Below are 56,721 nucleotides of genomic sequence, written 5' to 3'. Positions count from 1 at the left end.
GATCTTCTCCGAGGGCTTGGTGCGTGCCACCTGGTTCATCGATTTGCGACCATCGCCGGCCGGCTCGCCGTTGATGCTCAGGATCACGTCACCCAACTGCAAACCGGCCTTTTGCGCCGGGCCGTCGCGGAAGATACCGGCCACTACGATGCCGGGGCGGTCTTTCAGGCCAAAGGACTCAGCCAGCTCCTGGGTCAAAGGCTGTACTTCGATACCCAGCCAGCCACGAATCACCTGGCCATGCTCGATGATCGACTTCATCACCTCCAGCGCAAGCTTGGTCGGGATCGCGAAGCCGATGCCCTGGGAGCCACCGGATTTGGAGAAGATCGCCGTGTTGATCCCGGTCAGGTTGCCGTTGGCGTCCACCAGCGCGCCGCCCGAGTTGCCGGGGTTGATGGCGGCGTCGGTCTGGATGAAATCTTCATAGGTGTTCAGGCCGAGCTGATTGCGGCCCGTCGCGCTGATGATGCCCATGGTGACGGTCTGGCCGACGCCGAACGGGTTGCCGATGGCCAGCGCGACGTCGCCGATGCGGATGCTGTCGGAGCTGCCGAGGGTGATCGACGGCAGGTTCTTCAGGTCGATCTTCAGCACCGCCAGGTCGGTTTCCGGGTCGCTGCCGATGATCCGTGCGATGGTTTCGCGACCGTCCTTGAGCGCCACCACGATCTGGTCGGCGCCGGACGTCACGTGGTTGTTGGTCAGCAGATAGCCTTCCGGGCTCATGATGACCGCCGAACCGAGGCTCGACTCCATGCGCCGCTGCTTGGGCAGGTTATCGCCGAAGAAACGACGGAATTGCGGGTCTTCGAACAACGGATGGTTAGGCTTGTTGTTGACCATCTTGGTCGTGTACAGGTTGGCCACCGCAGGCGCCGCGCTGCTCACCGCGTCAGCGTAGGAGACCGGGCCCTGCTGGATCAGGGCGGTCTGGGGCGCCTGCTGCAGGTTGACGTCCTGGCTGGGCAGGCCGACCCACTGCGGATAGCGCTGGATAATCAATAAAGCGATAAGCACACCAGCAAGCAATGGCCAGCCGAGAAAACGCAGCGCTTTGAACATTTAGCAGAGTCCTGAAGGTTGATACGCAGAACATTCGAACCGTCGAACGGGCTTGTCTGCGCCATAATGGCGGGCATTATACGAGGACCTGTGCGGTCTGAACTGCATATTTAGGAGACTTTTATGGCTGTTGCCCTGAGCACTCTGGTCGACGAAGCGGACCGCTACCTGGGGAGCGCTCGCGTTCAGGACTATTGCCCCAATGGTCTGCAGGTCGAGGGGCGTCCGCAGGTGAGCCGGATCGTTTCCGGCGTGACGGCAAGCCAGGCCTTGCTGGACGCGGCGGTAGAGGCCAATGCGGACCTGATCCTGGTTCACCACGGTTACTTCTGGAAAGGTGAGAACCCCTGCATCACCGGCATGAAACAGCGCCGTCTCAAGACCCTGCTCAAGCACGACATCAGCCTGCTGGCCTATCACCTGCCGCTGGATCTGCACCCGGAGGTCGGCAATAACGTGCAACTGGCGCGGCAACTGGAAATCACCGTCGAGGGGCCGCTGGATCCGGAGAACCCTCGCATCATCGGCCTCGTGGGATCGCTGTCGGAGCCCATGACACCCCGCGACTTCGCCCACCGCGTGCAAAGTGCCCTGGGTCGCGAGCCGCTGCTTATAGAAGGCAGTGAGGTGATTCGTCGGGTGGGCTGGTGCACTGGAGGCGGGCAGGGGTACATCGACCAGGCGATTGCGGCCGGGGTCGATCTTTTCCTCAGTGGCGAGGCGTCCGAGCAGACTTTCCACAGCGCCCGCGAGAACGACATCAGCTTTCTCGCCGCCGGCCACCATGCGACCGAGCGTTACGGCGTTCAAGCCCTGGGCGATTATCTGGCGCGACGCTTTGCCCTTGAACACCTGTTCATCGATTGCCCGAATCCGATCTGACATGTGCGGGTCTGACCGTAGCAGCACGGCTTGCCGGCGGGGGCGTACTTGAGAGCGCTCCCGCCGGCAAGCCGTGCTGCTACGGATCGGTGTGACTTCAAAACCGTCCAAATTCCGGGCTATATGGTTATACCGTTTCGATCTATCCAGCCCGCTGATTAGAATCAGGCCCCATGATAAAGTGCGGCGTTCGATAGAGCCCGCAGGCTCTCCATAAAAGTACGTTATCCCGTGAGTAACCATGGTCGACAAACTGACGCATCTGAAACAGCTGGAGGCGGAAAGCATCCACATCATCCGCGAGGTCGCCGCCGAGTTCGATAACCCGGTGATGCTCTACTCGATCGGCAAGGACTCCGCCGTCATGCTGCACCTGGCGCGCAAGGCGTTCTTCCCGGGCAAGCTGCCGTTCCCGGTGATGCACGTCGACACTCGCTGGAAATTCCAGGAGATGTACCGCTTCCGCGACAAGATGGTCGAGGAAATGGGCCTGGAACTGATCACCCACATCAACCCTGACGGTGTGGCGCAGGACATCAACCCGTTCACTCACGGCAGCTCCAAGCACACCGACATCATGAAGACTCAGGGCCTCAAGCAGGCACTGGACAAGCATGGTTTCGACGCCGCCTTCGGTGGCGCGCGCCGCGACGAAGAGAAATCCCGCGCCAAGGAGCGCGTGTATTCCTTCCGCGACAGCAAGCACCGCTGGGACCCGAAGAACCAGCGTCCAGAGCTGTGGAACGTGTACAACGGCAACGTCAACAAGGGCGAGTCGATCCGCGTGTTCCCGCTGTCCAACTGGACCGAGCTGGACATCTGGCAGTACATCTACCTTGAAGGCATCCCGATCGTGCCGCTGTACTTCGCCGCCGAGCGTGAAGTCATCGAGAAGAACGGCACCCTGATCATGATCGACGACGATCGCATCCTCGAGCACCTGACCGACGAGGAAAAGGCGCGCATCGTCAAGAAGAAGGTCCGTTTCCGTACCCTGGGCTGCTACCCGCTGACGGGCGCTGTCGAGTCGGAAGCCGAGACCCTGACGGACATCATCCAGGAAATGCTCCTGACGCGAACTTCCGAGCGCCAAGGCCGAGTCATCGACCACGATGGTGCGGGCTCGATGGAAGATAAAAAACGTCAAGGTTATTTCTAAGGGGTTGTCATGTCGCATCAATCTGATTTGATCAGCGAGGACATCCTCGCGTACCTGGGCCAGCACGAACGTAAAGAGATGCTGCGCTTTCTGACTTGTGGCAACGTCGACGACGGCAAGAGCACGTTGATCGGCCGGCTGCTGCACGATTCCAAGATGATCTACGAGGATCACCTGGAAGCCATTACCCGTGATTCGAAAAAATCCGGCACCACGGGCGATGACGTCGACCTGGCGCTGCTGGTGGACGGCCTGCAGGCCGAGCGCGAGCAGGGCATCACCATCGATGTGGCCTACCGCTATTTCTCGACTTCCAAGCGCAAGTTCATCATTGCCGACACCCCGGGCCACGAGCAGTACACCCGCAACATGGCCACCGGTGCGTCGACCTGTGACCTGGCGATCATCCTGGTCGATGCCCGTTATGGCGTGCAGACCCAGACCCGCCGCCACAGCTACATTGCGTCGCTGCTGGGCATCAAGCACATCGTGGTGGCCATCAACAAGATGGACCTCAATGGCTTCGACGAGCAGGTCTTCGAGCAGATCAAGGCTGATTACCTGACGTTCGCCGAGCGCATTTCGCTCAAGCCGACCACCATGGAGTTCGTTCCGATGTCTGCCCTCAAAGGCGACAACGTGGTGAACAAGAGCGAGCGCTCGCCGTGGTACACCGGCAAGTCGCTGATGGAAATCCTCGAGACCGTCGAGATCGCGGGCGACCGTAACCTCAACGACCTGCGTTTCCCGGTGCAGTACGTCAACCGTCCGAACCTGAACTTCCGCGGCTTTGCCGGCACCCTCGCCAGTGGCGTGGTGCACAAGGGCGACGAAGTGGTCGTGCTGCCGTCGGGCAAGAGCAGCCGCGTGAAATCCATTGTCACCTTCGAGGGTGAACTGGAGCACGCAGGCCCGGGCCAGGCCGTGACCCTGACCATGGAAGACGAGATCGACATCTCCCGTGGCGACCTGTTGGTGCATGCCGACAACGTGCCGCAGGTGGCTGACGCCTTCGACGCGATGCTGGTGTGGATGGCTGAAGAGCCGATGCTGCCGGGCAAGAAATACGACATCAAGCGCGCCACGTCCTACGTGCCGGGCTCGATTGCCAGCATCACCCACCGTGTGGATGTGAACACGCTGGAAGAAGGCCCTGCCAGCGCACTTCAACTCAATGAAATCGGCCGGGTGAAAATCTCCCTCGATGCGCCGATCGCGCTGGACGGCTATGACAGCAACCGCACCACCGGTGCGTTCATCGTCATCGACCGTTTGACCAACGGCACCGTGGCCGCGGGCATGATCATCGCCAAGCCGGTCGCGGCGGGTCATGGCAACCATCATGGTGCCTTGGCTCACGTCTCCGTCGAAGAACGCGCCCAACGCTTCGGCCAGCAGCCAGCCACCGTGCTGTTCAGCGGCCTGTCGGGCGCGGGCAAGAGCACCCTGGCTTATGCGGTCGAGCGCAAGCTGTTCGACATGGGTCGTGCGGTGTTCGTCCTGGATGGCCAGAACCTGCGTCACGACCTGAACAAAGGCCTGCCGCAGGACCGTGCCGGTCGTACCGAGAACTGGCGTCGTGCTGCTCACGTGGCGCGCCAGTTCAACGAAGCAGGCCTGCTGACCCTGGCAGCGTTCGTCGCCCCCGATGCAGCAGGGCGCTCCAACGCCAAGGCGCTGATCGGCGATGATCGCCTGATTACCGTCTACGTCCAGGCCTCGCCTCAAGTGTGCCGCGAACGCGACCCACAGGGCCTGTACGCCGCCGACAAGGACAACATCCCGGGTGAGTCCTTCCCGTACGACGTGCCGCTGGATGCCGATCTTGTGATCGACACCCAGTCGCTCAGCGTCGAGGAAAGCGTCAAGCAAGTGCTGGATCTGCTGCGGGCTCGCGGCGCGATCTAAGCGTTGTTCGATTCACGAGAACCCCGCCAGCGATGGCGGGTTTCTTGTTTCTGCGTGCCACAGAGCTTCTGTAGGAGCGCGCTTGCCCGCGACGGCGTCGTGTCAATCAACCCTTTTGGTGCAGACAGACCGCAGTCGCGGGCAAGCGCGCTCCTACAGAGGTTAACGTGGCCCGACCCGTAGCAGCACGGCTTGCCGGCGGGGTCGCCCTCAGGATCGCTCCCGCCGGCAAGCCGTGCTGCTACGGGGTTGGGTTCGCTCCCACAAACAAAAAAGCCCGCCGCGGATGTTCTCCGGGGCGGGCTTTTTGTTTTAGCGAGTGTTACTTCTTCAAGCCGTATTGCTCGTCCAGCATGCCGGGGGTGTTCGGCGCTTTCGGGGCGTAGTCCCGTGGCGGCTCGGCGGCGGTGCGTGGCGGGGTCAGGCGGTCGCGCGGGGTCTGGATCGAATCCGGGTGCAGGGCGGCCAGCAGACGTTGACGGGTCAACTCGTCGGTGGCCAGGCGGTTGGCGCTTTCGGCCAGGTGCTCCTGGACTTCCTGATAGCTCTGGGTCAGCTTCTGAACCAGGTTCGCGGTGCTGTTGAAGTGAGTGACCACCTCGTTCTGATACCTGTCGAAACGCTCCTGAACGTCATCCAGCTGGCGCTGAGTGCTGTTAGGCGCGGCATTGGGCAGCGCACGCGCCACGAAGAAACCGATGGCGACACCGGCGACCAGGGCAATGGTCGGCAGCAACCAAACTAAGAGCGAGTAATCCACGAGTCCTTCCTCTATAAACGGCTTTGCTTTACGTTAACGGCTCGAACCTGCGCTGTATAGCGGCGACGCGTCGCCAACATGCCAGCCACAGACAATCAGCTAGACGAGTCGACCCAATTGAAGGTCACGGAGTTCATTCTTGCTCATGCGTGAAACCCCTGTATTCATCGACGGCCCAGTGGGCCAACTCGAAGCCCTGTACCTTGACCTGGAAGGGGCCAAGGGCGTGGCGCTGATCTGCCATCCTAACCCGGTTCAGGGCGGCACGATGCTCAATAAAGTGATTTCTACCCTGCAGCGCACAGCCCGTGACGCAGGATACGTTACCTTGCGTTTCAATTATCGCGGCGTCGGTCAAAGTGCCGGCAGTTCCGACATGGGCCAGGGCGAGGTCGATGATGCCGAAGCCGCCGCCACCTGGCTGCGTGAAAAACACCCCGATCTGCCCATGACCCTGTTCGGTTTTTCCTTCGGCGGATTTGTTGCGGCAACCCTGGGCGGGCGTCTGGAAGCCAAGGGCGAAACCCTGGCGCATCTGTTCATGGTCGCACCCGCTGTCATGCGCATTGCCGACCCGAGCGCGCTGGCGCAAAACGGGCCGTTGACGCTGATCCAGCCGGAAACCGACGAAGTGGTCGACCCGCAACTGGTATATGCCTGGTCCGACGCACTCTCGCGCCCCCATGAGCTGCTGAAAGTGGCAGAATGCGGACACTTTTTCCACGGCAAGCTGACCGATCTGAAGGATCTGGTCCTGCCGCGCCTTTCGAACTGATCGCAGCACCCAAAATAAGCGACTAGCCATGACCACTCGTATCCTGACCGGCATCACCACCACCGGCACGCCTCATTTGGGCAACTACGCGGGCGCCATTCGCCCGGCCATCGTCGCCAGCCGCCAGAGCGACGCCGATTCGTTCTACTTCCTGGCCGACTACCACGCCCTGATCAAGTGCGATGACCCGCTGCGCATCCAGCGCTCGCGTCTGGAAATCGCCGCGACCTGGCTGGCCGCCGGCCTGGATGTCGATCGCGTGACTTTCTATCGCCAGTCCGACATCCCGGAAATCCCTGAGCTGACCTGGCTGCTGACCTGTGTCGCGGGCAAGGGCCTGCTCAATCGTGCCCACGCCTACAAGGCCTCGGTGGACAAGAACGTCGAAAATGGCGAAGACCCGGATGCGGGCATCACCATGGGCCTGTTCAGCTACCCGGTGCTGATGGCGGCTGACATCCTGATGTTCAATGCCCATCAGGTGCCGGTCGGCCGCGACCAGATCCAGCACGTGGAGATGGCCCGCGACATCGGCCAGCGCTTCAACCACCTGTTCGGCAAGGGCAAAGAGTTTTTCGTCATGCCCGAGGCGCTGATCGAAGAGAGCGTGGCGACCTTGCCGGGCCTGGACGGTCGCAAGATGTCCAAGAGCTACGACAACACCATCCCGTTGTTCAGCAGCGCCAAGGAGATGAAGGAGGCGATCTCGCGCATCGTCACCGATTCGCGCCTGCCGGGCGAAGCCAAGGATCCGGACAACTCGCACCTGTTCACCTTGTATCAGGCGTTCGCCAGCAAGGAGCAGAGCAACGAATTCTGCGCCGACCTCCTGCAAGGCCTGGGTTGGGGCGATGCCAAGCAGCGCCTGTTCCAGCTGCTCGACAGCGAGCTGGGCGAGGCCCGCGAGAACTACCATCGTCTGATTGAACGCCCGGCCGATCTGGAGGACATTCTGCTGGCCGGTGCGCAGAAAGCCCGCCGTATCGCCACGCCGTTTCTGGGCGAGCTGCGCGAAGCGGTTGGCCTGCGTTCGTTCCGTGAAACCACGCAAACCGTCACCGCTACAAAGAAGAAGGCCAGCAAGGGCGCGCGCTTCGTCAGCTTCCGTGAAGACGACGGCAGCTTCCGTTTCCGTCTGCTGGCGGCCGATGGCGAGCAACTGCTTTTGTCGCGCAACTTCGCCGACGGCAAGGCAGCCGGTGCGGTGACCAAGCAGCTGCAGCAAGGCGGCGAGCTGGACATTCGGACAGAAGGCAGCGCTTTCACGGTCTGGCTGGAAGGTGCATGCGTGGCGGACAGCCCGGCATTCGCCGATGCCGCAGGTCGCGATGCCGCCATCGAAGCCCTGAAACTGGCCCTGGCGCCACAACAGGATTAATTGCCATTACAACGGTCCATCGCTACAGTGTCGGCCCGTTTTTGCTCCCTAGCTAAAGACCATGACGCCCCTAGAAAGCTACCAGAACGACCTCAAGAAACCTGAATTCTTCCACGATGCCGCTCAGGAAAACGCTGTGCGTCATCTGCAGCGCCTGTACGACGATCTGGTCGCGGCCCACGAGAGCAAGCCGGGCCTGTTCGGCAAACTGTTCGGCAAGAAAGATGCGACGGTCATCAAGGGCCTGTATTTCTGGGGCGGCGTAGGCCGTGGCAAGACCTACCTGGTCGACACCTTCTTCGAAGCGCTGCCGTTCCAGGACAAGATGCGCACGCACTTCCACCGCTTCATGAAGCGCGTGCACGAGGAAATGAAAAACCTCAAGGGCGAGAAGAACCCGCTGACCCTGATCGCCAAGCAATTCGCAGGCGAAGCGCGGGTGATCTGCTTCGACGAATTCTTCGTTTCCGACATCACCGACGCCATGATCCTGGGCACGCTGATGGAAGAGCTGTTCAAGAATGGCGTGACCCTGGTCGCGACCTCGAACATCGTGCCGGACGGCCTCTACAAGGACGGCCTGCAACGTGCGCGCTTCCTGCCGGCCATTGCGCTGATCAAGCAGAACACCGACATCGTCAACGTCGACAGCGGCGTGGACTATCGCCTGCGCCATCTGGAGCAGGCCGAGCTGTTCCACTTCCCGCTCAACGAAGTCGCCCACGAAAGCCTGCGCAAGAGCTTCCGTGCACTGACTCCGGAATGCACCCAGGCGGTCGAGAACGACGTGCTGATGATCGAGAACCGTCCGATCAAGGCCCTGCGCACCTGCGACGACGTGGCCTGGTTCGAATTCCGCGAACTGTGCGATGGCCCGCGTAGCCAGAACGACTACATCGAGCTGGGCAAGATCTTCCACGCCGTGTTGCTCAGCGGCGTGGAGCAGATGAGCGTCGCCACCGACGACATCGCCCGCCGCTTCATCAACATGGTCGACGAATTCTACGACCGCAACGTCAAGCTCATTATCTCGGCGGAAGTCGAGCTGAAGGACCTGTATTCGGGCGGCCGCCTGAACTTCGAATTCCAGCGCACGCTCAGCCGTCTGCTGGAAATGCAGTCCCACGAGTTCCTGTCCCGGGCGCACAAGCCCTAGAAGCAGCGCCAAGTTTCAAGCGGCAAGCTGCAAGAGGGCGCGCCGCTTGTAACGTAGCAGCACGGCTTGCCGGCGGGAGCGATCTTTCGGACGCCCCCGCCGGCAAGCCGTGCTGCTACGGGATGTGTGTCGATACCCGAAAGATCGCCACCGTCCGTAGGAGCGCGCTTGCCCGCGAAAGCGTCCAGTCAGGCGATGATGCTTTGGCTGACAGAACGCCGTCGCGGGCGAGCGCGCTCCTACAGGCTGTTCAGGCGGCCTGCTGGAACTGCTGGCGGTATTCGTTGGGCGACAGGTCAGTGTGTTGCCGGAACAGCCGTGCGAAGAAGCTGGCGTCGTCGTAGCCCACTTCGTAGCTGATGGTCTTGATGCTCTTGCGCGAGCCTGACAACAACCCTTTGGCCGTCTCGATGCGCAGGCGTTGCAGGTAATGCAGCGGCTTGTCGCCGGTGGCGGTCTGGAAGCGGCGCATGAAATTGCGAATGCTCATGCCATGCTCGCGGGCCACGTCCTCGAAGCGGAACTTGTCGGCAAAGTGCTCTTCGAGCCAGTGCTGGATCTGCAGGATGATCACGTCCTGGTGCAGCTTCTGCCCACCGAACCCCATTCGCCCCGGCGCGTAGCTGCGCTGCACTTCATAGAGAATGTCCCGTGCCACCGTCTGCGCGACGTTGGGACCGCAGAAACGCTCGATCAGGTAGATGTACAGGTCGCACGCCGAGATGGTGCCGCCTGCGCAGTACAGGTTGTCAGCGTCGGTCAGGTGCTTTTCCTGATTGAGCAGCACTTTAGGGAAGCGCTCGGCGAACTCGTTGAAGAAACGCCAGTAGGTGGTCGCTTCCTTGCCGTCGAGCAGGCCCGCTTCGGCCAGCCAGAACACGCCGCTGGCTTCGCCACACAGCACCGCGCCCTTGGCGTGCTGCTCGCGCAGCCATGGCAGGATCTGTGGATAGCGCTGGCGCAGGGTGTCGAAGTTGTCGACGAAGGCGGGCAGGATGATGATGTCGGCGTTTTCGAGGGCGCCGTCCACCGGCAGCACGACTTCGCTGAAGCTGCGCACCGGTTGCCCGTCAGGGCTGACGAGGCGGGTTTCGAACGCGGCCTTCAGGCCCTGTCCCAACTGCTTGCCGTAGCGCAGGCTGGCCAGGTGGAAGAAGTCCTTGGCCTGGGTGAGGGTGGAAGCGAAGATCCCGTCGATCGCGAGGATGCTGACGCGCCGCAACGGCACGGTTTGCTGAATAGACATAATCTGTTGTTCTTATAAGGGAAAGTGGTCATGCAACGGCGTGATCGTCTTATTTTTTGTCGGATGTGTCCAGTGTTGAAGTCAATCGGCACGGCATAGGCTCTGGAACTCGCAGTGTCCGACAATCCCTCAAGGCCAAGGTGTCCCATGCTTCCAAGAACGCTTTTCAGCTCCGAGCACGAGCTTTTCCGCGACAGCGTGCGCAAGTTTCTCGAACAGCACGCCGCGCCGTTCCATGCGCAATGGGAGAAGCAGGGGCACGTGGATCGCAGCCTGTGGAACCGCGCGGGGGAGCAGGGCATGTTGTGTTCGCACCTGCCGGAAGCCTACGGCGGCATGGCGGCGGATTTTCTTTACACCACCGTGGTGATCGAAGAGATCTACCGCCTGGGCCTGACTGGCATCGGATTCTCGCTGCACTCGGACATCGTCGCCCCCTACATCCTGCATTACGGCAGCGAGGCCCTGAAGCTCAAGTACTTGCCCAAAATGGTCTCGGGCGAGCTGGTCACGGCCATCGCCATGACCGAACCGGGCGCAGGCTCCGACTTGCAAGGAGTGAAGACCACCGCTGTGCTGGACGGCGACGAGTACGTCATCAACGGTTCCAAGACCTTTATCACCAATGGCTTTCTGGCGGACCTGGTGATCGTGGTCGCCAAGACCGATCCCAAGGCGGGCGCCAAGGGCACCAGTCTGTTCCTGGTCGAAGCGGGCACCCCGGGCTTCGAGAAGGGCAAGCGTCTGGAGAAGGTCGGCATGAAGGCCCAGGACACCTCGGAGTTGTTCTTCCAGGATGTACGAGTGCCCAAGGAGAACCTGTTGGGCCAGGCCGGGATGGGGTTCGCCTACCTGATGCAGGAATTGCCGCAAGAGCGCCTGACCGTCGCCATCGGCGCGATTGCCTCGGCCGAGGCTGCGTTGCAGTGGACGCTGGACTACACCCGCGAGCGCAAGGCGTTCGGTCAGGCGATTGCCGATTTCCAGAACACCCGCTTCAAGCTGGCGGAAATCGCGACCGAAGTGCAGATCGGTCGGACTTTCATCGACCGATGTCTGGAACTTCATCTGGAGGGCAAGCTGGACGTGCCGACGGCGGCGATGGCCAAGTACTGGTCCACCGACCTGCAATGCAAGGTGCTCGATGAATGCGTGCAACTGCACGGCGGCTACGGCTTCATGTGGGAATACCCGATCGCACGGGCTTGGGCCGATGCGCGGGTGCAAAGGATTTATGCGGGGACCAACGAGATCATGAAGGAGATCATCGCCCGTTCACTCTGACGCCAACAACGCAACGCCAACGCCAATCCTGTAGGAGCGCGCTTGCCCGCGACCGCGGCGTGTCAGAGGCATTGATGCTGACTGACACGCCGCCGTCGCGGGCAAGCGCGCTCCTACAAGGGTATTGCGTCAAGGCGCAGGGTTCGGCTGATCCTTGTGAATCGCCTCGATCCCGGCCAGCACTTCCTCGGACAACACCAGCTCAGCGCTCGCCAGGTTGCTTTCCAGCTGCTCCAGCGTGGTCGCGCCAATGATGTTGCTGGTCACGAATGCACGGCTGGTGACGAACGCCAGGGCCATCTGCGCCGGGTCCAGGCCGTGCTGCTGTGCCAGCGCCACGTAACGGGCGCAGGCCGCCTCGGACTGCGGGTTGAAATAGCGGGTGAAGCGGCTGTACAGGCTCAGGCGCGCATGGGCCGGGCGGGCGCCATTGGCGTATTTGCCCGAGAGCATGCCAAACGCCAGCGGCGAGTAGGCCAGCAGGCCGCACTGCTCGCGAATGGCGACTTCCGCAAGGCCCACCTCGAAGCTGCGGTTGAGCAGGTTGTACGGGTTCTGGATCGATACCGGGCGGGTCAGGCCGTGGGTGTCGGATTCAGCGAGAAACTTCATGGTGCCCCATGGGGTTTCGTTGGACAGCCCGACGTGACGGATCTTGCCGGCCTTGACCTGTTCGTCCAGGGCCTGGAGCACTTCCAGCAACGGCGTGAAGTATTCCTCGGAATGGTTGTAGCCCAGCTTGCCGAAGAAGTTGGTGCTGCGCTCCGGCCAGTGCAACTGGTACAGGTCCAGGTAGTCGGTCTGCAGGCGCTTGAGGCTGGCGTCCACGGCCGCAACGATATGGTCGCGGTTGAATTTCAGCTGGCCGTCGCGAATGTAGTCGATGCCGTTGCCGGGGCCGGCGATCTTGCTGGCCAGGATCCAGTCGGCGCGGTCACCGTTCTTCTTGAACCAGTTGCCGATGATGGTCTCGGTGCTGGCATAGGTTTCTTTCTTCGGCGGGACGGGATACATCTCGGCGGTATCCATGAAATTGATACCTGCCGCCTTGGCGCGTTCGATCTGGGCAAAGGCCTGGGACTCGCTGTTTTGCTCGCCCCAGGTCATGGTGCCCAGGCAGATGGCGCTGACATTGAGGTCGGTTCTGCCCAGTTGGCGATAGTCCATGTGGCTCTCCTGATCAAAAGAGCCATAAAAGCAGGTTGAAATTTTTTTCGCAATCTGCATAATTCCGCAGCTCTTCGTCACGGGAGTGATGCCCCGCGACCAAGACTCCGCTGCGATCGAACGCGCTGACCCGAGCCCCCTATAGCGTTCGTGCCCGGCGGCCTTTGACTTGTCAAAGACCGTACTATCGAGTATGCTCCGCCGTCTATTTTTTCAGGCGGCCTTTGAGGCTATAAAGAATGAAAACTTTTACCGCTAAACCGGAAACAGTAAAGCGCGACTGGTTCGTCGTCGACGCTGCTGGTCAGACCCTGGGTCGTCTGGCCACTGAAATCGCGAGCCGTCTGCGTGGCAAGCACAAACCGGAATACACTCCGCACGTTGACACCGGCGACTACATCGTCGTGATCAACGCTGAGCAAATCCGCGTTACTGGTGCCAAAACCTCCGACAAGATCTACTACTCTCACTCCGGTTTCCCGGGCGGGATCAAGTCGATCAACTTTGAAAAGCTGATCGCCAAAGCTCCTGAGCGCGTGATCGAGACCGCGGTCAAAGGCATGCTGCCTAAGAACCCGCTGGGTCGCGACATGTATCGTAAGCTGAAAGTCTATGCGGGCGCTGCTCACCCTCATACTGCTCAGCAGCCCCAAGAACTGAAGTTTTAACGGAATAGTTCATTATGTCGGCGACTCAAAATTACGGCACTGGCCGTCGCAAGACCGCAACCGCACGCGTTTTCCTGCGTCCGGGCACCGGTAACATCTCGATCAACAACCGCTCCCTGGATTCGTTCTTCGGTCGCGAAACTGCCCGCATGGTAGTTCGTCAGCCGCTGGAATTGACCGAGACCGTTGAGAAATTCGACATCTACGTCACCGTCATCGGCGGTGGTGTGAGTGGTCAAGCTGGCGCAATCCGCCACGGTATCACCCGCGCTCTGATGTCCTACGACGAAACCCTGCGCAGCGCTCTGCGCAAAGCTGGTTTCGTTACTCGCGATGCTCGCGAAGTTGAACGTAAGAAAGTCGGTCTGCGTAAAGCGCGTAAGCGTCCGCAGTACTCGAAGCGTTAATTCGCTTTTCGTTCAAAAAGAACGCTCAGTTTCCTCACGGAACTGGGCGTTTTTTTATGGGCGTCTATTATTGGGTGTGACGACTGGTCTCATCCGTGGATGCCCCGTTCCATAAGGCCTCCCCGTTTTCGCCAAATGGCAATACCCTTGCGGATAGAAGGGCCTTTGCTTACATTTGGCAGGATTTTTTTGACAGCTAGAAAAATAATTCAAAGGGATGCCTGACCAAGCAGGCCTCTAAAAGCTGATGGGAGAGGACGGAATGAGCAATGACGGCGTGAATGCAGGCCGGCGTCGCTTCCTTGTCGCGGCCACATCTGTGGTCGGCGCTGCAGGAGCGGTGGGGGCTGCGGTCCCGTTCGTGGGGTCATGGTTTCCCAGTGCCAAAGCCAAGGCGGCGGGCGCACCCGTGAAGGTCAACGTCAGCAAGGTCGAGCCAGGCCAGCAGATGATCGCCGAATGGCGGGGCCAGCCGGTCTTCATCGTTCGTCGAACGCCCGAAATTCTCACCAACCTGACCAAGATCACCGGTCAGCTCTCCGATCCCGAATCCAAGAATTCCGTTCAGCCTGCGTACGTGGACCCCAAGGTTCGCTCGATCAAACCCGAGCTGCTGTTGCTGATCGGCATCTGTACCCACCTGGGCTGCTCGCCCACGTTTCGCCCTGAAGTGGCCCCCGCAGACCTGGGCAAAGACTGGGTCGGCGGCTACTTCTGTCCTTGTCACGGCTCCCATTACGACCTGGCCGGGCGCGTCTACAAGGCGCAACCTGCACCCCTGAATCTGCCAGTGCCGCCGCATTCCTACGAGTCGGACTCAATCATCGTCATCGGCGTCGATCAGGAGAAAGCGTAATGAGCAAATTCATGGACTGGATCGATGCGCGCTTCCCTGCGACCTCCATGTGGGAAGACCATCTCAGCAAGTATTACGCCCCCAAGAATTTCAACTTCTTCTACTTTTTCGGCTCGCTGGCGCTGCTGGTGCTGGTCAACCAGATCGTCACCGGCGTGTGGCTGACGATGAGCTACACGCCCTCGGCGGAGGAAGCGTTCGCCTCGGTCGAGTACATCATGCGCGATGTCGAGTACGGCTCGATCCTGCGCCTGCTGCACTCCACAGGGGCTTCAGCGTTCTTCATCGTGGTCTATCTGCACATGTTCCGTGGCCTGCTCTATGGCTCGTACCAGAAGCCACGGGAGCTGGTGTGGATCTTTGGCATGCTGATCTACCTGGCGTTGATGGCAGAGGCGTTCATGGGCTATCTGCTGCCATGGGGGCAGATGTCGTACTGGGGTGCGCAGGTCATCATCTCGCTGTTTGGCGCGATCCCGGTGATCGGCAATGACCTGACCCAGTGGATTCGCGGCGACTACCTGATTTCCGGGATCACCCTGAACCGCTTCTTCGCCCTGCATGTGGTGGCGTTGCCCATCGTGATTCTCGGCCTTGTGGTGCTGCATGTGCTGGCGCTGCACGAAGTCGGGTCGAACAACCCCGACGGCGTCGACATCAAGAAGCTCAAGGATGAAAACGGCAAGCCGCTGGACGGGATCGCCTTCCATCCCTACTACACGGTGAAGGATATCGTCGGCGTCGTGGTGTTCCTGTTCATCTTCTGTTCGATCGTGTTCTTCTTCCCGGAGATGGGCGGCTACTTCCTCGAGAAGCCGAACTTCGAGCAGGCCAACGCCTTCAAGACACCAGAGCACATCGCCCCGGTATGGTACTTCACGCCGTTCTACGCGATCTTGCGGGCCATCCCTGACAAGCTCATGGGAGTCATGGCCATGGGCGCGGCGATCGCGGTGCTGTTCGTGCTGCCCTGGCTGGACCGAAGTCCGGTCAAGTCCATGCGTTACAAAGGCTGGCTCAGCCGGATCTGGCTGCTGGTGTTCTGCGTGTCGTTCGTGATCCTGGGGATTCTCGGCGTGCTGCCGCCCAGCCCTGAGCGCGCGTTGCTGTCGCAGGTGTGTACGTTCCTGTACTTCGCCTATTTCATCCTGATGCCGTTCTACACGCGGATGGAGAAGACAAAACCGGTTCCGGAAAGGGTGACTGGCTGATGAAAAAATTATTGGCTGTTTTCATTCTTTCTGCCTTGCCTGTGCTGTCCTTTGCCGCCGAACACGGTGGACCGGAGCTGGAAAGCGTCGACATCGACGTCTCCGACAAGGTGGCCATGCAGGACGGCGCCCGCACCTTCGCCAACTATTGCATGGGCTGCCACAGCGCCAAGTTCCAGCGTTACGAGCGGGTCGCGGATGATTTGGGCATTCCCCACGAGATGATGCTCGAGAAGCTGGTCTTCACCGGTGCCAAGATCGGCGACCACATGACCGTCGGCATGCAGTCGGCAGACGCCAAGGCCTGGTTCGGCGCAGCGCCGCCCGACCTGACCCTGGTTGCCAGGGTACGGGGCACCGACTGGCTCTACGGTTACCTGCGTTCGTTCTACGAGGACCCGGCACGGCCTTGGGGCGTGAACAACAAGGTCTTTCCTAACGTGGGCATGCCCAACGTGCTGGTGGGGCTGCAGGGCCGCCAGATCATCGGCTGCAAGCAGGTCCAGGCGGTCGAGGATGGCAAGAAGCAGTTCGACCCGCTGACCGGCTCGCCACTGACCCATGAAGCCTGTGATCAACTGACCATCGTGCCCAAGACCGGCACGCTCACCGAAGAGCAGTTCGATGAGAAGGTGAAGAACCTGGTGACATTCCTGGCCTACTCGGCCAACCCGGTCAAGCTGCAACACCAGCGCATCGGCACCTATGTGCTGTTGTATCTGGCGATCCTGTTTATCTTCGCGTACCTGCTCAAACGTGAATACTGGAAAGACGTTCACTGACTTCGCGCCAGTGATGAAGTAGATGGAACGCGCTCTGAAGAGCCTCATTCGGGCAATGGACGCAGAGCGGGTATAGTGGCGGGCGAAAGATTACGGAATTTACCTTGAGTAAATGCGCTATCTTGTCGCCCGCGACGAACACCCGCTGATTGTGGATGTTGCCGGAGGCGCCTTCAGGGCGCGTTCGTTTTTCTGCTTCTGAATATTTAACAAGCGAGGAGGATCACCATGGGCGTGACCAATCGGTTGGCCTGTTACTCCGACCCCGCCGACCACTATTCCCATCGCGTGCGCATTGTGCTCGCCGAGAAAGGTGTCAGCGCCGAGATCATCGATGTCGTGGGAGGTCGCCTTCCGCCGCAACTGGTCGAGGTCAATCCGTACGGCAGCACACCGACACTGGTCGATCGCGATCTGGCGTTGTACGAGTCGACAGTGGTCATGGAATACCTGGATGAGCGTTACCCGCATCCGCCTTTACTGCCGGTTTATCCCGTTGCCCGGGCCAACAGCCGCCTGCTGATCCATCGGATCCAGCGCGACTGGTGCGTCCTGGTGGATGTCATCCTGGATGCTCGCAGCAAAGAAGCTGCCCGCACTCAGGCGCGCAAGGAGTTGCGCGAAAGTCTGACCGGCGTCTCGCCACTGTTCGCGGAAAAGGCTTTTTTCCTCAGTGACGAGCAAAGTCTGGTCGACTGCTGTCTATTGCCCATACTCTGGCGCCTGCCGATTCTGGGTATCGAGTTGCCGCGGCCTGCCAAGCCGCTGCTTGATTATATGGAGCGCCAGTTTGCGCGTGAGGCATTCCAGGCGAGTCTGTCTGCTGCCGAACGCGACATGCGCTAAAGGCTTAAGGAAACATTCGATGAACTCCAGTCGCCCCTATCTGATCCGTGCTCTCTATGAGTGGATCGTGGACAACGATTGCACGCCGCACATCCTGGTCAACGCCGAGTACCCGGCGGTGCAAGTCCCGCAAGGTTTCGCCAACGACGGACAAATCGTCCTCAACATCTCGCCAAGCGCCGTGCGCCACCTGCACATGGACAATGACGCGGTGAGCTTCGAAGGCCGTTTCGGCGGTGTGCCGCACAGCCTGTATGTGCCGGTCGCTGCGGTCATGGGGATTTACGCCCGGGAAAACGGCCAGGGCATGGTCTTCGACCTGGAGCCTGCCGTGGACGACGATGATGATCTGGATGTCGAAGACGACATGCCGCCACCGGACGACGAACCGCCACGCCCGAGCGGCCGGCCGAGTCTGAAAGTGGTCAAGTAACCCGACTGCGCGGTAATGAAAAAGGCGATCCCGAGGGATCGCCTTTTTTGTGATCGAAACAAATGTGCTGCTTGTTCGCGTAGCAGTCCGGCTTGCCGGCGACGGCGATCTTGAAACCGCTGTCGCCGGCAAGCGGAGCGCCGCCCGGCCGTCCTGCTACAGGGGCGTAGCGATACCGAGGCTGTTTAGTCGATGTACTCGAACAGCTTCACGATCTTCTGCACGCCACCTACGCCCTGCACCAGGTTGGTGGCGCGGGTGGCTTCGGCCTGGGTCAGCAGGCCCAGCAGGTAGACGATGCCGTTCTCGGTCACGACCTTGATGCGCGAGCCCGGGATGGCGCTGTCGGTGAGCATCTCGGTCTTGATCTTGCTGGTCAGCCACGCATCGTTGCTGCGCGCCAGCATCGAGGAGGGCGCGATGACCTGCAGCTCGTTGTTGACCTTCTTGACCTTCTGCACCTGGGCGGCGGTCTGCTCGGCCAGTTGCTTGAGGTCGGCGCGTGGGGTCTGGCCGGCCAGCAGCACGATGCCGTTGAAGCTGGTCACCACGATGTGCGAATTGTTGTCCAGATCGGGGCTGGCCTTGGCGATGTTGACCGCGGCCTTGGTTTCGATCAGCGAGTCATCGATCTTGCTGCCGAAGGTGCGCGTACCGCGATCGTCGTCGATTGGCGCTTCGCGGCTGGCGTTGATCACCGAGCTGCATCCGCTGACGCCCAGGCACAGTGTCAGGGCCAGCAGGCTGAGACGTTTGGATATCATTCTTCACTCCCGAACAATTGGCTGTCGATCAGATCGCAAAGGCAATGGATCGACAGCAGGTGGACTTCCTGGATACGTGCGGTGACCTTGGCCGGGACGCGGATCTCAACGTCCTCGGGCAGCAGCAGCGAGGCGACATCGCCACCGTCGCGACCGGTCAGGGCTACGACAATCATTTCCCGATCATGTGCCGCCTGGATCGCCTGGATGATGTTGGCCGAGTTGCCGCTGGTGGAAATCGCCAGCAACACATCGCCGGGCTGGCCCAGGGCGCGGATCTGCTTGGAAAAGATTTCGTTGTAGCTGTAGTCGTTGGCGATCGAGGTGATGGTCGAGGTGTCCGTCGTCAGCGCGATGGCGGGCAGGCTCGGGCGTTCACGCTCGAAGCGGTTGAGCAGCTCCGACGAAAAGTGCTGGGCATCGCCGGCCGAGCCGCCGTTGCCGCAGGCGAGCATCTTGCCTTCGTTGAGCAGGGCGTTGACCATCACCTGGCTGGCTTGCTCGATGTGCGGTGCAAGAACGTCCATCGCCTGTTGCTTGGTATCGATGCTGGCCTGAAAAAGCTGGCGAATTCGGGATTGCATGTCCATCTATGAAAACCTTAATAGGGGCGGCTGGTCGGGCGACGTCTGAAAGAGGTCATCGGCTTCCCGGCACAAAACTGTGCAGCCCGCAAAGCAAAGAGCAAATCAGTGTGAAGAGTGGTGTCGGCGAACAGGTTCGCAGATGTGGGCTTCAACGCGTAGTCAGGTGTCGAACGCATTCTGCACCCAGTTCGTTACAGGCCCCGCTCCCGGCTCGCCGTTGATGGCGACGACATCGAATCGGCAGGGGGAATCTGCCCATTTCGGTTCGGTCTGCAAGAACCATTGTGCAGCCAGGGTGAGCTTTTCCTGCTTGCGAACATCGACACTTTCCATCGCGCCACCGAAGCTGGCGTGGCGCCGATAGCGAACTTCGACGAATACTACTGTATCGCCGTCGAGCATGACCAGATCAAGCTCGCCGCGTTTGCATGACCAGTTCTGTGTAATCAGTTGCAAACCTTGTTGCTGCAAGTGTTGCAGGGCGTGGGCCTCGGCCTCTCGCCCTGCGGTCTGGCGCGTGCTGCCTTGGGTCAAGGCGTGGTGTCCGGCAGGCGCTGGACGCGACCGTCGACGAACTGGGCCCATGGCAACTGACGCTCGATACGCTGGCCCTGACCGATGGCCAGGCTGCCGGACAGGCCGTCGATGCGGCTCTCAGGCAGGGTCTTGAGCTGGGTCAGGCGCGGCGCCAGGCGATAGGCATCGATGCCCATGGCGTACAGGCGACCCAGGCTGCCGGCGGCTTGAGGCCACTGGGTGGTGACTTGCTGGCGCAGCGGGTCGGTGGCGTTGAGCAGCCAAGGGGTTTCGCAGAAGCGCACGCCGGCCAGGTCGTTGTACATCGCCTGGTCGCCGCTGTTGGTGAACAGGTGCGAAGTCGCATAGACAGGCACGTCACCGGCGTACTGGAAGACCATGGTCGGTTTGATCTGCTGGGCCTGTTGCGGGGTCGCGGCCAGGAACATGAAATCGACATCCTGGCGGCGGCTTGGCTGTGCGGCCATCTGTGCGCCGGTGGTGCTTTGCAGGCGCTGGGCGCGGCCTTCGCTGTTGCGCAACTGGAACAGGTCGGCGACTTGCTGGGCCAGGGCTACAGGCTGGTCGATGCGTTCGACACCCAGCAGGGTGCCGCCCTTGGCTTGCCAGCTCTGGCGGAAGGCGTCGAGCACGCGGTCGCCCCATTCGCCTTTCGGCACCATGGCGACGGCGCTGCGTTTGCCGTCAGCCCAGGCGCGACGGGCCACTTCACGGGCTTCGTCTTCCGCTGCCAGGCCGAACTGGAACAGCTCGGCCGGACCTTGCGCGGTCGAGTCGCTGTAGTTCAGGGCCAGGGTGGTGATAGGCAACTGCGGATGAGCGCTGAGCTGTTTGACCAGCGGTTTTTCCAGCGGGCCTACCACCATCTGTACGCCAGCGGCCTTGGCCTGGGCGTAGAAGGCATCCATCGAGGTCACGCGGGAGCTGTCGAACACTTCGATGGCAGGCGGCTTCTGGCCGGCCTGTTGCGCCTGATAGTGCGCAGCCATGAAGCCGTCACGCAGGGCACGGGCGACCGAGGCGAGGGGGCCGTCTTGCGGCAGCAGCAGGGCGATCTTGGTCAGCGGCTGGCTTTTCAGGTCGCGCAGTTGAGCGAGCGACGTCGGCAACTGACGTGCGGCAGGGTGCTGCGGGTTCTGCGCTTTCCAGTTGTCGATGGCCGCCTGTTGTTGTTCCAGCGTACCGGCACCCTTGACCGCGCGGGCCAGGCTCAGCCAGCCGCCCATGTCATCGGTGGCGTTGCTTTGCAGTTGCTCGGCAGGCAATGCCGCGACCAGGGTCCAGATCGCATCGTTGTTGGCGCTCAGGGCGTCGCCTTGCAGCAGCGGGCCCATGAACACGCGCTCGCTGGCGGCGGCGAGGGTCTGGCCATCAGCTTCCAGGGCGCGAGCGCGAACGGTGTGGGTGCGGGTTTGCAGGTCCACCGGCATTTCGGCCAGGTGCTGCAGGCTCGGGTGGTTGAGGGCGGTCAGCGCAGCCTTTGGCTGGCTGCGGCCCAGGGCCAGTTCGGCGGACAGGGTGTTGGCGTAGATCTGCTTGTCCGTCTTGAGCTGATCCATCTGGACTTGCTCAAGAATGCTCGCTGCACGGCTCGGGTTGTTCTGGCGTGCGGCCAGGTCCGCGGCGGTCAGCCTCAGCAGTGCGGCCTGATCGGGCGTCTTGGCGCTCGACGCCTGTTCGAGCAGTTGCTCGATGGTGGCGTCAGGGGTGCGTGGCAACTCGCCAAGGCTGGAGGAGGGCGAACTGGCGCAGGCGGCCAACAAGGCAGCCAGGCAGAGGGCAGAGAACAGCCGCAGGCAAGCGATCATGTATATGTTCCTGATACTTGAGCAAATAAGAGTGGAATTGTACCCAAGCACTGGCCGGGGCGCGACGTTGGAGGTATCAAAGCTGCGATATTGACCATGCAGATGGGCAATTGTGCGCACCGCGTGGTGGAATTCCCTGACAATGGCAGCCGATATCAATGTATGAGCGGATGTGTGGGTGCATTTTCCAATCTCCCTGTCTGGATCCCCTGAACCTGTACAATGCAGGTTTTTACCCCACATGAGGTGCGCGTTTTGACTGCTCCAGGTGCTTTGAATTCCACTACAGGCTCGCTTTATGTGGTGGCCACGCCGATTGGCAACCTGGACGACATGAGCGTGCGAGCACTGAAAGTATTGCGCGAAGTGTCATTGATTGCCGCCGAAGATACCCGGCATTCATTACGCCTGATGCAACATTTCGGCATAGCGACTCCGCTGGCTGCGTGCCATGAACATAACGAACGCGAAGAGGGCAGCCGATTCATCACCCGCCTGCTGGCCGGTGACGACGTCGCGCTGATTTCCGATGCGGGCACGCCACTTATTTCCGATCCTGGCTATCACCTGGTGCGTCAGGCGCGGGCGGCGGGCATTCAGGTGGTTCCGGTGCCTGGTGCTTGTGCCTTGATCGCGGCGTTGTCGGCGGCAGGCCTGCCGTCGGACCGTTTTATCTTCGAAGGCTTCCTGCCGGCCAAGTCGGTGGGGCGCAAGGCGCGTCTGGAACTGTTGAAGGAAGAACCGCGCACGGTGATCTTCTACGAAGCGCCGCACCGGATTCTCGAATGCCTGCAGGATCTTGAAGAAATCTTCGGTGCCGAGCGGCCTGCGGTGCTCGGGCGTGAGCTGACCAAAACCTTCGAAACCCTGAAAGGTTTGCCATTGGGCGAACTGCGGGCGTTCGTCGAAGGCGACAGCAACCAGCAACGCGGGGAGTGTGTGGTATTGGTTGCAGGCTGGAGCGAGCCTGAGGGCGAGGACGTGATCGGTGCCGAGGCGCGGCGCGTGCTGGACCTTCTGCTGGAGGAAATGCCGCTCAAGCGCGCGGCTGCTTTGGCCGCTGAAATCACCGGCGTGCGCAAGAATCTGCTGTACCAGGTGGCCCTCGACAAGCAAAAGGGCGAGTGATCGCCATCCGTCAGCCCGTCACTCAATAGTGCCCCAGGCTTATTAATGCTTGTTCTTGAGCCTGCCAGCCATTAACCTTGGCGGCGGAGAGTCGATTGGACAGTCGCTGCCTTTCATTGTTCCGCAATGAAGGGGGGAGGAAAGTCCGGGCTCCATAGGGCGGAGTGCCAGGTAACGCCTGGGGGGCGCGAGCCTACGGAAAGTGCCACAGAAAATAACCGCCTAAGCATTTCGGTGCCGGTAAGGGTGAAAAGGTGCGGTAAGAGCGCACCGCACGGCTGGTAACAGTTCGTGGCTAGGTAAACCCCACTCGGAGCAAGACCAAATAGGGTTCCAAGGCGTGGCCCGCGCTGGAACCGGGTAGGTTGCTAAAGATGTCCAGTGATGGCCATCGTAGAGGAATGACTGTCCTCGACAGAACCCGGCTTACAGATCGACTCTCCACCTTTTCCCCTCTCCCTGCTTTTTTCTCGCATTTCTATCTCGCTTTCTTTGTCAAAATCCTCCCCTCGTAATGCCGAAAAAATCTTAAACCTCACAAAACACTTTAAGTTCGAACGCCATCTTTCTGAATATTTTCGGATTTATCTGTAGTCCCAATCCGAAATTTTCGGAAACTCCCGCACAACCTCTCCTAAATCTCCGTTCTGTAAGGGTTTTCCTTAAGAAGTTGCCTTGACGGTGTGGTGGGCGCATTCCTATAGTGTGCGCAAGTGGCGGAAAGTGGCGTGAAGTGGGTTTTTTGAGCGCAAAAAGATAATATTCGGAGAAAGCGCCTGTGTTCCGTGGTGCAAACGCAATCAATCTCGACGCAAAGGGCCGTCTCGCTATGCCGAGCCGGTACCGTGACGAGCTCGATTCGCGTAGCTCCGGCCAGTTGATTGTGACCATTGATACCGTTGACCCGTGCTTGTGCATCTATCCGCTTCCGGAATGGGAACTGATCGAGGCCAAACTGCGCGAGCTTGCAACATTCCGTGAAGAAAACCGTCGTCTGCAGCGACTGTTGATCGGTAACGCGGTTGATCTGGAACTCGACGGCAGTGGGCGCTTTCTGGTGCCGCCACGTTTGCGTGACTACGCCAAGCTTGATAAGCGAGTGATGCTGGTTGGCCAGCTCAACAAGTTTCAACTGTGGGATGAGGACGCCTGGAACGCACTTGCTGATGCGGACCTTGCGGCCATTCAAAAACCGGGCGCGATGCCTGATGAACTGCGTGATTTGATCCTGTGACTATGAATAGCGGCTTTACCCACATCACCGTACTGCTCGAAGAAGCCGTCGAGGCTCTCGCGGTGCGCGCCGATGGCTGCTATCTGGATGGCACGTTCGGACGGGGCGGGCACAGCCGCCTCATCTTGCAGAACCTGGGGCCGGACGGCCGGCTCCTGGGGTTCGACAAGGATCCTCAAGCGATTGCCACCGGGCAAGCGCTGGCGGCCGAAGACGGCCGCTTTGTCATTGTGCAGCGCAGCTTTGCAGAATTGGGCTCCGAGGCTCTGGAACGCGGCATAGCGGGCAAGGTCAGCGGAATCCTGCTCGACCTTGGCGTCTCCTCGCCACAACTCGACGATCCTGAACGCGGCTTCAGTTTCATGAACGACGGCCCGCTGGACATGCGCATGGACCCGTCCCGAGGGATCAGCGCCGCCGAGTTCGTCAATACTGCGCCTGCCGAAGAAATCGCCCGCGTATTCAAGGAATACGGCGAAGAGCGTTTTGCCAAACGCATGGCCGGCGCTGTCGTCGCACGTCGCGAAACCCAGCCTTTCGAACGTACCGGCGATCTGGCCGAAGTGTTGAAAGTCGCCAACCCTGCGTGGGAAAAGGGCAAGAACCCGGCAACCCGCGCGTTCCAGGGCCTGCGCATTCACGTCAACAACGAACTGGGCGATCTGGAAGCTGGCCTCGAAGCCGCGCTGGACGCGCTGGAAGTGGGCGGCCGTCTGGCGGTCATCAGCTTCCACTCGCTGGAAGACCGCATCGTCAAACTGTTCATGCGCAAGCTGGTCAAGGGCGAGGCCGACAACCTGCCACGCAACCTGCCGGTCCGTCACCAGGCTTTCGAGCCGCGCATCAAGCTGATCGGCAAGGCGCAGTTCGCCTCCGATGAAGAAACCCGCGCCAACCCCCGTTCGCGCAGTGCTGTCATGCGTGTCGCGGAGAAACTCCGGTGAGCCGCGGATTCTTCAAGCCATTGCCAGGCGGCAGCTTCTTCATGCTGCTGTTGTTCATTGCCGTCCTCGTGTCGGCAATCGCCGTTTCCTACAGCGCGCACTGGAACCGTCAGCTCCTGAACTCGTTGTATTCCGAACTCAGCGTTCGCGACAAGGCGCAGGCCGAATGGGGCCGCCTGATTCTCGAACAAAGCACCTGGACCGCTCACAGCCGGATCGAGGCGCTGGCCACCGATCAACTGAAAATGCGCATTCCCAATGCCGCCGATATCCGGATGGTGTCGCCATGATGAAGCTTGACGGCGCACTCTACCCATGGCGGTTCCGCCTCGTGGTCGGCCTGTTGTCGGTCATGGTGCTGGCTATTTCCTATCGCATCGTCGATCTGCAGGTCATCGACCGTCGCTTCCTGATTGAACAGGGCGATGCGCGCAGCCTGCGTACCGTGTCCATTCCTGCGCACCGTGGCCTGATTACCGACCGCAACGGCGAACCGCTGGCCGTCAGTACCCCGGTGACCACCATCTGGGCCAACCCGTCCGAAATGCAGGCCGACAAGAGCAAGTGGGGCGTGCTGGCCCAGGCCTTGGGTCAGGACCCGAAAGCCCTGGCGGACCGCCTGAACGAGCAGGCCAGCAAGGAATTCATCTACCTGGTTCGCGGCCTGACCCCGGAGCAGGGCCAGTCGGTGCTCGACCTCAAGGTGCCGGGCGTCTACGGCAAGGAAGAGTTTCGGCGTTTCTACCCTGCCGGTGACGTGACGGCGCACATGGTCGGCTTCACCGACCTGGACGACCACGGCCGCGAAGGGGTTGAACTGGCCTACGACGACTGGCTGGCCGGCGTGCCGGGCAAGCGGCAGGTCATCAAGGACCGGCGCGGCCGGCTCATCAAGGACCTGCAAGTGAAGAAAAACGCCAAGGCTGGAAAGACCTTGGCTTTGTCTATTGATCTGCGCCTGCAATACCTGGCGACCCGCGAGCTGCGTAACGCGATTCAGGAAAACGACGCCAAGGCCGGCAGCCTGGTGATCATGGACGTGAAGACCGGCGAAGTGTTGGCCATGGTCAACCAGCCGACCTACAACCCGAACAACCGTCGCACCATGGTTCCGGCGGCGATGCGTAACCGCGCGATCATCGACGTGTTCGAGCCAGGCTCGACCATGAAACCGATCTCCATGACCGCAGCCCTGGACAGTGGCCGCTGGAAACCCAGCGACAAGGTCGAGGTGTACCCGGGCACCCTGCAGATCGGCAAATACACCATTCGTGACGTGACCAAAACCGAAGGTCCGATCCTCGACCTGACCGGCATCCTGATCAACTCCAGTAACGTTGGCATGAGCAAGGTCGCATTCGACGTCGGCGGTGAAGCGATTTTCCGTGCGATGCAGCGTGTGGGCCTTGGCCAGTACACCGGCCTGGGCTTCCCGGGCGAGCGCGTGGGCAACCTGCCGAACTACCGCGAGTGGCGCAAGGCTGAAACCGCGACCCTGTCCTACGGCTACGGCCTGTCGGTGACGGCGCTGCAACTGGTGCACGCCTACTCGGCGCTGGCCAACAACGGCAAGATCGTCCCGCTGACCATCCTGAAAACCGACAAGCCGTCCGAGTCTACCCAGGCGATTCCGGAAGCCACCGCGAAGACCCTGCAAGGGATGCTGCAGCAAGTGATCGAAGACCCGCGTGGCGTATACCGTGCCCGCGTGCCGTCGTACCACGTCGCTGGCAAATCGGGTACCGCCCGTAAGACGTCGGTCGGCACCAAGGGCTATGCCGAGAACTCCTATCGCTCGCTGTTCGCAGGCTTCGGCCCGATGAGCAACCCGCGCTACGCCATCGTGGTGGTGATCGACGAACCAAGCAAAGGCGGCTACTTCGGTGGTCTGGTTTCGGCACCGGTGTTCAGCAAAGTGATGTCGGGCACCTTGCGCCTGATGAACGTGCGCCCGGACAACCTCGCGCCGGTCCCGCCTGAACAGCAGGCCAATGCTGCGCCACCGCTCGTCGTTCCAGTCAAGGGAGGGCGCGGCTGATGCCTTTCAACCTGAGCAAGATCTTCGCCCAGAGCGACCGTGACCTGTTGATCCGTGAACTGACCCTGGACAGCCGCAAGGTGCGTCCGGGCGATCTGTTCCTGGCGATTCCAGGCCTGAAGGTCGACGGCCGCGACCACATTACCGACGCCATCGCCCACGGCGCCGCCGCCATTGCCTATGAAGTCGAAGGCGCCAAGGTGCTGCCGATCACCGACATCCCGATGATTCCGGTCAAGGGCCTGGCGGCGCAGTTGTCGGACATCGCCGGGCGTTTCTATGGCGATCCGAGCCGTGGCATGCACCTGGTCGGCGTGACCGGCACCAATGGCAAGACCAGCGTGACCCAGTTGATCGCCCAGGCGCTCGACAAGCTGGGCTTGCACTGCGGACTGATTGGCACATTGGGCACTGGTTTCTACAGCGAGCTGAAAAGCGGGATTCACACCACGCCCGATCCGATTTCCGTGCAGGCGACGATCTACGACCTGAAAAAGGCCGGGGCCAAGGCCATCGCCATGGAAGTGTCGTCCCACGGTCTGGATCAGGGCCGTGTCACCGCGCTGGCGTTCGACGTCGCGGTGATGACCAACCTGTCCCGCGATCACCTCGATTACCACGGCACCATGGAAGCCTACGCGGCGGCCAAGGCCAAGCTGTTCGCCTGGAATGACCTGCGTTGCCGCGTGGTCAACCTGGACGACGATTTCGGTCGCCGGCTTGCCGGTGAGCAGCATGCGTCGCGGCTGATCACCTACAGCCAGGAAGACAGCAGCGCCTACCTGTTCTGCCGCGATGCGGTGTTCGACGATGATGGCGTTCGCGCAACTCTCGTGACTCCGCAGGGCGATCACCTGTTGCGCAGCAGCCTCTTGGGCCGCTTCAACCTGAGCAACGTGCTGGCGGCGGTCGGCGCTTTGATGGGCCTCGATTACCCGCTGAGCGACATTCTCAAAGTGCTGCCGAGCCTCGAAGGGCCGGTGGGCCGTATTCAGCGCTTGGGCGGCGGCAAACGTCCGCTGGTGGTGGTCGATTACGCCCACACCCCCGACGCGCTGGAGAAAGTGCTGGTGGCCCTGCGCCCCCACGCCAAGGGCCAACTGGCTTGCCTGTTCGGCTGCGGCGGTGATCGCGATCGCGGCAAGCGTCCGTTGATGGCCGAAGTGGTCGAGCGCCTGGCCGACAAGGTGCTGGTCACCGATGACAACCCGCGCACCGAAGACGCCGCCCGCATTTTCGACGACATTCGCGCAGGTTTCACCTCGGCCGACAGCGTCGATTTCGTCGCCGGCCGCGGCCAGGCCATCGCACAGATCATCGCCCAGGCCGATGCCGCCGACGTGATCGTGCTGGCCGGCAAGGGCCACGAGGACTACCAGGAAATCGACGGCGAGCGCCATCCGTTTTCCGATCTTGAAGAAGCCGCCAAGGCACTGGACGCATGGGAGGCTGCACATGCTTAAGCCGCTTTCGTTCAGCGAACTGCTGCTGCCACTCGACGCGCGTCGGGTCGGCGAAGACGTACATTTCAACGGCGTCAGCATCGACAGCCGCGCCATCGAGTCAGGCCAGTTGTTCGTTGCGCTGACCGGTCCGCGTTTCGACGGCCACGATTACCTCGATCAGGTCGCCGCCAAAGGTGCGGTGGGCGCGTTGGTCGAACGTGAGGTTGCAGGCAGTGCATTGCCGCAACTGATCGTGGGTGACACCCGCAAGGCGCTGGCACAACTGGGCGCGCTGAATCGCAACGCCTTTGTCGACAAGCCGGTCGCGGCGATTACCGGTTCCAGCGGCAAGACCACGGTCAAGGAGATGCTCGCGAGCATCCTGCGCACGCGCGGCACCGTGCTGGCGACCAAAGGCAATCTGAACAACGAGCTGGGCGTACCGCTGACCTTGCTGACACTGTCGCCGGAGTTCGATGCGGCTGTGATCGAGTTGGGCGCCAACCACGTGGGCGAAATCGCGCTGACCGTGAGCCTGACCAAGCCTCACGTGTCGGTGCTGACCAACGCGGGTACTGCTCACGTGGGCGAGTTCGGCGGTCCGGAAAAGATCGTCGAAGCCAAGGGCGAGATCATCGACGGCCTCGATTCGCGCGGCACTGCAGTGCTGAACCTGGACGACAAGGCATTCGGGATCTGGGCCGCCCGTGCCGGCGCCCGCAAGGTGCTGAGCTTTGCCCGCACCAACACTGACGCCGATTTCCATGGTTCGGACCTGGGCATCGACGCCCGTGGCTGCCCGACTTTCACCCTGAACAGCCCCACTGGCTCTGCTCAGGTGCAACTCAATCTGCTGGGCGCGCACAACGTGAACAACGCGCTGGCCGCAGCGGCTGCCGCACACGCGCTGGGCGTGTCGCTGCCGGGCATCGTCGCCGGGCTGAACAACGTCCAGCCGGTGAAGGGGCGCACCGTTGCGCAACTGGCGACCAACGGCATTCGCGTGATCGATGACACCTACAACGCCAACCCGACCTCCGTGGCCGCAGCGACCGACATTCTGACCAGCTTCCCGGGCCGCAAGGTGCTGGTGCTGGGCGATATCGGCGAGCTGGGCGACTGGGCCGAGCAGGGCCACCGCGATGTCGGCGCCTATGCCGCTGGCAAGGTAGACGCGCTGTATGCCGTCGGTCCGCTGATGGCCCATGCGGTCAAGGCTTTCGGGCAGGATGCCCGCCATTTTGCAAGTCAGGCTGACCTGATCGAGGCGCTGGGCGCCGAGCAAGACAAAAACACCACCATTTTGATCAAAGGTTCTCGCAGTGCCGCGATGGAAAACGTCGTGGCGGCTCTCTGCGCAACCCAGACTTATCCCTTGAAGGCGGAGAAACATTAATGCTGCTGCTGCTGGCCGAGTATCTGCAACAGTTCTATAAAGGCTTCGCGGTCTTCCAGTACCTGACCCTGCGCGGGATTCTTGGCGTGCTCACTGCACTGTCGCTCTCGCTGTGCCTGGGGCCATGGATGATCCGTGCCCTGCAGAACAAGCAGATCGGCCAATCGGTCCGCAACGACGGTCCGCAATCTCACCTGTCCAAATCCGGCACCCCGACCATGGGTGGCGCATTGATTCTGTCCGCCATCGGTATCGCCACCCTGCTGTGGGCCGACCTGACCAACCGCTACGTGTGGGTGGTGCTGATCGTCACGCTGCTGTTCGGCGGCATCGGCTGGGTCGACGACTACCGCAAGGTCATCGAGAAGAACTCGAAGGGTCTGCCAAGCCGCTGGAAATACTTCTGGCAGTCGGTGTTCGGCCTGGGCGCGGCGATCTTCCTTTATATGACCGCACAATCGCCGGTCGAAACCACGCTGCTGATCCCGATGTTGAAAGACTTCAGCATTCCGTTGGGCATCGGCTTCGTGATCCTGACCTACTTCGTGATCGTCGGCTCCAGCAACGCGGTCAACCTGACCGACGGCCTGGACGGCCTGGCCATCATGCCAACGGTCATGGTCGGCGGCGCGCTGGGCATCTTTTGCTACCTGTCGGGTAACGTGAAGTTCGCCGAATACCTGCTGATTCCCTACGTGCCGGGCGCGGGCGAGCTGATCGTGTTCTGCGGCGCGCTGATCGGTGCGGGCCTGGGCTTCCTGTGGTTCAACACCTATCCGGCACAAGTGTTCATGGGTGACGTCGGCGCGCTGGCGCTGGGCGCGGCCCTGGGCACGATCGCGGTGATCGTCCGTCAGGAAATCGTCCTGTTCATCATGGGCGGCGTGTTCGTGATGGAGACACTGTCAGTCGTCATTCAGGTTGCATCGTTTAAGTTGACCGGCCGCCGCGTTTTCCGCATGGCGCCGATCCACCACCACTTTGAACTCAAGGGCTGGCCCGAGCCGCGCGTGATCGTCCGTTTCTGGATCATCACCGTGATTCTCGTGCTGATCGGCCTTGCCACGTTGAAACTGAGGTAACGCAGAGTGTCGTTGATCGCTTCTGACCACTTCCGCATCGTTGTCGGCCTCGGCAAGAGCGGCATGTCCCTGGTTCGCTTCCTGGCGAACCGGGGCGTGGCGTTTGCCGTGGCCGATACGCGGGAGAATCCGCCGGAGCTGGAGACCCTGCGTCGTGACTACCCGCACGTTGAAGTGCGTTGTGGCGAGCTGGACGTCGAGTTCCTGTGCCGCGCCGACGAGCTGTACGTGAGCCCGGGCCTGGCCCTGGCGACTCCGGCGTTGCAGGCGGCTGCGGCCCGTGGCGTGAAGCTGTCCGGTGACATCGAGCTGTTCGCGCGTAACGCGAAGGCGCCGATCATCGCCATCAGCGGCTCCAACGCGAAAAGCACCGTGACCACGCTGGTCGGCGAAATGGCCGCAGCGGCGGGCAAGCGCGTGGCGGTCGGCGGCAACCTGGGCACGCCTGCCCTGGACCTGCTCAGCGACGACGTCGAGCTGTACGTGATGGAGCTGTCGAGCTTCCAGCTGGAAACCACCGACCAGTTGGGCGCTGAAGTCGCTACCGTGCTCAACGTCAGCGAAGACCACATGGACCGCTACAGTGGCCTGCCTGCGTATCACCTGGCCAAGCACCGGATTTTCCGCGGTGCCCGTCAGGTGGTGGTCAATCGCCAGGACGCGCTCTCCCGGCCGTTGATCGGCGAAGGCGTGCCGTGCTGGACCTTTGGTCTGAACAAACCCGACATCGCAGGCTTCGGTCTGCGGGAAGAGAACGGCGAAAAATACCTGGCCTTCCAGTTCGAACACCTGATGCCGGTGAGCGAGCTGAAAATCCGTGGCGCGCACAACCAGGCCAACGCCCTGGCTGCTCTGGCGCTGGGCCACGCTGCCGGTCTGCCATTCGAACCGATGCTGCAGGCGCTGCGCAGCTTCGCCGGCCTGGTACACCGTTGCCAGTGGGTGCGCGAGCGTGCAGGCGTCAGCTACTACGACGACTCCAAGGCCACCAATGTCGGCGCTGCACTGGCCGCCATCGAAGGCCTGGGTGCGGACATCAGCGGCAAGCTGGTGCTCATCGCCGGTGGCGACGGCAAGGGTGCGGATTTCTCCGCCCTCAAGGCGCCGGTCGCCGCTCATTGCCGCGCCGTCGTCCTGCTGGGCCGCGACGCTGAACTGCTCGCCGCGACCTTCGGCGATTCGGTGCCCCTGATACGCGTCAAGACATTGGAAGAAGCTGTGCAACGTGCTGCCGAAGTGGCTCAGCAAGGGGACGCCGTGCTGCTGTCTCCGGCCTGTGCAAGCCTGGACATGTTCAAGAATTTCGAAGAACGCGGACGTCTGTTCGCCCAGGCAGTGGGGGGCTTGTCATGATCTTTGGCGTGCTCAAGCCTTACCCGTCGCCGATCATCAGCGGCCGTGGCGTTGACGTCGACTTCCCGATGCTCGCCGGTTGCCTGGCCTTGCTGGGCCTGGGCCTGGTGATGATCACTTCCGCATCCTCGGAAGTCGCCGCGGTCCAGTCCGGCAACGCGCTGTACATGATGACCCGCCACCTGATCTACCTGGTGCTGGGCCTGGGTGCCTGCGTCGCCACCATGATGGTGCCGGTCGCGACCTGGCAACGCCTGGGCTGGCTGATGCTGCTGGGTGCCTTCGGCCTGCTGATCCTGGTGATCGTGCCCGGTATCGGGCGTGAGGTGAACGGTTCGATGCGCTGGATCGGCTTCGGCATGTTCAACGTGCAGCCCTCGGAAATTGCCAAGGTGTTCGTGGTGATCTTCCTGGCTGGCTACCTGATTCGTCGCCAGACCGAAGTGCGCGAGAGCTGGATGGGCTTCTTCAAGCCGTTCATCGTGCTGCTGCCCATGGCCGGCCTGCTGCTGATGGAACCTGACTTCGGTGCCACCGTCGTGATGATGGGCGCTGCCGCTGCGATGCTGTTCCTGGGCGGCGTCGGCCTGTTCCGCTTCACCCTGATGGTGGCGCTGGCGGTCGCGGCGGTGTTCGTGCTGGTTCAAGCCCAGCCTTACCGGATGGCGCGCCTGATTACCTTTACCGACCCCTGGTCCGATCAGTTCGGTTCCGGCTACCAGTTGACCCAGGCGCTGATCGCCTTCGGTCGTGGCGAGTGGTTCGGCGTTGGCCTGGGCAACAGCGTGCAGAAGCAGTTCTACCTGCCTGAAGCGCACACCGACTTCGTGTTCTCGGTACTGGCCGAAGAGCTGGGCGTGGTCGGGTCGCTGGTGACCGTTGCGCTGTTCATGTTCGTGAGTATCCGTGCGATGTACATCGGCATGTGGGCCGAGCGCGCCAAGCAGTTCTTCGCCGCGTACACCGCTTATGGCCTGGCGTTCCTGTGGATCGGCCAGTTCCTGATCAACATCGGGGTGAACGTCGGCCTGCTGCCGACCAAGGGTCTGACCCTGCCATTCCTCAGCTACGGCGGCAGCTCGCTGATTATCTGCTGCGCAAGCCTGGGCCTGCTGCTGCGTATCGAATGGGAATCGCGCAACAACATGGGCAGTGAAGAAGCCGAGTTCAACGAGAGCGATTTCGCCGAGGAGCCGAACCATGGCCGTCGGTAATGTATTGATCATGGCGGGCGGCACCGGCGGACACGTGTTCCCGGCACTGGCCTGCGCCCGGGAATTCCAGGCACGCGGCTACACCGTGCACTGGCTGGGCACGCCTCGCGGCATTGAAAACGAACTGGTGCCCGGCGCCGGTCTGCAGTTGCACCTGATCAACGTCACCGGCCTGCGCGGCAAGGGGCGTCTGTCCTTGCTCAAGGCGCCGTTCATGTTGTTCAAGGCCTTGTTGCAGGCGCGCAAGGTCGTGCGTGAATTGAAGCCGGTCTGCGTGGTCGGATTCGGCGGCTACGTGACAGGCCCTGGCGGTCTGGCAGCGAAGCTTTCCGGCGTGCCGTTGATCATCCATGAGCAGAACGCCGTGGCCGGCACCGCCAACCGCAGCCTGGCGTCGTTCGCCGCTCGTGTGTGCGAGGCGTTCCCGCAGACTTTCGCGGCTTCGGCCAAGCGTCGCACCACCGGCAATCCGGTGCGTGCCGAGCTGTTCTTCGAGACGCCGCGTCAGGCGCTGGAAGGGCGCAAGCCACGGCTGCTGATTCTGGGCGGAAGCCTGGGCGCCGAGCCTCTGAACAAGCTGCTGCCCGAAGCCCTTGCGCTGGTGCCGGCAGAGTTGCGGCCTGAGGTGTTCCATCAGGCGGGCAAGAAACACGATGAAGTCACTGCCGAGCGCTACCGCGCCGCCGGTGTCGAGGCGCAGGTCGCCCCCTTCATCAAGGACATGGCCCAGGCCTATGGCTGGGCGGATCTGGTGGTCTGTCGCGCAGGCGCGCTGACCATCAGTGAACTGGCAGCCGCTGGACTGCCGTCGTTGCTGGTGCCGCTGCCCCACGCAATCGATGACCACCAGTCGCGCAATGCCGAATATCTGGCCCGTGAAGGCGCAGCCTTCGTGATGCCGCAAAGGACAACTGGCGCTGCCGATATGGCGGCTCGCCTGAAAGAGGTTTTGATGCAACCCGAACAATTGAAACGCATGGCTACCACGGCCCGCCAACTGGCCAAGCCGGATGCCACCAACACCGTCGTCGATGTCTGCCTGGAGGTGGTCCATGGTTGAGAATCAACGCGCGATGCCACAACCGGAAATGCGTCGTATCCGTCGTATCCACTTCGTCGGGATCGGCGGCGTGGGCATGTGCGGCATTGCAGAGGTGTTGCTGAACCTGGGTTATGACGTCTCCGGTTCCGACCTCAAGGCGTCCCCGGTGACCGAGCGTCTGGAATCCTTCGGTGCGCACATCTACATCGGCCACCGTGCCGAGAACTCCGCTGCCGCCGACGTACTGGTCGTCTCCAGCGCCGTCAACACCTCCAACCCGGAAGTGGCGACCGCTCTTGAGCGCCGTATTCCGGTGGTGCCGCGCGCCGAGATGCTGGCCGAGCTGATGCGCTATCGCCACGGCATCGCCGTCGCCGGTACCCATGGCAAGACCACCACCACCAGCCTGATCGCCTCGGTGTTCGCCGCCGGTGGCCTGGACCCGACCTTCGTGATCGGCGGCCGCCTGAACGCAGCGGGCACCAATGCCCAGCTCGGCACCAGCCGTTACCTGATCGCCGAAGCGGACGAAAGCGACGCCAGCTTCCTGCACCTTCAGCCGCTGGTCGCCGTGGTCACCAACATCGACGCCGATCACATGGCGACCTACGAAGGCGACTTCAACAAGCTGAAGAAGACCTTCGTCGAGTTCCTGCACAACCTGCCGTTCTACGGCCTGGCCGTGGTCTGCACCGACGATCCGGTGGTGCGCGACATCCTGCCGTCCGTGAAGCGCCCGGTCATGACCTACGGCTTCAACGAGAACGCCGACGTGCGTGCCATCAACGTGCACCAGGAAGGCATGCGTACCCACTTCACCGTGCTGCGCCGCGACCGCGAGCCGCTGGACGTGTCGGTGAACATGCCCGGCAACCACAACGTGCTCAACTCGCTGGCGACCATCGCCATCGCGACCGACGAAGGCATCACCGACGAAGCTATCGTCCAGGGCCTGTCGGGCTTCCAGGGCGTGGGTCGGCGGTTCCAGGTGTACGGCGAGCTGCCGGTCGAAGGCGGCAACGTGATGCTGGTGGACGACTACGGTCATCACCCGCGCGAAGTGGCTGCGGTCATCAACGCCGTGCGCGGCGGCTGGCCGGATCGCCGGCTGGTCATGGTCTACCAGCCGCACCGCTACAGCCGTACCCGCGATCTGTACGACGACTTCGTGCAGGTGCTCAACGACGCCAACGTCCTGCTGCTGATGGAAGTCTACCCGGCGGGCGAAGAGCCGATTCCGGGCGCGGACAGCCGCCAACTGGCCCACAGCATTCGTCAGCGCGGCCAACTGGACCCGATCTACATCGAGCGTGGCGTTGAACTCGCGCCGCTGGTCAAGCCGCTGCTGCGCGCAGGCGACATCCTGCTGTGCCAGGGCGCGGGCGACATCGGCGGTCTTGCTCCGCAATTGCTCAAGAGCCCGTTGTTCACGGGTGCCATCGTGGCCTCAACCGAAGGTAAGCTGAAATGACAGCCGCCGCGCCAGTCTCCCTGCTCTCGACCCTGGAGCCGAAAAGCTTCGGTCGCGTGGCCGTGCTCTTCGGTGGCAAGAGCGCGGAGCGGGAGGTTTCCCTGAAATCCGGCAATGCAGTGCTCAAGGCGCTGCAGAGCGGGGGCGTGGATGCGTTCGGCATCGACGTGGGCGACGATTTCCTGCAGCGGCTGGTCAGCGAAAAGATCGACCGCGCGTTCATCGTGTTGCACGGCCGTGGTGGCGAAGACGGCACCATGCAGGGCCTGCTCGAATGCCTCGGGATCCCGTACACCGGCAGCGGCGTGCTGGCTTCGGCGCTGGCGATGGACAAGCTGCGCACCAAGCAGGTGTGGCAGAGCCTGGGCCTGCCGACCCCGCGTCACGCGGTGCCTGGCTGCGAATCGGATTGTATTTTGGCGGCGACGGAACTGGGCTTTCCTTTGATCGTCAAACCCGCACATGAAGGCTCTAGTATCGGTATGGCCAAGGTGACCTGCGTCGACGAATTGATCGCCGCATGGAATGCCGCCAGTACCTATGATTCGCAAGTGTTGGTCGAACAATGGATTCAAGGTCCGGAGTTCACCGTCGCCTCGCTGCGTGGGCAGGTATTGCCTCCGATCGGCCTGGGCACTCCCCACACCTTTTACGACTACGACGCCAAGTACCTGGCTTCCGATACCCAGTACCGGATCCCGTGTGGCCTCGACGCAAACAAGGAACAGGAACTCAAGGCGCTGACCGCACGTGCCTGCGAAGCCGTGGGCATTGCCGGCTGGGCGCGTACCGACGTGATGCAGGACGCCGACGGCAAGTTCTGGCTGCTGGAAGTCAACACCGTGCCGGGGATGACCGACCACAGCCTGGTGCCGATGGCTGCCAAGGCGGCGGGGCTCGATTTCAACCAGTTGGTGTTGGCGATTCTGGCCGACAGTGTCCAGGTGCGGGGGTAGATCATGCACGGCGCGACGCTTCGTCATCAGCAACCCGTTTCCGGCGGCCGCAAGCCGGTGCCGCGTGGTGCCAGCCGCATGGTGGCCAAGGAGCCATTATCAGCGCGCATGCCACGGCCCAGCTTCGGTTTCCTGCGCACCCTGATGTGGCCGGTGCTGCTGGTGGTGCTCGGCTTTGGCACCTACGAGGCGGCCCAGCGCCTGCTGCCGTACGCCGACCGGCCGATCTCGCGGATCAACGTTCAGGGCGACCTGAGCTACATCAGCCAGCAGGCCGTGCAGCAGCGTATCGCTCCGTATGTGGCCACCAGTTTCTTCAACATCGACCTGGCCGGCATGCGTACCGAGCTTGAGCAGATGCCGTGGATCGCCCACGCCGAGGTCCGCCGCGTCTGGCCGGACCAGGTGGTGATCCGCCTGGAAGAACAGTTGCCGGTTGCGCGCTGGGGCGATGAAGCCCTGCTGAACAACCAGGGTCAGGCATTCACCCCGCGTGAGCTGGCCAACTACGAACACCTTCCGCAGTTGTTCGGGCCCGTGCGGGCTCAACAGCAGGTGATGCAGCAGTATCAGGTCCTGAGTCAGATGTTGCGCCCGCTGGGCTTCTCCATCGCTCGCCTGGAACTGCGCGAGCGAGGCAGCTGGTTCCTGACCACCGGCGCAGGCAACGCAGGCCCGGGCCTTGAGTTGCTGCTGGGTCGCGACCACCTGGTGGAGAAGATGCGCCGCTTTATCGCCATCTACGAAAAAACGCTTAAAGAACAGATCACGAACATTGCGCGAGTAGACCTGCGTTACAACAACGGCCTGGCCGTTGGCTGGCGTGAGCAGGCACCAGCGCCAACGACGGACAAACCCGCCGTCGCGAAGAATTGATAAGAGGCAGGACCCATGGCAAACGTGCAAAGCGGCAAAATGATCGTCGGATTGGATATCGGCACCTCCAAGGTGGTGGCGCTGGTAGGCGAAGTCGCGGCTGATGGCACGCTGGAAATCGTCGGTATCGGCACCCATCCATCGCGCGGCCTGAAGAAGGGCGTGGTGGTGAACATCGAATCGACGGTGCAATCGATTCAGCGCGCCGTCGAAGAAGCGCAGCTGATGGCTGGCTGCCGTATTCACTCGGCGTTCGTCGGTGTCGCGGGCAACCACATTCGCAGCTTGAACTCCCACGGCATCGTGGCGATTCGTGACCGCGAAGTGAGCTCGGCAGACCTGGAGCGCGTCCTGGACGCTGCTCAGGCGGTGGCGATTCCGGCTGACCAGCGCGTGCTGCACACCCTGCCGCAGGATTACGTGATCGATAACCAGGAAGGCGTGCGCGAGCCACTGGGCATGTCCGGCGTGCGTCTGGAAGCCAAGGTCCACGTGGTGACCTGCGCCGTCAACGCTGCGCAGAACATCGAGAAGTGCGTGCGCCGCTGCGGCCTGGAAGTTGACGACATCATCCTGGAACAGCTGGCTTCGGCCTACTCGGTACTGACCGACGACGAGAAGGAACTGGGCGTTTGCCTGGTGGACATCGGCGGCGGCACCACCGACATCGCGATCTTCACCGAAGGCGCGATCCGTCACACCGCGGTGATCCCGATTGCCGGCGATCAAGTGACCAACGACATCGCGATGGCCCTGCGTACTCCAACCCAGTACGCCGAGGAGATCAAGATTCGTTACGCCTGTGCACTGGCCAAGCTGGCCGGCGCCGGGGAAACCATCAAGGTTCCAAGCGTGGGCGACCGTCCACCTCGTGAACTGTCCCGTCAGGCACTCGCCGAAGTGGTCGAGCCACGCTATGACGAACTGTTCACCCTGATTCAGGCCGAGCTGCGTCGCAGCGGCTACGAAGACCTGATCCCGGCCGGCATCGTGCTGACCGGCGGTACCTCGAAAATGGAAGGCGCAGTTGAACTGGCCGAGGAAATCTTCCACATGCCGGTTCGCCTGGGCGTTCCGCACAGCATCAAGGGTCTGGCGGACGTCGTTCGCAACCCGATCTACTCCACCGGTGTTGGCCTGTTGCTGTACGGACTGCAAAAGCAGTCGGACGGCATCACGCTGTCGGGCTTGTCCGGCCCCGGTAGCAGTTATAGCGATGAACCTAAGGCGCCCGTGCTTGAACGCCTCAAGCGCTGGGTGCAGGGGAATTTCTAAGTTTCAAAAGTGGTAGGCGGCAGTAGGCGATAAAAAACTAGAGAAGTGAAGGAGAGGGAACATGTTCGAGCTCGTAGACAACATCCCACAAAGCCCGGTAATCAAGGTTATCGGTGTCGGTGGCGGCGGCGGCAACGCGGTCAATCACATGGTCAAGAGCAACATCGAAGGCGTTGAGTTCATCTGCGCCAACACCGATGCTCAAGCACTGAAAAACATTGGCGCACGTACCATTCTGCAACTGGGTACCGGTGTGACCAAGGGCCTGGGTGCAGGTGCCAACCCTGAAGTAGGTCGTCAGGCCGCACTGGAAGATCGTGAGCGCATTGCGGAAGTTCTGCAGGGCACCAACATGGTCTTCATCACCACCGGCATGGGTGGCGGTACCGGTACCGGTGCTGCGCCGATCATCGCCGAAGTGGCCAAGGAAATGGGCATCCTGACCGTTGCGGTCGTGACCCGTCCGTTCCCGTTCGAAGGCCGCAAGCGCATGCAGATCGCCGATGAAGGCATCCGCGCGCTGTCCGAAAGCGTCGACTCGTTGATCACCATCCCCAACGAGAAGCTGCTGACCATCCTGGGCAAGGACGCAAGCCTGCTGTCCGCATTCGCCAAGGCAGACGATGTACTGGCCGGTGCCGTTCGCGGTATCTCCGACATCATCAAGCGTCCAGGCATGATCAACGTCGACTTCGCCGACGTACGCACCGTGATGTCCGAAATGGGCATGGCGATGATGGGCACTGGCGCTGCCAGCGGTCCGAACCGTGCACGTGAAGCCACCGAAGCTGCGATCCGCAACCCGCTGCTCGAAGACGTGAACCTGCAGGGTGCCCGCGGCATTCTGGTCAACATCACTGCCGGCCCTGACCTGTCCCTGGGTGAGTACTCCGACGTGGGTAGCATCATCGAAGCGTTCGCCTCCGAGCACGCCATGGTCAAGGTCGGTACCGTTATCGATCCGGACATGCGCGACGAGCTGCACGTGACTGTGGTTGCCACAGGCCTGGGTGCAAAAATCGAGAAGCCTGTGAAGGTCATCGACAACACCATGCAGACCGCTCAAGCCGCACCGGTTCAGCAACAGGCCGTCCGTCAGGAACAGCCTTCGGTGAACTACCGCGACCTGGACCGTCCTACCGTGATGCGCAATCAGGCTCACGCAGGCGCCACTGCTGCGGCAAAAATGAATCCGCAAGACGATCTGGACTACCTGGACATTCCAGCATTCCTGCGTCGTCAGGCTGATTGATGAGTTCTATCAGGGGTATAAGGGTGATTGGTGTTCAGCAAAGGCCAGGTCTGCTATCATCGCCAGCCTTTGTTGATACTAATTCGCGATATGCGCTGAAGCGGCCAATGCCATGATTAAACAACGCACCCTGAAGAATATTATTCGTGCCACAGGCATCGGCCTGCACTCTGGGGAAAAGGTCTACCTGACCCTCAAGCCTGCACCTGTGAACGCTGGCATTGTGTTTTTCCGTACCGACCTCGAGCCGGTCGTCCAGATCAACGCGCACGCGTTGAACGTCGGCGACACCACGCTCTCCACAACACTGTTCAACGGTGACGTGAAGGTCGATACGGTTGAACACTTGCTGTCGGCCATGGCCGGTCTTGGCATCGATAACGCCTACGTTGAACTCTCTGCCTCCGAAGTTCCAATCATGGACGGCAGCGCAGGTCCCTTCGTATTCCTGATTCAGTCAGCTGGCCTGGAAGAGCAGGACGCACCGAAGAAATTCATACGCATTCTGAAAGAAGTTTGCGTAGAAGAAGACGGCAAATACGCCAAGTTCGTGCCGTTCGAAGGTTTCAAGGTGAGCTTCGAAATAGATTTCGACCACCCGTACCTCAAGAACCGCACGCAAACTGCAAGCGTCGACTTCTCCAGCACTTCGTTCGTAAAAGAAGTGAGCCGTGCGCGTACATTCGGTTTCATGAAAGACATCGAATACCTGCGCAAGCACAACCTTGCACTGGGCGGCAGCGTTGAAAACGCGATCGTCGTGGACAAGGACGGCGTGTTGAATGAAGACGGTCTTCGTTATGAAGACGAATTCGTCAAACACAAGATTCTGGATGCCATCGGTGACCTGTATCTGTTGGGCAACAGCCTGATTGGCGAGTACCAGGGCTTCAAGTCGGGACACGGCCTGAACAACCGTCTGCTGCGTGCATTGATTGCACAGGAAGACGCGTGGGAAGTCGTGACCTTCGAAGATGCCAGTACCGCACCGATCTCCTACATGCGCCCTGTTGCGGCGGTGTAAAAAGTCTCTTCTTCTCTGCTTGAATATTCAAGGTCACCTTCGGGTGGCCTTTTTTATTGGCTCGCTTTTGCACCGCGCCTCAGACTGTTCTGATGGTTCCCACGCTCCGCGTGGCGGGTGACCCTGATATTGGGGACATATCCATTGTCGTGGTGACCGGGCTTTAGGGTTTCGCCCCTTACGGGCGACCTACTTTCCTTACGGGGAAAGTAGGCAAAGCCATTGCGACAGGCTGGAGTCCTTCGGACTTCCCTCGCTCCGGCGCCGTTCCGGGGGCACGCCGTCCCGTCCATCTGAGCGCCGTCCATGGCCCGCACGGCTTTCGCGGCATCCATGCCGCTCATCCCCCTACACGACACCTGCGCTCGGCCTGGCGCCTTAACGTCGCGTTCGGTGTCGTCTGCACCATCGCGTACCAAGATCAAAATCAAAAGCTTTGGTTGTACACCGTCCCGTAGCAGCACGGCTTGCCGGCGGGGGCGGCCTTGAGATCGCCCCCGCCGGCAAGCCGTGCTGCTACGGGTCGGTGCTCGCATCTGTAGGAGCGCGCTTGCCCGCGATGGCGTCCTCGAGATCGCCCCCGCCGGCAAGCCGTGCTGCTACGGGTCGGTGGTGTGCTTTTGATCTTGGTGCGCGATGGTACAGGCGCTACAGATCGCGACGTCAAGGCGCCAGGCCGAGCGTAGGCGTCGTGTAGGGGGATGAGCGGCAGGAAGCCGCTAGCCGTGCTGGCCATGGACGGCGCTCAGATGGACGGGACGGCGTGCCCCCGGAACGGCGCCGGAGTCGAGGGAAGTCCGACGAAGGAGGACCCCAGCCTGTCGCAAATGGTTTGCCTACTTTCCCGAAAGAAAGTAGGTCGCCCGTAAGGGGCGAAACCCTAGGCCCAAACCACCGCGAAAACGGATATACACCCGACTTCAAAGTCACCCAAAGACGCGGAGCGTCAAACAACCCGTTACCACGCGGAGCGTGGGAACGATCAGCAATCCTTGGGCCTGCCATGCGCCGCCAGCCGCTCCAGCGCCGCGCGCAGCTTGGGGTCGCTGATCCCCTCGGCTGTCTCATTGAGCGTCTCGGCGGCCGCGCTCGAAAGATCCCGCGAATGACCCACCGCCGCTCCATGAATCGTCGGCGGTTGTACCTTGAACAGCAATCGGGTCAAGTTGGCAAACTCCTTGAACTCCACCAACTGACGCTGCAGCCGCCGCTGCTGATAACGCAAACGGGTCGCCCAATGCCCGTCCGTCACCACCAGCAACAAAGTTCCTTCCCGCCACGACGCCACATGACAATGCGCCCGGGCAGCCGGTTGCAACTGCGTTTCGAGCAGGCGCTGCAAGTGTGCCAGGCGCTGGGCGTGGTTGAAGATCGCCCGCAAGGGCTTGGCCTCACGCAGAAGAGCCGCCGGTGCGCGAGCCTGTAAAGGACGAAATGCCATATCAGATGCCTGTTCTTGCAAGCCCGCGATCTTAACAGAAAGCGCCGGGCAGCCCTGTAAGCGTTGGATCAAGCGGCCTTGCAGCGGTTACAGTATGAAAAAACATTAATCAAACTTCTGCCCCGTACGGGTTGAAGTCCCGAGAAATGCCCCTATTGTACTTCTGCCCCGTAACATTGCTGTGCCAGCATCGTGGAATAACGCCACTTTCCTCACCACCATTTCCGGGTAGAATGCTCGTTCGCATGCGGCCATGAGGGCTGCACGGGCGACTCACGGGGCCGCCCTCCATCTCTATGTGTGGAAGATCCTGTCGATATGTTTGCACCTTTGTTGAAAAAACTTTTCGGAAGCAAGAACGAGCGCGAAGTGAAGCGCATGCTCAAGACGGTTCAATTCGTCAACAGCTTCGAAGAGCAAATGGTGGCCCTTTCGGACGAGCAACTGCGCGCCAAGACCGAAGAATTCAAGGCCCGCATCGCCAAAGGTGAGACCCTCGATAAGCTCCTGCCTGAAGCCTTTGCGGTATGCCGTGAAGCGGGCAAGCGCATCATGGGGATGCGTCACTTCGACGTTCAGCTGATCGGTGGCATGACGCTGCACGAAGGCATGATCGCCGAAATGCGCACCGGTGAAGGTAAAACCCTGGTGGCGACACTGGCGGTGTACCTCAACGCGCTGTCCGGCAAGGGCGTGCACGTTGTCACCGTGAACGATTACCTGGCTCGTCGCGACGCCAACTGGATGCGCCCGCTGTACGAATTCCTCGGTCTGACCGTAGGCGTCGTCACGCCATTCCAGCCGCCTGAAGAAAAGCGCGCTGCGTACGCCTCCGACATCACCTACGGCACCAACAACGAATTCGGTTTCGATTACCTGCGCGACAACATGGCGTTCAGCATGGAAGAAAAATTCCAGCGCGAACTCAATTTTGCCGTGATCGACGAAGTGGACTCCATCCTCATCGACGAAGCGCGTACGCCGCTGATCATCTCCGGCCAGGCCGAAGACAGCTCCAAGCTCTACACCGAAATCAACAAGCTGATCCCTAAACTCGAGCAGCACATCGAGGAAGTGGAAGGCGTCGTGACCAAGCAGGGCCACTTCACCATCGACGAGAAATCCCGTCAGGTGGAGCTCAACGAGTCCGGTCACCAGTTCATCGAAGAAATGCTCACCGAAGTCGGCCTGCTGGCTGAAGGCGAGAGCCTGTACTCGGCGCACAATCTGGGCCTGCTGACCCACGTCTACGCCGGCCTGCGTGCGCACAAGCTGTTCAACCGCAACGTCGAGTACATCGTCCAGGACGGCCAGATCCTGCTGGTCGACGAACACACCGGCCGTACCATGCCGGGTCGTCGCCTGTCCGAAGGCCTGCACCAGGCCATCGAGGCCAAGGAGCACCTGAACATTCAGGCCGAGAGCCAGACCCTGGCTTCGACCACCTTCCAGAACTACTTCCGTCTGTACAACAAGCTGTCCGGCATGACCGGTACCGCAGACACCGAAGCGTTCGAATTCCACCAGATCTACGCGCTGGCCGTGATGGTCATCCCGCCGAACAAGCCGTTGGCGCGCAAGGACTTCAACGACCTGGTGTACCTGACCGCCGAAGAGAAATACCTGGCGATCATCACCGACATCAAGGCGTGCCTGGCCGAACAGCGTCCGGTGCTGGTGGGTACCGCGACCATCGAAACTTCCGAGCACATGTCCAACCTGCTCAAGAAGGAAGGCATCGATCACAAGGTCCTGAACGCCAAGTTCCACGAGAAGGAAGCCGAAATCATCGCGCAGGCCGGCCGTCCTGGCGCCCTGACCATCGCCACCAACATGGCCGGTCGCGGTACCGACATCCTGCTGGGCGGCAACTGGGAAGTGGAAGTCGCAAGCCTCGAAGACCCGACCCCGGAGCAAATCGCACAGATCAAGTCCGCCTGGCAGAAACGCCATCAGCAAGTGATCGAGGCCGGTGGCCTGCACGTGATTGCGTCCGAGCGTCATGAATCGCGTCGTATCGACAACCAGCTGCGCGGTCGCGCCGGTCGTCAGGGCGACACCGGTTCGAGCCGTTTCTACCTGTCGCTGGAAGACAGCCTGATGCGCATCTTCGCCTCTGACCGGGTGAAGAACTTCATGAAGGCGCTGGGCATGCAGTCCGGCGAGGCCATCGAGCACCGCATGGTGACCAACGCCATCGAAAAGGCCCAGCGCAAGGTCGAAGGCCGCAACTTCGACATCCGCAAGCAACTGCTGGAGTTCGACGACGTTTCCAACGAACAGCGTAAAGTGATCTACCACATGCGTAACAGCCTGCTGGCTGCGACGAACATTGGTGACACCATTGCCGAGTTCCGCGAAGAAGTGCTCGACGCCACCATCAGCGCGCACATTCCGCCTCAGTCGCTGCCAGAGCAGTGGGACGTGGCCGGTCTGGAAGCTGCACTGAACAGCGATTTCAGCGTCAAGCTGCCGGTTCAGCAGTGGCTGGACGAAGACGACCACCTGCACGAAGAAACCCTGCGTCCGAAACTGCTGGAAGCCATCCTGTCGGCTTACAACGAGAAGGAAGACCAGGCCAGCGCCGAAGCCCTGCGCACCTTCGAGAAGCAGATCCTGCTGCGCGTCCTGGACGACCTGTGGAAAGACCACCTGTCGACCATGGACCACCTGCGTCACGGTATCCACCTGCGCGGCTACGCTCAGAAGAACCCGAAACAGGAATACAAGCGCGAGTCCTTCACCCTGTTCCAGGAACTGCTGGATTCGATCAAGCGCGACACCATCCGCGTGCTGTCGCACGTTCAGGTTCGCCGCGAAGATCCTGCCGAAGAAGAAGCGCGCCTGCGTCGCGAAGCCGAGGAACTGGCCCAGCGCATGCAGTTCCAGCACGCCGAAGCACCGGGTCTGGATCAGCCGCTCGCACTGGCCGAGGAGGGCGATGACGTCGCCGTCGCCGCTGCCGCCCTGTCGCCGGTTCGCAACGACCAGAAACTGGGTCGCAACGAGCTGTGCTGGTGTGGCTCCGGTAAAAAATTCAAGCACTGCCACGGTCAGATTAATTAAGTAACGGCCTGGCTGTAGCTTTGACGTAACACCACGCCGCGACCGGCCCAGCCGTCGCGGCGTTTTTCAATCATTCGAGCCGTCGTGGTACTGCCCGGCGGCCTGGTTAGTTTAAGGAGCGCATTTCATGGCTGTTGGTCTTGGTCCTCTGCCGACTCTGCACCCGGTTCCCGGTTTTGAACTTGGTATTGCCTCTGCCGGCATCAAGCGCCCTGGGCGCAAGGATGTGGTGGTCATGCGCTGCGCCGAAGGTTCCAGCGTCGCTGGCGTGTTCACCCTGAACGCGTTTTGCGCAGCACCGGTGATCCTGTCCAAACAGCGCGTGGGCGGCACCGTTCGCTACCTGCTGACCAACACCGGCAACGCTAACGCAGGCACCGGCGAGCCAGGCCTGGCTGCTGCCGAGCGCACCACCGCGAAACTGGCCGAACTGACCGGCGTCGACGCCAGCGCGATCCTGCCGTTCTCCACCGGCGTGATCGGCGAGCCGCTGCCTGTGGAAAAGATCGAAGGCGCATTGCAAGCCGCGCTGGACGACCTGTCTGTGGATAACTGGGGGGCCGCGGCCACCGGCATCATGACCACCGACACCCTGCCAAAAGGCGCCAGCCGCCAGTTCCAGATCGATGGCGTGACCGTCACCGTGACCGGCATCAGCAAGGGCGCGGGCATGATTCGTCCGAACATGGCCACCATGCTCGGCTACATCGCCACCGACGCCAAGGTGTCCCAGAGCGTGCTGCAGGACCTGATCCGCGACGGCGCGAACAAGTCGTTCAACCGCATCACCATCGACGGCGATACCTCGACCAACGATTGCTGCATGCTGATCGCCACCGGCCAGGCCAACCTGCCGGAAGTCACCGAAGCCCGCGGCCCGTTGTTCGACGCGCTGAAAAAAGCCGTGTTCGACGTCTGCATGGAAGTCGCCCAGGCCATCGTGCGTGACGGCGAAGGCGCGACCAAATTCGTGACGGTCGAAGTCAACGGTGGCGGCAATCATCAAGAGTGCCTGGACGTCGGCTACACCGTCGCTCATTCGCCGCTGATCAAGACCGCTTTGTTCGCCTCCGACCCGAACTGGGGCCGCATCCTGGCCGCCGTGGGCCGCGCCGGCGTGCCTGACCTGGACGTGAGCAAGATCGACGTGTTCCTGAGCGGCGTGTGCATCGCCAGCAAGGGCGCCCGCGCCACGACCTACACCGAGGCTCAGGGCTCGGCGGTCATGGCCGAGGAAGAAATCACCATCCGCATCGAACTGGGCCGTGGTGATTGCAGCGAAACGATTTGGACCACCGACCTGTCCCACGAGTACGTGAAGATCAACGCGGAATACCGCACCTGATTCTTTGCGCCAAGGAGTCTGGGGTCATGTGGGATGTTCCTGCCTGACGCCGTCTCTTGTGGGAGTGAGCTTGCTCACGAAGGGGCCAGTGCATAAGCCACATCTTCAGGGTTTGGACTGCCGTCTTCGTGAGCAAGCTCACTCCCACAGTAATGAGTCTGTGCTCCGAGAGTAGGTGCAACCCGCAATATCTGTTTTTGAAGGAAAGCTGAACGTGAAACGCATCCATGTAGCCGCCGCGGTCATTCGTGGCACCGACGGCAAGATTCTGATTGCCAGGCGCGCTGACAAGCAGCACCAGGGCGGCTTGTGGGAGTTTCCCGGGGGCAAGGTCGAGCCCGACGAAACCGTCGAGGCGGCGTTGTCCCGTGAGTTGAAAGAAGAACTGGGCATCGTGGTCGCCAAGGCGCGGCCATTGATCAAGATCAAACACGACTACCCCGACAAGCAGGTGTTGCTGGATGTCTGGGAAGTCTCGTCTTTTACCGGCGAGCCCCATGGCGCCGAGGGCCAGCCGCTGGCCTGGGTGTCGAACCGGGAACTGGCCAGCTATGAATTCCCCGCCGCCAATCAACCGATCGTCGCGGCAGCCCGTTTGCCGGGCGAGTACCTGATTACCCCGGATGCCCTGGAAACGCCGCAACTGCTGCAAGGCATGCAACAGGCGATTGCCGGCGGAATCAAGCTGATCCAGCTGCGCGCACCGAACGGCTACGACCCCAAGTACCGCGATGTCGCGGTGGATGCGGTCGGACTGTGCGCAGGCAAGGCGCAACTGATGCTCAAGGGACCTCTGGAGTGGCTTGGGGACTTTCCGGCCGCAGGCTGGCACCTGACCAGCGAGCAACTGCGCAAATACGCCAGCAAGGGCCGTCCGTTCCCGGAAGAGCGCTGGCTGGCGGCCTCGTGCCACAACGCCGAAGAGCTGTCGCTGGCCGAGGAGATGGGCGTGGATTTCGTCACCCTGTCGCCGGTTCAACCCACCCAGACCCATCCCGATGCGCAGCCACTGGGCTGGGAGCAAGCGCGGGCGTTGATCGAAGGCTTCAGCAAGCCGGTCTACCTGCTGGGCGGCGTGGGCCCGGCAGAGCGCCAGCAGGCGTGGGAGCATGGCGCGCAGGGCGTGGCGGGGATCCGGGCGTTCTGGCCGCAGATCTGACGGTCACCTGTAGGAGCGCGCTTGCCCGCGACGGCGGTGGGTCAGATACCAAGATGTATCAGACGGATCGCAATCGCGGGCAAGCGCGCTCCTACAATGAGCCAGGTTTTTTCGCGGGCTGCCACAGAATCTCCGGCACTCCTTCTCTGCGCGCAATGATCCGAGCCGCGACGAACAGCAGGTCCGACAGCCGATTGATATAAGCCAGCCCAACCCCGGCCAGCGGCTCGACAGCGTTCAAATGCTGGCAGCGTCGCTCGGCACTGCGGGCCAGGCTGCGGCAGACGTGGGCCTGGGCGATCAGGGTCGAGCCGCCGGGCAGGATGAAGTTTTCCAGCGGTCCCACCTCGTCGTTCCATTTGTCGATGGCGGCTTCCAGCCGTTCGACTTCCTCGCCGTTCAGCGCCTGGTACTCCGGCATCGCCAGCTCACCACCCAGGTCGAATAGCCGATGCTGACAGGGCGCCAGCACATCAATGACTTCCTGAAACGTCGGCATGGCATGGGCCAGCCCTTCAAGCCCCGCCAACAGCAAACCGAGCTGGCTGTTCAGCGCATCGACTTCGCCGATGGCCTCGATCCGTGGATGATCCTTCGGCAGGCGGCGGCCATCGCCCAGGCCGGTCTCGCCCTGGTCGCCGGTGCGTGTGTAAATTTTCGACAAGCGAAATCCCATGAGCTTACTCCCGGTCGTTCTGACCAATGATCTGTGGTGCCGGCACGTTCATCGGGTTGCCCGCCAGCGGCAGGCGCAACGTGAAACAGGTGCCCTGGCCAAGGGTGGAGTGCACCTCCATCTGACCCTTGTGATTGTTGGTGATGATGAAATATGAGACCGACAGCCCCAGCCCCGTGCCCTGGCCGACTTCCTTGGTGGTGAAGAAGGGTTCGAAGATGCGCTTGCGCACGCTTTCGGGCATGCCCACGCCGTTGTCTTCGACCTGGATTTCCGCCCACGGCGGGTTCAGCCGGGTGCGCAGGATGATGCGGCCGGGCTCGGCGTCGTGTTCGCGCTGGTGAATCGCCTGCGCGGCGTTCTTCAGCAGGTTGAGCAGCACTTGCTCCAGTTCGTTGGCCGTGCCTGGCACCGGGCCCAGTTGCGGGTCGAACTGGCGCAGAATGTTCTGGCCCTTGAAGTCGAAACCGATGGTCAGGTCGAAGTCATTGCTGGCGATTTCCACGGCCTGGTCGATCAGCCCCGGAAGGTCGCATGGCGCCATCTGCCGGTTGCTGCGCCGGCTGAAGCTGAGCATGTGGCTGACGATCTTCGCCGCCCGGGCGCCGGCGTGTTGAATGCCATCCAGCAACTGCGGCACCTCCCGCGCGCTGAGGTACTGGTTCACCGCGCCCAGCTCGATGCCTTCCTGCTCGGCCTGCTCCAGGTTCTTCGGCAGCTCCGGGGACAGGCGCCGGCGGATGTTCTGCACGTTGTGCATGATCGCGCCCAGCGGGTTGTTGATCTCGTGGGCCATGCCCGCCGCCAGACCGCCCACGGAAAGCATTTTCTCGGACTGCACCATCATGTCTTCCAGTGACAGGCGCTGGGTAATGTCGTCGATGCGGATCACCACCCCGCGCCCCGCACCGCCGGTCAGCGGGTAGAAGGTCAGGGCGAAGTGGCGGGTCAGGTCGCCCTTGACCCAGGTGACGCGCTCGATCTTGGTCACGGTGTGGCGTTCGACGGTCTGCTTGATCTGCGGCAGAAACGACTTCATCGGCGGGAAGGCGAGGAAGATCGGCTGGTTGAGGGCCTCGTCCAGCGGCGTGCCGGAGAGCGCGCCCGCTTCCTGGTTCCACTGGGTGACGTAGAGCTGTTCATCCAGGGCGATCAGTGCCGAGGGCATCGAGTCGATGATGCTGTTGAGGTAGTTCTGGAAGCCTGTGAGCTTTTTCTCGATCTTGCTGCGCACCTGCACTTCCAGCTCCAGCTTGCGGTTGGTGTGGCGGGTTTCTTCGGCCAGCCCCTGGGCCTGATCGTAGGCTTCCTGGGACTCGTCGCGGGCGCGCTTGAGCTGCTGCTCCCGCGCTTCCATGCGCGACAGCATGGTGTTGAACGCCTCGGCCAGCGAGCCGATTTCATCGCGGTTGCCGATGCCAGCCCGCAGCGCGTAGTTCTCCTCGCGGGTCACCCGACGCGACAGCTGCTCCAGTTGATAGATCGGCTCGGTGATGAAGCGGCGGATCTGCCGCGCGACCCCGGCCCATAGCAACACGCTGAAAATCAGGATGCCGAGGCTTGCGGTCAGGGTCCCGGTGTAGAAGGCCGTCGGCAGTTCGCTGCTGGCCACCAGCAGCAGATGACCCGGCGCGTGGCCCAGCTTGGGCACCGGGATCACCTGGGTGTTGCGAAACTCGGTGATGCGCCAGCTTTCCAGATTGCGGTAGTGCTCGGGCAGGTGAAGTTTGTCGCCCTGTTGCACCTGGGCAAGGCGGTCGCCGGTGCTGTCGTAGAGCGCAGCGGCGCGCAGGGGGCCGTAGTTTTTCAGCTCCTTGAGCAGTGCCTGGGCGTTGGCCGAGGACGACAGCGCTTCATCGGACAGCCCGGGGTTGCTGATCAGCCGGCCGATGGTCTGCAGGGCCTGAGGCGCCATGGCTTCCTGGGAGATGTAATAGGCGGCGCTGATAAAGGTCAGGTTGGCGACCAGCAGGACGGTGGTCAGCAGAACCAGCAGGGCCGCCAGTAGTTTCTGGCCGACCGGCAGGTTTTCGAGGCGCTGGCGCAATGGCATGGGGCAGGGTCACTGGCAGATGAGGAACAGGCAGGTTAGCGCTGTTCGGCGCCTGCGCAAACCCGTCGTGCAAAACCATAAACAGATGCGCCCCTAATCCGTAGCAGCCGGGCTTGCCCGCGGGAACGATCTTGAGGCCGCCCCCGCCGGCAAGCCGTGCTGCTACGAGATTTGTGGTGAACGCAAATGCCGGTACACATGAACCCGTAGCAGCCGGGCTTGCCCGCGGGAGCGATCTCGAGGCCGCCCCCGCCGGCAAGCCGTGCTGCTACGGGTCAGTTGTCTGGCAGGCCTTTTGTGAGCAGGTGTGCGATCAGTTTTGCTCGCGTCTGATCCAGAAGCGGGGCGGGGCAGCCATGGCGGGCTGCGGCCTGGCAGGCATAACCCAGCAAATAACTGATCTCCGTTCGTCGCCCCTGCGCCACGTCCTGATACATCGACGAATAATTCGCCGCCGTGGCGCTGATGACGCGAAACACTTCTTCATGCAGCCCGGTCGCCGCGTCGGGCTGTCCACACGCTCTCAGCACGCGGCTGAGCTCATCGCACAATGCGCCCACCTCAGCCGCGTGAGCCTGCAACTCACCATTGCGGCAGCCATAGAGCACCGTCAGCGGATTAATGGCGCAGTTCAGCGCCAACTTGCGCCAAAGACGGCCGAGGATGTCCCCGGTCCACTCACAGGGAATGGCCGCATTGATCAGTTCAGCCATCCAGTCCGGTCCATCCAGTTGCTGCCCATCGCCCAGCCAGTTGAAGCCTTGGCCGGCGAAGACCACGCTGAAGTCCTGATCCCGAAACGCGCCCTCCGTGCTGGAAACAAAGATGCAACGTGCGTCAGGCACCTGCGCCGCGACCGCCTGCTGGCTGCCCAGTCCGTTTTGTAACAGCAGAATGTCGGCACCGGGACTCAGGCGCCCGGCAACGCTGGCCACGGCCCGCTCGGCGTCGTAGGCCTTGCACGCCACCAGCAGCCGCTCGATGGGTTCGTCGGCGTTCAGGGTTTGAGCCGGGATGGCGAAGGTGTGACGTTGCCCTCGCTCGCTCAGCGTCAAACCGCCCTTGGCGGTGTAGGCGGCCAGGCGCACCTCATCGCGCAGAATCAGCCGCACCGGCAACCCTGCGCGAGCCAGTCGCGTCGCCCACAGACTGCCAAGGCTGCCTGCGCCCAGAATGTGCCACACAGTCGGTTTCACAGGCGTTCCCACCGCGAATCCAGGAAAAAGACGGGCAAGGAAAACACAAACGACATCGCAGGCTCACATGAACATCGGGAAAGTCTCGTTATAATGACCGGGCTTTCATACCGTCAAGTCAGGCGTGCTCCATCTACATGTCGAGCCGCGCCGTATCAATTGGAGAATCTACATGCCCTCGTTCGACGTAGTGTCCGAACTGGATAAACACGAAGTCACGAATGCCGTCGACAACGCGATCAAGGAGCTGGACCGTCGCTACGACCTCAAAGGCAAAGGCAGCTTCGAGTTCAAGGAAAAGGATCTGACCGTCAACCTGACCGCTGAAGCCGAGTTCCAGCTGGAGGCCATGATCGAGATCCTCAAGCTGGCGCTGGTCAAGCGCAAGATCGACGTGCAGTGCCTGGAAGTGAAGGATGCCTATGCGTCCGGCAAGCTGATGAAACAGGACGCCGTGCTCAAGGAAGGCATCGACAAGGAGCTGGCGAAGAAGATCGTCGCTCACATCAAGGATGCCAAGCTCAAGGTCCAGGCTGCCATCCAGGGCGAGCAGGTCCGTGTGACCGGCAAGAAGCGTGACGATCTGCAAGAGGCCATCGCGGCCCTGCGTGCCCGTGAATTCGGCATGCCGCTGCAGTTCAACAACTTCCGCGACTGATTGCCTTCTGATTTGCCTCAGCGTCGGGAACCTGACCGGTTTGTGCGCGTCCGAGTGCAGGTCCCTCTGAAACGCTGGCGCTATGGGGTGTCGGCGTTTCTGTCTTCCGTTTTCGCGACCGCGAGGAGAAATAAATGGATTTGGATTTGAACGGCCAGGTCGATCACCTGGTCAAGGCCTCCCAGGCCTGGATTCCCATGGTCATGCAGTACGGCAGCAAGGTGTTGCTGGCGCTGGTGGTATTGCTGGTGGGCTGGTGGCTGATCAACAAGCTTACCGGCCGGGTCAGCGCGCTGCTGGCCTATCGTCAGGTGGACCTGGCCCTGCAGGGCTTCATCGGCAGCCTGGCCAACATCATCCTGAAGATTCTGCTGATCGTCAGCGTGGCCTCGATGATCGGTGTCGAAACCACCTCGTTCGTCGCCGCTATCGGTGCCGCCGGTCTGGCCATTGGCCTGGCGTTGCAGGGCAGCCTTGCGAACTTCGCAGGCGGGGTGCTGATCCTGCTGTTTCGCCCGTTCCGCATCGGTGACTGGATCGAAGCCCAGGGTGTGTCAGGCACCGTGGACAGCATCCAGATTTTCCACACCATTCTGCGCACCGGCGACAACAAGACGGTGATCCTGCCCAACGGCAATCTGTCCAACGGCATCATCACCAATACCAACCGCCAGCCGACGCGCAAGGTCGTGTTCGATGTGGGCGTGGACTACGACGCCGACCTGCAGAAGGCCCGGGAAGTGTTGCTGGAACTGGCCAAGGACCCACGGGTGCTTGCCGACCCGGGGCCCCAGGCAGTGGTTTCCACGCTGGGCGACAGCTCGATCACCGTTTCCCTGCGCCTGTGGACCAAGACCTCGGATTACTGGGATGTGATCTTCATGCTCAACGCCGAGGCGCGTGATCGCCTGCGTGCCGAGAACATCGACATCCCGTTCCCGCAACGGGTGATTCGCGTGGTGCAGGAGCAACAGGAAGCAACGCCTCAGCGTTGATCCTTCGCCCCTGAAGCGCAAAAGCCCCGGCTCGCGAGAGTCCGGGGCTTTTTGTTGCCGCTCGATCAGCTGTAGGAGCGCGCTTGCCCGCGACGCGGTGTATCAGCCCCTGCAAGGGTGACTGATGAATCGCAATCGCGGGCAAGCGCGCTCCTACGGGTTCAGTGTTGCTCTCCGGCGGGGGCTTCGACCGGTTTCTCAGGCTCGGCAGGCTTTTCCTTGCGCAGCTCCTGCGCCCAGTGCAGGGCGATCATGAACAGCGTCGGTACGCCCATCACCGCGGTGGCGAGGAAGAAGTTGTGATACCCGAGCTTCTCCACCATCACGCCCGAATAGCCGCCGATCAGGCGCGGCAACAGCAGCATGATCGAACTGAGCAGCGCGTATTGCGTGGCCGAGAACTTGAGGTTGGTCAGGCTCGACAGGTAGGCCACGAACGCCGATGTCGCCAAGCCCGAGCTGAAGTTGTCCAGCGAGATGGTGACAATCAGCATCTTCAGGTTCGGGCCCATGTCGGCCAGCATCAGGAACAGCAGGTTGGTGGCCGCCGACGTCGCGCCACCGATGAACAGAATCGGCAGGATGCCGAAACGCACGATGGCCAGGCCGCCGAATGCCGCGCCGACCAGCGTCATCACCAGGCCGAAGATCTTGCTGACGCTGGCGATCTGATCCTTGGTGAAGCCCTGGTCGATGTAAAACACGTTGGCCATCACGCCCATCACCGTGTCCGACATGCGATAGGTGGCGATCAGCCCCAGCAGCAACAGCGCCTGCCAGCGATAACGCAGGATGAAGTCGTTGATCGGCGTCAGCACTGGTGCAAGGCCGCGACGCCCGAACGACGACAGGCATGCGCCGGTCAGCAGGGTGTAGAGGATGGCGCGCAGGAAGGCGCGGTCTTCCATCAACAGGTCTTTCCAGGTGGCGTCCTTGAACAGCACGCTGGCGAAATCGGTGTTGTACAGCTGGGTGAACATCGCAGGCACCGACACCAGCAGGATGATCAGCACGAACACCGAGGCCAGTTGGTGGGTGAAGCCGTAGCGCGCTGCCGACAGCTGGGTGCGCAACGGCACAGGCGGTTCGCGCATGATCAGCGAGGTGATCAGCGCCGGCACCATCAGCAGGCCGAACAGCACATAGGTGCCGGTCCACGCCGAATGCTTATAGGCAAAACCGGTAGAGCCGAAGCCTTCGGCGAAATACAGCGCGCCGGCCGTGGCGAGCAGGGCGGCCACGCGATACCCGGCCATGTAACTGGCAGCGAGGGTGGCCTGCTGGCTGTCGGAGGCAATCTCCAGCCGGTAGGCGTCGATGGCGATGTCCTGGGTGGCGGACGAGAAGGCCACCACCACCGCAATCGCGATCAGCCAGGACAGATGCTGCTGCGGATCGCAGAAACCCATGCCGATCAGGCCCATGATCACCAGGGCCTGGGAGAGCACCAGCCAGGAGCGTCGCCGCCCCAGCTTGCCGAGCAGCGGCAGGCGCCACTGGTCGAGGAGGGGAGACCACACCCATTTGAAGGCATAGGCCAGCCCGATCAGGCTGGCGTAACCGATGGTTTCCCGGGCGACACCGGCTTCACGAAGCCAGACCGAGAGCGTGGAAAACACCAGCATATAAGGCATGCCCGCGGCGAAGCCGAGCAACAGCAATACGAGTGTAGAGGGGCTGGCATAAGCGGCGAGCGCGGCGCGCCAGGTTTTGCGGGGCATGGGCTGGAATCTGCCTCAGTTTACGTAAACAAAGCGCGCACTCTAACCGTTGTCCTCTGTCGGACGCCAGCCATGACGCTCCATATCCACACGATTATTACGGATGGTTACCCCTTCGGCCCGCAATCTGGCCCGTTGTTCCTCGCCGGAAACGGTCCCGGACGCCAGGCTCAATCGTCCGCCGGCACCCAATACTCGATGCCACGGCAGGCTGCTGCCGTCTGGCAATTGGCTCAATGTCCTGCCAACGAAGCGTGCCGCTCGTCCTAAACCGGCAAGCTCGGCGAGCTGGCCGTAACTGACGACTTTTCCTTCGGGAACCTGATGCAATGTCAGGTAAAGCGCCGTGCGTCGGGCCTCTGCGGGGGACAGCCCGGTGGGGTCATCTTGCATCGAAATATGTTCGATCACATGTTCGTTCCTGATTGTCTGACGATCGAGAATTTTCCTTCAGGAACTACAGAAAATTCCTACGGTCAGTGATACCTGTGCCGGCGGTCCATGGATTGCCACGACGTTATCCTCACGGATAATGCCCCGTTTCCGCAAACCAGAGCGTTGTAGTTGCTTATGCTGTCCAGAACTTTGCTGTGCCTTGCTATCACCAGTGTTTCCACCCCCTTGCTCGCTGACACCGTCTGGTTGAAGAACGGTGACAAACTGACCGGGACCATCAAGGTCTTCGATGGCGGAAAACTGCTGCTCAATACCAGGTATGCAGGCGATATTCCGCTGGACTGGAAGGAAGTCAAGACGCTGGAAAGCGATCAGCACCTGCTGGTCAAGCAGGATGCCTACACCGGCGAGATTTCCAAATCCCTGCACGCAGCCGACGACGGCAAGGTCACCCTGGCCAACGGCGATGCGCCCAAGACCGTGGATCTGGCCAGCATCCAGCAGATCATGAAGCCCAAGCCCGTGGTCACGGACCTGGTGTGGAAGGGCAACGTCGATGCCGCGCTCGACTTCCAGCGCGCCGACAAGGACACCGATGACTACAAC

At 61.6% G+C, this 56,721-nt stretch carries 51 protein-coding genes and 1 other RNA gene (2 of these 52 cut by a window edge); 38 read left to right on the top strand and 14 right to left on the bottom strand.

Annotated elements, in window-relative coordinates; all coding sequences use genetic code 11:
* Positions 1-1,065, bottom strand: partial view of a Do family serine endopeptidase AlgW gene (gene algW, locus ACIPOO_RS04945; RefSeq protein ID WP_400604816.1) — the 5' portion only. The gene continues 96 nt to the left of window position 1, outside the view; 1,065 of the gene's 1,161 nt are visible here — the first part of the coding sequence; it begins with the start codon at positions 1,063-1,065; the stop codon falls past the left edge of the window.
* 123 nt (positions 1,066-1,188) lie between these two features.
* Here algW and ACIPOO_RS04940 point away from each other — a divergent pair, with 123 nt between their 5' ends.
* The 3 genes from ACIPOO_RS04940 (at position 1,189) to cysN (ending at position 5,014) form a co-directional block, all read left to right on the top strand.
* On the top strand, positions 1,189-1,947 hold the full coding sequence (locus ACIPOO_RS04940) for a Nif3-like dinuclear metal center hexameric protein (RefSeq protein ID WP_400604814.1): 759 nt from the start codon (positions 1,189-1,191) through the stop codon (positions 1,945-1,947).
* Between the two features lie 241 nt (positions 1,948-2,188).
* Entirely contained in the window at positions 2,189-3,106 is a 918-nt protein-coding gene (cysD, locus tag ACIPOO_RS04935) for a sulfate adenylyltransferase subunit CysD (protein WP_400604812.1), read from the top strand.
* 9 nt (positions 3,107-3,115) lie between these two features.
* Positions 3,116-5,014 (top strand): sulfate adenylyltransferase subunit CysN, encoded by a 1,899-nt coding sequence (cysN, locus tag ACIPOO_RS04930; RefSeq protein WP_400604810.1) that lies wholly within the window; start codon positions 3,116-3,118, stop codon positions 5,012-5,014.
* Positions 5,015-5,336: 322 nt separating this feature from the next.
* On the opposite strand, the gene ACIPOO_RS04925 is transcribed toward cysN, so the two are convergent.
* The gene (locus ACIPOO_RS04925; RefSeq protein WP_274136812.1) at positions 5,337-5,774 is read right to left on the bottom strand and encodes a YhcB family protein; all 438 of its coding nucleotides are present in this window, start codon (positions 5,772-5,774) and stop codon (positions 5,337-5,339) included.
* Positions 5,775-5,919: 145 nt separating this feature from the next.
* On the opposite strand from ACIPOO_RS04925, the gene ACIPOO_RS04920 reads away from it, so the two are divergent.
* The 3 genes from ACIPOO_RS04920 to zapE all read left to right on the top strand — a co-directional run bounded on the left by ACIPOO_RS04920 (position 5,920) and on the right by zapE (position 9,083).
* Positions 5,920-6,549: an alpha/beta hydrolase gene (locus tag ACIPOO_RS04920; protein WP_400605199.1), complete on the top strand. Its 630-nt coding sequence runs from the start codon at positions 5,920-5,922 to the stop codon at positions 6,547-6,549.
* 28 nt (positions 6,550-6,577) lie between these two features.
* Complete coding sequence (locus ACIPOO_RS04915; RefSeq protein WP_400604808.1) at positions 6,578-7,927, top strand: tryptophan--tRNA ligase; 1,350 nt, start codon at positions 6,578-6,580, stop codon at positions 7,925-7,927.
* Positions 7,928-7,988: 61 nt separating this feature from the next.
* Positions 7,989-9,083 (top strand): cell division protein ZapE, encoded by a 1,095-nt coding sequence (gene zapE / locus ACIPOO_RS04910; RefSeq protein ID WP_274136817.1) that lies wholly within the window; start codon positions 7,989-7,991, stop codon positions 9,081-9,083.
* A 250-nt stretch (positions 9,084-9,333) separates the two neighbouring features.
* On the opposite strand, the gene ACIPOO_RS04905 is transcribed toward zapE, so the two are convergent.
* Positions 9,334-10,230 (bottom strand): GlxA family transcriptional regulator, encoded by an 897-nt coding sequence (locus ACIPOO_RS04905; RefSeq protein WP_400605197.1) that lies wholly within the window; start codon positions 10,228-10,230, stop codon positions 9,334-9,336.
* A gap of 246 nt (positions 10,231-10,476) precedes the next feature.
* On the opposite strand from ACIPOO_RS04905, the gene ACIPOO_RS04900 reads away from it, so the two are divergent.
* Positions 10,477-11,613, top strand: coding sequence for an acyl-CoA dehydrogenase family protein (locus ACIPOO_RS04900; protein WP_400604805.1), 1,137 nt, complete (start codon positions 10,477-10,479; stop codon positions 11,611-11,613).
* A 129-nt stretch (positions 11,614-11,742) separates the two neighbouring features.
* Here the strand turns inward: ACIPOO_RS04900 and ACIPOO_RS04895 are convergent, their stop codons facing one another.
* Positions 11,743-12,780 (bottom strand): NADP(H)-dependent aldo-keto reductase, encoded by a 1,038-nt coding sequence (locus ACIPOO_RS04895; protein ID WP_400604803.1) that lies wholly within the window; start codon positions 12,778-12,780, stop codon positions 11,743-11,745.
* Positions 12,781-13,019: 239 nt separating this feature from the next.
* Between ACIPOO_RS04895 and rplM the strand changes: the two genes are divergently transcribed.
* From rplM to ACIPOO_RS04860, 7 genes are all read left to right on the top strand, one after another.
* Positions 13,020-13,448 (top strand): 50S ribosomal protein L13, encoded by a 429-nt coding sequence (gene rplM / locus ACIPOO_RS04890; protein ID WP_062384256.1) that lies wholly within the window; start codon positions 13,020-13,022, stop codon positions 13,446-13,448.
* Positions 13,449-13,462: 14 nt separating this feature from the next.
* Positions 13,463-13,855: a 30S ribosomal protein S9 gene (rpsI, locus tag ACIPOO_RS04885; protein WP_166596464.1), complete on the top strand. Its 393-nt coding sequence runs from the start codon at positions 13,463-13,465 to the stop codon at positions 13,853-13,855.
* Between the two features lie 262 nt (positions 13,856-14,117).
* Entirely contained in the window at positions 14,118-14,711 is a 594-nt protein-coding gene (gene petA, locus ACIPOO_RS04880) for a ubiquinol-cytochrome c reductase iron-sulfur subunit (protein WP_274136210.1), read from the top strand.
* Entirely contained in the window at positions 14,711-15,922 is a 1,212-nt protein-coding gene (locus tag ACIPOO_RS04875) for a cytochrome bc complex cytochrome b subunit (RefSeq protein WP_400604800.1), read from the top strand. Before petA ends, ACIPOO_RS04875 begins: the two co-directional genes overlap by 1 nt.
* On the top strand, positions 15,922-16,704 hold the full coding sequence (locus ACIPOO_RS04870; protein WP_400604798.1) for a cytochrome c1: 783 nt from the start codon (positions 15,922-15,924) through the stop codon (positions 16,702-16,704). The genes ACIPOO_RS04875 and ACIPOO_RS04870 overlap by 1 nt, the downstream gene beginning before the upstream one ends.
* Positions 16,705-16,932: 228 nt before the next feature.
* Positions 16,933-17,550 carry a glutathione S-transferase N-terminal domain-containing protein gene (locus ACIPOO_RS04865; protein WP_274136204.1) on the top strand — a complete coding sequence of 206 codons (618 nt, stop codon included), beginning with the start codon at positions 16,933-16,935 and terminating at the stop codon, positions 17,548-17,550.
* A 19-nt stretch (positions 17,551-17,569) separates the two neighbouring features.
* Positions 17,570-17,983: a ClpXP protease specificity-enhancing factor gene (locus ACIPOO_RS04860; RefSeq protein ID WP_274136202.1), complete on the top strand. Its 414-nt coding sequence runs from the start codon at positions 17,570-17,572 to the stop codon at positions 17,981-17,983.
* Positions 17,984-18,168: 185 nt separating this feature from the next.
* Here ACIPOO_RS04860 and ACIPOO_RS04855 read toward each other — a convergent pair whose 3' ends face one another.
* The 4 genes from ACIPOO_RS04855 to ACIPOO_RS04840 form a co-directional block, all read right to left on the bottom strand.
* The gene (locus ACIPOO_RS04855; RefSeq protein WP_274136200.1) at positions 18,169-18,747 is read right to left on the bottom strand and encodes a BON domain-containing protein; all 579 of its coding nucleotides are present in this window, start codon (positions 18,745-18,747) and stop codon (positions 18,169-18,171) included.
* Positions 18,744-19,337 (bottom strand): phosphoheptose isomerase, encoded by a 594-nt coding sequence (locus tag ACIPOO_RS04850; protein WP_120129559.1) that lies wholly within the window; start codon positions 19,335-19,337, stop codon positions 18,744-18,746. Before ACIPOO_RS04850 ends, ACIPOO_RS04855 begins: the two co-directional genes overlap by 4 nt.
* 156 nt (positions 19,338-19,493) lie before the next feature.
* The gene (locus ACIPOO_RS04845; RefSeq protein ID WP_274136197.1) at positions 19,494-19,868 is read right to left on the bottom strand and encodes a YraN family protein; all 375 of its coding nucleotides are present in this window, start codon (positions 19,866-19,868) and stop codon (positions 19,494-19,496) included.
* Positions 19,865-21,679: a penicillin-binding protein activator gene (locus tag ACIPOO_RS04840; RefSeq protein WP_400604795.1), complete on the bottom strand. Its 1,815-nt coding sequence runs from the start codon at positions 21,677-21,679 to the stop codon at positions 19,865-19,867. Before ACIPOO_RS04840 ends, ACIPOO_RS04845 begins: the two co-directional genes overlap by 4 nt.
* 222 nt (positions 21,680-21,901) lie before the next feature.
* Between ACIPOO_RS04840 and rsmI the strand changes: the two genes are divergently transcribed.
* The 18 genes from rsmI (at position 21,902) to lpxC (ending at position 41,409) form a co-directional block, all read left to right on the top strand.
* Positions 21,902-22,807, top strand: coding sequence for a 16S rRNA (cytidine(1402)-2'-O)-methyltransferase (rsmI, locus tag ACIPOO_RS04835; RefSeq protein WP_274136194.1), 906 nt, complete (start codon positions 21,902-21,904; stop codon positions 22,805-22,807).
* An 87-nt stretch (positions 22,808-22,894) separates the two neighbouring features.
* An RNA gene (rnpB, locus tag ACIPOO_RS04830) (RNase P RNA component class A) lies at positions 22,895-23,252 on the top strand.
* Positions 23,253-23,585: 333 nt separating this feature from the next.
* On the top strand, positions 23,586-24,041 hold the full coding sequence (gene mraZ, locus ACIPOO_RS04825) for a division/cell wall cluster transcriptional repressor MraZ (RefSeq protein ID WP_110948512.1): 456 nt from the start codon (positions 23,586-23,588) through the stop codon (positions 24,039-24,041).
* Between the two features lie 2 nt (positions 24,042-24,043).
* Entirely contained in the window at positions 24,044-24,985 is a 942-nt protein-coding gene (gene rsmH / locus ACIPOO_RS04820) for a 16S rRNA (cytosine(1402)-N(4))-methyltransferase RsmH (RefSeq protein ID WP_400605195.1), read from the top strand.
* Positions 24,982-25,275, top strand: coding sequence for a cell division protein FtsL (gene ftsL / locus ACIPOO_RS04815; RefSeq protein ID WP_274136189.1), 294 nt, complete (start codon positions 24,982-24,984; stop codon positions 25,273-25,275). The genes rsmH and ftsL overlap by 4 nt, the downstream gene beginning before the upstream one ends.
* Positions 25,272-27,023, top strand: a complete 1,752-nt coding sequence (locus tag ACIPOO_RS04810) for a penicillin-binding protein 2 (protein WP_274136187.1) — start codon at positions 25,272-25,274, stop codon at positions 27,021-27,023. Before ftsL ends, ACIPOO_RS04810 begins: the two co-directional genes overlap by 4 nt.
* Positions 27,023-28,486, top strand: coding sequence for a UDP-N-acetylmuramoyl-L-alanyl-D-glutamate--2,6-diaminopimelate ligase (locus tag ACIPOO_RS04805; protein WP_400604791.1), 1,464 nt, complete (start codon positions 27,023-27,025; stop codon positions 28,484-28,486). The genes ACIPOO_RS04810 and ACIPOO_RS04805 overlap by 1 nt, the downstream gene beginning before the upstream one ends.
* On the top strand, positions 28,479-29,864 hold the full coding sequence (gene murF / locus ACIPOO_RS04800; protein WP_400604789.1) for a UDP-N-acetylmuramoyl-tripeptide--D-alanyl-D-alanine ligase: 1,386 nt from the start codon (positions 28,479-28,481) through the stop codon (positions 29,862-29,864). Before ACIPOO_RS04805 ends, murF begins: the two co-directional genes overlap by 8 nt.
* Positions 29,864-30,946 (top strand): phospho-N-acetylmuramoyl-pentapeptide-transferase, encoded by a 1,083-nt coding sequence (gene mraY / locus ACIPOO_RS04795; protein WP_166596479.1) that lies wholly within the window; start codon positions 29,864-29,866, stop codon positions 30,944-30,946. Before murF ends, mraY begins: the two co-directional genes overlap by 1 nt.
* Positions 30,947-30,952: 6 nt before the next feature.
* The gene (murD, locus tag ACIPOO_RS04790; protein WP_400604787.1) at positions 30,953-32,299 is read left to right on the top strand and encodes a UDP-N-acetylmuramoyl-L-alanine--D-glutamate ligase; all 1,347 of its coding nucleotides are present in this window, start codon (positions 30,953-30,955) and stop codon (positions 32,297-32,299) included.
* Complete coding sequence (gene ftsW / locus ACIPOO_RS04785; protein WP_274136215.1) at positions 32,299-33,513, top strand: putative lipid II flippase FtsW; 1,215 nt, start codon at positions 32,299-32,301, stop codon at positions 33,511-33,513. Before murD ends, ftsW begins: the two co-directional genes overlap by 1 nt.
* Positions 33,500-34,573: an undecaprenyldiphospho-muramoylpentapeptide beta-N-acetylglucosaminyltransferase gene (murG, locus tag ACIPOO_RS04780; RefSeq protein ID WP_274136179.1), complete on the top strand. Its 1,074-nt coding sequence runs from the start codon at positions 33,500-33,502 to the stop codon at positions 34,571-34,573. The genes ftsW and murG overlap by 14 nt, the downstream gene beginning before the upstream one ends.
* Entirely contained in the window at positions 34,566-36,026 is a 1,461-nt protein-coding gene (gene murC, locus ACIPOO_RS04775) for a UDP-N-acetylmuramate--L-alanine ligase (RefSeq protein WP_400604785.1), read from the top strand. The genes murG and murC overlap by 8 nt, the downstream gene beginning before the upstream one ends.
* Complete coding sequence (locus ACIPOO_RS04770) at positions 36,023-36,982, top strand: D-alanine--D-alanine ligase (protein ID WP_400604783.1); 960 nt, start codon at positions 36,023-36,025, stop codon at positions 36,980-36,982. The genes murC and ACIPOO_RS04770 overlap by 4 nt, the downstream gene beginning before the upstream one ends.
* Before the next feature lie 3 nt (positions 36,983-36,985).
* Positions 36,986-37,858 (top strand): cell division protein FtsQ/DivIB, encoded by an 873-nt coding sequence (locus tag ACIPOO_RS04765; RefSeq protein WP_274136174.1) that lies wholly within the window; start codon positions 36,986-36,988, stop codon positions 37,856-37,858.
* Between the two features lie 15 nt (positions 37,859-37,873).
* Positions 37,874-39,133 carry a cell division protein FtsA gene (gene ftsA, locus ACIPOO_RS04760; protein WP_274136172.1) on the top strand — a complete coding sequence of 420 codons (1,260 nt, stop codon included), beginning with the start codon at positions 37,874-37,876 and terminating at the stop codon, positions 39,131-39,133.
* A gap of 61 nt (positions 39,134-39,194) precedes the next feature.
* Positions 39,195-40,385 carry a cell division protein FtsZ gene (gene ftsZ / locus ACIPOO_RS04755; RefSeq protein WP_062384185.1) on the top strand — a complete coding sequence of 397 codons (1,191 nt, stop codon included), beginning with the start codon at positions 39,195-39,197 and terminating at the stop codon, positions 40,383-40,385.
* Between the two features lie 112 nt (positions 40,386-40,497).
* Positions 40,498-41,409 carry a UDP-3-O-acyl-N-acetylglucosamine deacetylase gene (gene lpxC, locus ACIPOO_RS04750; RefSeq protein ID WP_108236924.1) on the top strand — a complete coding sequence of 304 codons (912 nt, stop codon included), beginning with the start codon at positions 40,498-40,500 and terminating at the stop codon, positions 41,407-41,409.
* A gap of 982 nt (positions 41,410-42,391) precedes the next feature.
* Here lpxC and ACIPOO_RS04745 read toward each other — a convergent pair.
* Entirely contained in the window at positions 42,392-42,850 is a 459-nt protein-coding gene (locus ACIPOO_RS04745) for a DciA family protein (RefSeq protein ID WP_400605192.1), read from the bottom strand.
* A 318-nt stretch (positions 42,851-43,168) separates the two neighbouring features.
* On the opposite strand from ACIPOO_RS04745, the gene secA reads away from it, so the two are divergent.
* The 3 genes from secA (at position 43,169) to ACIPOO_RS04730 (ending at position 48,420) form a co-directional block, all read left to right on the top strand.
* Positions 43,169-45,916 carry a preprotein translocase subunit SecA gene (gene secA, locus ACIPOO_RS04740; protein ID WP_274136841.1) on the top strand — a complete coding sequence of 916 codons (2,748 nt, stop codon included), beginning with the start codon at positions 43,169-43,171 and terminating at the stop codon, positions 45,914-45,916.
* Positions 45,917-46,043: 127 nt separating this feature from the next.
* Positions 46,044-47,261 (top strand): bifunctional glutamate N-acetyltransferase/amino-acid acetyltransferase ArgJ, encoded by a 1,218-nt coding sequence (gene argJ / locus ACIPOO_RS04735; protein WP_400604779.1) that lies wholly within the window; start codon positions 46,044-46,046, stop codon positions 47,259-47,261.
* A 214-nt stretch (positions 47,262-47,475) separates the two neighbouring features.
* Positions 47,476-48,420, top strand: a complete 945-nt coding sequence (locus ACIPOO_RS04730) for a Nudix family hydrolase (protein ID WP_400604777.1) — start codon at positions 47,476-47,478, stop codon at positions 48,418-48,420.
* A gap of 91 nt (positions 48,421-48,511) precedes the next feature.
* Here the strand turns inward: ACIPOO_RS04730 and ACIPOO_RS04725 are convergent, their stop codons facing one another.
* The 3 genes from ACIPOO_RS04725 to ACIPOO_RS04715 all read right to left on the bottom strand — a co-directional run bounded on the left by ACIPOO_RS04725 (position 48,512) and on the right by ACIPOO_RS04715 (position 52,345).
* Positions 48,512-49,096, bottom strand: a complete 585-nt coding sequence (locus tag ACIPOO_RS04725; RefSeq protein ID WP_400604775.1) for a cob(I)yrinic acid a,c-diamide adenosyltransferase — start codon at positions 49,094-49,096, stop codon at positions 48,512-48,514.
* 4 nt (positions 49,097-49,100) lie between these two features.
* The gene (locus ACIPOO_RS04720; protein ID WP_400604773.1) at positions 49,101-51,149 is read right to left on the bottom strand and encodes an ATP-binding protein; all 2,049 of its coding nucleotides are present in this window, start codon (positions 51,147-51,149) and stop codon (positions 49,101-49,103) included.
* A gap of 275 nt (positions 51,150-51,424) precedes the next feature.
* Positions 51,425-52,345 (bottom strand): putative 2-dehydropantoate 2-reductase, encoded by a 921-nt coding sequence (locus tag ACIPOO_RS04715; RefSeq protein ID WP_400604771.1) that lies wholly within the window; start codon positions 52,343-52,345, stop codon positions 51,425-51,427.
* A 172-nt stretch (positions 52,346-52,517) separates the two neighbouring features.
* Between ACIPOO_RS04715 and ACIPOO_RS04710 the strand changes: the two genes are divergently transcribed.
* Together ACIPOO_RS04710 and ACIPOO_RS04705 are read left to right on the top strand one after the other, a co-directional pair.
* Complete coding sequence (locus ACIPOO_RS04710; protein ID WP_274135946.1) at positions 52,518-53,003, top strand: YajQ family cyclic di-GMP-binding protein; 486 nt, start codon at positions 52,518-52,520, stop codon at positions 53,001-53,003.
* 140 nt (positions 53,004-53,143) lie between these two features.
* Entirely contained in the window at positions 53,144-53,998 is an 855-nt protein-coding gene (locus tag ACIPOO_RS04705; RefSeq protein WP_274135978.1) for a mechanosensitive ion channel family protein, read from the top strand.
* Between the two features lie 161 nt (positions 53,999-54,159).
* Here the strand turns inward: ACIPOO_RS04705 and ACIPOO_RS04700 are convergent, their stop codons facing one another.
* Positions 54,160-55,719: an AmpG family muropeptide MFS transporter gene (locus tag ACIPOO_RS04700; protein ID WP_274135947.1), complete on the bottom strand. Its 1,560-nt coding sequence runs from the start codon at positions 55,717-55,719 to the stop codon at positions 54,160-54,162.
* Positions 55,720-55,761: 42 nt separating this feature from the next.
* Positions 55,762-56,112: an MGMT family protein gene (locus ACIPOO_RS04695; RefSeq protein WP_400605190.1), complete on the bottom strand. Its 351-nt coding sequence runs from the start codon at positions 56,110-56,112 to the stop codon at positions 55,762-55,764.
* 177 nt (positions 56,113-56,289) lie between these two features.
* On the opposite strand from ACIPOO_RS04695, the gene ACIPOO_RS04690 reads away from it, so the two are divergent.
* A protein-coding gene (locus tag ACIPOO_RS04690; protein ID WP_400604768.1) for a DUF481 domain-containing protein crosses the window boundary here: on the top strand, positions 56,290-56,721 show its start. Its footprint extends 576 nt past the window's final position; 432 of the gene's 1,008 nt are visible here — the first part of the coding sequence; it begins with the start codon at positions 56,290-56,292; its stop codon lies beyond the right edge, outside the window.

This window comes from Pseudomonas sp. NPDC090201 (assembly GCF_044746825.1).
GTDB classification, from domain to species: domain Bacteria; phylum Pseudomonadota; class Gammaproteobacteria; order Pseudomonadales; family Pseudomonadaceae; genus Aquipseudomonas; species Aquipseudomonas putida_AD.
The sequence above is the reverse complement of the archived record's forward strand: the minus strand, read 5'-3'. Positions and strand labels throughout refer to the sequence as shown.

Excerpts from the sequence above, each read along its gene's own strand:
- ACIPOO_RS04695 (WP_400605190.1), bottom strand. The coding sequence starts at position 56,112 with ATGCAAGATGACCCCACCGGGCTGTCCCCCGCAGAGGCCCGACGCACG.
- ACIPOO_RS04710 (WP_274135946.1), top strand. The coding sequence starts at position 52,518 with ATGCCCTCGTTCGACGTAGTGTCCGAACTGGATAAACACGAAGTCACG.
- ACIPOO_RS04850 (WP_120129559.1), bottom strand. The coding sequence starts at position 19,337 with ATGGACATGCAATCCCGAATTCGCCAGCTTTTTCAGGCCAGCATCGAT.
- secA (WP_274136841.1), top strand. The coding sequence starts at position 43,169 with ATGTTTGCACCTTTGTTGAAAAAACTTTTCGGAAGCAAGAACGAGCGC.
- ACIPOO_RS04700 (WP_274135947.1), bottom strand. The coding sequence starts at position 55,719 with ATGCCCCGCAAAACCTGGCGCGCCGCGCTCGCCGCTTATGCCAGCCCC.
- rplM (WP_062384256.1), top strand. The coding sequence starts at position 13,020 with ATGAAAACTTTTACCGCTAAACCGGAAACAGTAAAGCGCGACTGGTTC.
- ACIPOO_RS04920 (WP_400605199.1), top strand. The coding sequence starts at position 5,920 with ATGCGTGAAACCCCTGTATTCATCGACGGCCCAGTGGGCCAACTCGAA.
- lpxC (WP_108236924.1), top strand. The coding sequence starts at position 40,498 with ATGATTAAACAACGCACCCTGAAGAATATTATTCGTGCCACAGGCATC.
- rsmI (WP_274136194.1), top strand. The coding sequence starts at position 21,902 with ATGCAGGTTTTTACCCCACATGAGGTGCGCGTTTTGACTGCTCCAGGT.
- murF (WP_400604789.1), top strand. The coding sequence starts at position 28,479 with ATGCTTAAGCCGCTTTCGTTCAGCGAACTGCTGCTGCCACTCGACGCG.
- rsmH (WP_400605195.1), top strand. The coding sequence starts at position 24,044 with ATGAATAGCGGCTTTACCCACATCACCGTACTGCTCGAAGAAGCCGTC.
- murC (WP_400604785.1), top strand. The coding sequence starts at position 34,566 with ATGGTTGAGAATCAACGCGCGATGCCACAACCGGAAATGCGTCGTATC.
- ACIPOO_RS04720 (WP_400604773.1), bottom strand. The coding sequence starts at position 51,149 with ATGCCATTGCGCCAGCGCCTCGAAAACCTGCCGGTCGGCCAGAAACTA.
- ACIPOO_RS04840 (WP_400604795.1), bottom strand. The coding sequence starts at position 21,679 with ATGATCGCTTGCCTGCGGCTGTTCTCTGCCCTCTGCCTGGCTGCCTTG.
- ftsA (WP_274136172.1), top strand. The coding sequence starts at position 37,874 with ATGGCAAACGTGCAAAGCGGCAAAATGATCGTCGGATTGGATATCGGC.
- ACIPOO_RS04810 (WP_274136187.1), top strand. The coding sequence starts at position 25,272 with ATGATGAAGCTTGACGGCGCACTCTACCCATGGCGGTTCCGCCTCGTG.
- petA (WP_274136210.1), top strand. The coding sequence starts at position 14,118 with ATGAGCAATGACGGCGTGAATGCAGGCCGGCGTCGCTTCCTTGTCGCG.
- ACIPOO_RS04860 (WP_274136202.1), top strand. The coding sequence starts at position 17,570 with ATGAACTCCAGTCGCCCCTATCTGATCCGTGCTCTCTATGAGTGGATC.
- ACIPOO_RS04745 (WP_400605192.1), bottom strand. The coding sequence starts at position 42,850 with ATGGCATTTCGTCCTTTACAGGCTCGCGCACCGGCGGCTCTTCTGCGT.
- ACIPOO_RS04870 (WP_400604798.1), top strand. The coding sequence starts at position 15,922 with ATGAAAAAATTATTGGCTGTTTTCATTCTTTCTGCCTTGCCTGTGCTG.
- ACIPOO_RS04895 (WP_400604803.1), bottom strand. The coding sequence starts at position 12,780 with ATGGACTATCGCCAACTGGGCAGAACCGACCTCAATGTCAGCGCCATC.
- ACIPOO_RS04805 (WP_400604791.1), top strand. The coding sequence starts at position 27,023 with ATGCCTTTCAACCTGAGCAAGATCTTCGCCCAGAGCGACCGTGACCTG.
- rpsI (WP_166596464.1), top strand. The coding sequence starts at position 13,463 with ATGTCGGCGACTCAAAATTACGGCACTGGCCGTCGCAAGACCGCAACC.
- zapE (WP_274136817.1), top strand. The coding sequence starts at position 7,989 with ATGACGCCCCTAGAAAGCTACCAGAACGACCTCAAGAAACCTGAATTC.
- argJ (WP_400604779.1), top strand. The coding sequence starts at position 46,044 with ATGGCTGTTGGTCTTGGTCCTCTGCCGACTCTGCACCCGGTTCCCGGT.
- cysN (WP_400604810.1), top strand. The coding sequence starts at position 3,116 with ATGTCGCATCAATCTGATTTGATCAGCGAGGACATCCTCGCGTACCTG.
- murG (WP_274136179.1), top strand. The coding sequence starts at position 33,500 with ATGGCCGTCGGTAATGTATTGATCATGGCGGGCGGCACCGGCGGACAC.
- ACIPOO_RS04875 (WP_400604800.1), top strand. The coding sequence starts at position 14,711 with ATGAGCAAATTCATGGACTGGATCGATGCGCGCTTCCCTGCGACCTCC.
- ACIPOO_RS04855 (WP_274136200.1), bottom strand. The coding sequence starts at position 18,747 with ATGATATCCAAACGTCTCAGCCTGCTGGCCCTGACACTGTGCCTGGGC.
- ACIPOO_RS04770 (WP_400604783.1), top strand. The coding sequence starts at position 36,023 with ATGACAGCCGCCGCGCCAGTCTCCCTGCTCTCGACCCTGGAGCCGAAA.
- ftsZ (WP_062384185.1), top strand. The coding sequence starts at position 39,195 with ATGTTCGAGCTCGTAGACAACATCCCACAAAGCCCGGTAATCAAGGTT.
- ACIPOO_RS04865 (WP_274136204.1), top strand. The coding sequence starts at position 16,933 with ATGGGCGTGACCAATCGGTTGGCCTGTTACTCCGACCCCGCCGACCAC.
- ACIPOO_RS04765 (WP_274136174.1), top strand. The coding sequence starts at position 36,986 with ATGCACGGCGCGACGCTTCGTCATCAGCAACCCGTTTCCGGCGGCCGC.
- ACIPOO_RS04915 (WP_400604808.1), top strand. The coding sequence starts at position 6,578 with ATGACCACTCGTATCCTGACCGGCATCACCACCACCGGCACGCCTCAT.
- ACIPOO_RS04940 (WP_400604814.1), top strand. The coding sequence starts at position 1,189 with ATGGCTGTTGCCCTGAGCACTCTGGTCGACGAAGCGGACCGCTACCTG.
- mraY (WP_166596479.1), top strand. The coding sequence starts at position 29,864 with ATGCTGCTGCTGCTGGCCGAGTATCTGCAACAGTTCTATAAAGGCTTC.
- ACIPOO_RS04900 (WP_400604805.1), top strand. The coding sequence starts at position 10,477 with ATGCTTCCAAGAACGCTTTTCAGCTCCGAGCACGAGCTTTTCCGCGAC.
- ACIPOO_RS04725 (WP_400604775.1), bottom strand. The coding sequence starts at position 49,096 with ATGGGATTTCGCTTGTCGAAAATTTACACACGCACCGGCGACCAGGGC.
- cysD (WP_400604812.1), top strand. The coding sequence starts at position 2,189 with ATGGTCGACAAACTGACGCATCTGAAACAGCTGGAGGCGGAAAGCATC.